This window comes from Legionella sp. ST3F1 (genome assembly GCF_048553315.1).
Classification (GTDB): Bacteria; Pseudomonadota; Gammaproteobacteria; order Legionellales; family Legionellaceae; genus Tatlockia; species Tatlockia donaldsonii.
In genome coordinates, this window is the sequence record NZ_JBLZIO010000002.1 from 1 (window position 1) to 57,671 (window position 57,671).

Sequence of the window (57,671 nt, forward strand, 5' to 3'; positions counted from 1 at the left end):
ATACAAGCTCTCTTCTCCCATCCCAAGTGCCCTTGAGATTAAGCATTTCTGCCTACTTTTTAAAGATACAAGCCTGGGTGAAGGTCTGCAGGACCGCAACCCGGGTTTCACTTCCTTTCACCCAGGCTACTTGCTAAGTTTAGATAAAAACTATGGGTTTCTATAGATATTATGCTAACTCCTCAAAATATAAATTCCTGGCAGGTCTGAGACTAAAGGACCACTTTTTTCTCAATTTCCATGGCTGTTGTGTTTTGCACGTCAACTAATCTCGATAGCTCTTGCAAATAATTTTCGTGACCATTTTCTGCTGCGATTGTCTGGACTGTGCTACCGAGTTTATTGGGGATGGTAAAATCTATTGTAGGGAGATATTCATAAATTAAATCTAATAGAGCGATGTCTCCCTTCGCCGCCGACATATGCAAAAGGGCTTCATAGAAGATATGATCCAAATTATGATATAAATTATTTTTAACTCGTAATTCGGCGGTCACTCTCTGCCAATGCTCTAATAAAATAGCCAGATCAATGGCTAAGAGTTCAGACCAATGGGAATGCTTGTCAAGTCTCATATTTTTTCTAGTAAAGAATCTTTCTAAATCTTCTTGTACCGCCGCAGAAATATCAGGAAGATAATCCTGGGCCAATTGACACAATGCCTGCATACCTCGTTCAAAGGTATATTTTTCTTCTGATTGCAAAACAGGCAATTTATCATGAGACAGTGCCTTTTCAAGGGTATTATCACCAGAGACCCCAACGACAGAACTGGCAATATGGAATAAATAATCATAATCATGGTCGTTTAGATTAAAATCAGTCAAAATTCTAATTGTTCTCTTAGGTGAAGTAGAACCCGCTGAGTCCAAAACCATCGTTCGACTATTTCCATTCGAATTGATTTCAATGCTAGCAATTCCTAAATCCTTCAAGTGATGAAAATGAGGATCCTGAATCAAGAGTGCTTCAAAAAGAGGGACCAGGATCTCATCTTCGATAACTCTTGTGGCTGATAAACGTACATGACTCGCTTCAAGTTCCTGGGTAAACTCCATCTTACATCGCGGATGAAAAAGATTGTTATAATTATTAATATAAAAAGTAAGATCACTACTGCCAGCCAGAGATGGTTGTTCAAGGCAGAAGTATATAAATTTCATAATACTCATTTGTGATTGTAAGTAAGCTGGGATTAGCTGGTTAGTACGCAGAAACTCTGTGGCGGTTTCTTCTGAGGGTGTCGATTGAGGGTCAGAGTGACCTAGCAGTACACGCATAAAATCAGTATTTTCTAGCGTTAGGATGGCTTCTGCCTTATTCATTTCAAGAGGTGCTTTGATTTTAACGCCATAGCAATGGGTTTTATCCTCTAGCCCCATCCACCGATCATTAATATTTTTTAAAGCACTCACAGGGCGATCTCTCTCATCCACCTGGCTCATGACACTAAACATCGCTGTGGTACGTAATCCAGCTTGTTCACTAATATTTACGATAGGGATATTCGGTTGGCAAAATTTTAATAAAAGGTCTTTTTGCTCTTTTGTTATGGCAGTTGAAATTTGGAAAATACTCAAAGCTCTGTTAAGCATTTTTTGCAACTTGTTGTTGCTAGCTAAAAATTCTTCGAATAAGGGTATCAAATCAGGTGGGTAACGACCATCAACGGTAAATATAAAAGGTTGCAATCCAGGGCAACGCTCTTCAATTTTATTGACGACCATCAGCCTCTTTTCACTAAGACACAACACCAGGGGAACGACTCTGATGCCTAATTGGGTAGTCAAGGGCATAAAGGCTTCCATAATATCCAGCAGGTGATTAAAGTCCCCTATGCCATCGAAATGGATATAATTGGTTAAAATGACAGTCGGTTGCTTTGCTGCGGTGGGAAAAAAAACTGGTCTTTTTTCTCTGCGCATAGGATAAGATCACTGTTTGGAATAATTGTTTAATTATAATCCATTAATTATCTATGCACACAGTGATATTAATGAGCAATAAAAAGGGGCCTGTAGCCAGCAACGGCCTGTACAGTCTGAGCGGCGTGGTTGTTGCTAACAACTCAAGAGGTGGGAATTTTCGGGTTGCTCATAATAGTCAGTAAGCAAAGAAAGCAATAGCTCTCTGGCAATAAAGGGACTGTCCTTTGCTCTTATCTGATCATTCAAAAAGGAGGTAGCTTCTCTGTTTTATTGATATCGCAGCCCAAATAATTAACCTTGACTTCCCTGGGCCGGGCCAACAGCTCAAAGGCCGCTACTTCAATGGCTGTACCACAAGCGATGCTAATCACATTGTAGATTCCAGATATTACCAAGATTGATACGTCTTAGAGATGCCCCATCTTATTTGGGCATGGATAGGCATCGTTTTAATGAGGAAGTTCGCTCTAATTTACTGGAAATACCTATTGGTAATCAGGGCGTAGCTTTTGATCGACTTGATTTAGATGCCTGGGTCGACGATTATATCCACTGTAGTGGTCGTCCTGCGGTAACCAAACAGAGGAGTTTGGAACAATGGGACGAAAAAAATCGCCCGCTCTCTTTAAAAGAGGTGAGTACTAGCATATTAGTAAACCTAGCCTGCGTGAAGGTCTGCAGGACCGCAACCCGGGTTTCACTTCGTTTCACCCAGGCTACTTGCTCTCACTATTAACAGTTTGAAAGGGTTAAAAGTCCTGTAATAGTGCAATTTCGTTTTAGATTTTGAACACAGATTCCGAAGAAATCCCGAAGGGGATTTTTGGGGATTTAGGATGTCAAGTGTAACTTGTTGATTTTATGGCTTAAATTGGTGGGCCCACTAGGACTTGAACCTAGGACCAACGGATTATGAGTCCGCTGCTCTAACCAACTGAGCTATGGGCCCGAAGAGTTGCCATTGTAATGGTAATAACGCTTTAATTCCACAAGATTTTTAGTTTTTTAGCCTGATTGTTGAGGAAAACAGGCGTATTCCCCAACAATCAGGATACCATTAGGTGTCATCACCCTCGAGGAAGCTACGGAGCTTCTCTGAGCGGGAAGGATGGCGCAATTTTCGTAAGGCTTTTGCTTCAATCTGGCGGATCCGCTCGCGGGTCACGTCAAATTGTTTACCCACTTCTTCCAGCGTATGATCCGTATTCATCTCGATACCAAAACGCATACGCAATACTTTCGCTTCGCGTGGCGTCAGGGTTTCCAGAATTTCCAGCGTGGCTTCACGTAATCCTTCTGCGGTGGCGCAATCAATCGGCGATTCAATATTATTATCTTCAATAAAATCACCCAAGTGTGAATCGTCATCGTCACCGACAGGGGTTTCCATTGAAATAGGTTCTTTCGCGATTTTTAATACTTTATGTATTTTATCTTCGCTGAGATCCATTTTCTCTGCCAGCTCTTCCGGTGTTGCCTCGCGCCCTGTTTCTTGTAAAATCTGGCGTGAAATTCGATTGAGCTTGTTAATCGTCTCAATCATATGCACGGGAATACGAATCGTACGTGCCTGGTCTGCAATGGAACGCGTAATGGCCTGACGAATCCACCAGGTAGCATAGGTTGAGAACTTATAACCACGGCGGTATTCGAATTTATCAACGGCCTTCATTAGGCCAATGTTGCCTTCCTGAATCAAATCAAGGAACTGTAAGCCGCGGTTGGTGTACTTCTTGGCAATTGAAATCACTAAACGCAAGTTGGCTTCCACCATTTCTTTCTTGGCACGGCGGGCTTTTGCTTCGCCAATAGACATCTTGCGGTTAATATCTTTAATTTCAGCAATGGTTAAACCATATTCTTCTTCAAAGGCAACCAGTCTTGATTGGAGGCGTTTGATTTCTTCGCTATATTCTTCAATGCGCCCTATATCCAGCTTTTTCGCTTGCTTACTAATCAGCGTCTCAAGCCAGCTCATATCCGTTTCCTGACCAGGGAACGTGTCAATAAAGAGCTTGCGGGGAATGCGCGCTTTTTCAATACAAAGCCGCATGATGCTGCGCTCAAACTCGCGAATATGATTTCGTAATTGTCGGAAGTGACGAGTTAAGCGATCAACTTGCCTTGACGTTAATTTTAACTTCAAGAACGATTCGGACATCACATCCAGCAGTTCGATGGTTTTTTTAGCGGTACGGCCATTGGCTTGCATCGCCACCATCGCTTTATCAAAATTCTCACGTAATTCATCGAAATAAATCTTGGCTTGTTCAGGATTGGGGCCATCGTCAGCTTCGGCCAGGCCGCCTTCACCTTCTTCATCCTCTACATCGACATCACTAACGATTATGTCTTCCTGTTGAGATTCGTCGAGCATGGAACCGATATTCGCTGGTGGTGCTTCTTCATCGTCATCGGCAAAGCCGCTAATGACTTCACTAAGACGTATTTCTTCAACCAGAACCCGCTCATAATCTTCAAGGATAAGTTGTATCGTTTCAGGATAATGCGCCAATGATTTTAAGACTTGATAGATGCCTTCCTCAATGCGCTTGGCAATGCGTATTTCACCTTCGCGGGTCAAGAGCTCGACAGTACCCATTTCACGCATATACATTCGCACGGGATCAGTAGTACGTCCTGTCTCTTTATCCACAGAAGCAAGAACAGCCGCAGCTTCTTCGACATCCTCGGGTATTTCTTCAGTGTTACCCAGCAGCGCCAACTCGTCATCACTGGGAGGGAGTTCGAATACTTTGATATTCATGCCTTCCAACATAGAGATGATGACATCAAAATGTTCCGTATCAACGATATTGGGTAGCAGATCGTTGATCTGGGCATAAGTTAGGTAATTCTGCTCTCTACCTAAGCTGATGACTTTAGTGATTTGCGAGCGCTGTTGTTCTTGGTCATTCATGGTCATAGGCACTTATCGGGTGAGTGATTACAAAAAGGTTTTGATTATAAACCCCAGATGACAAACATGCCAGTATATTCTGCGTTAATTTTTGTCATGGGCTGTTTGATGCCGTCGTTGCAACATTTCTTGCAATGCCAGCCTCTCTGAAATAGTTAAGCCCTGATTTCTGGATTTTGCAATGTATTGGTTAATTTTATTTTCTAAATTCTGCTTTTGTAAGAATAGAATAATATCAATAAATTCTTTCGTTAAAGCCTGTTCAGGGACTTGGTGTTCCCACGCTGCTAATTTGCTAAGCGGCTCAAAGAAAGCGGTATCACGCCACAGTTCAATAAGGGACGCTGTATTGCTTTCAGGATATTGAGCAATATGCTGGAGTAACTTTTGCAGAATTTCCTGTTCTTTGCTGTCAACCCATTCAAAGCTTATTTCGGATGGGCATGCGGCGAAAACCTCCGGGTGCTGGATAAGAAGTGCAATGGCCAGCCGAAGAGGCGAGCGGGTAATCGTCTTGATATCGTTTATTTTTTCACTGCCCTGATCCTGAATAAGTTGGCTAATACGATGATTTTCGATACGCGTCATGCGGGCTATTTCATCCACCAATAATTGCTTATAGGGACCTTCTTGCATTTTGAGCAGATAAGGTTTGGCGGCGTTGATGAGCTGGCTTTTACCCGCAGCACTGTGGGTATCAATCGCAGCAGCGATGGTATCAAGGAAAAAACGGTTTAAAGGCGTCGCTTTTTGCAGGCGTTCCCTAAAGGCATTTTGGCCTTCGGCACGAACCAGGCTATCGGGATCCTGGCCTTCGGGTAAAAAAATAAAACTGGCATCAAGGCCATTATTTAAGTGCGGCAAGCAACTTTCCAAGGCTCGCCAGGCGGCTTGTCGACCTGCTGCATCACCATCAAAACAAAAAATCAGCTGTTTGGTATGCTTGCTCAGGAGTTGAATATGGTAAGTACTCGTTGCGGTTCCCAAGGCAGCAACAGCATTGGTTATGCCGTATTGGGCCAGGGCGATTACATCCATATAGCCTTCAACAACCAGGATGGCATCAATGGTAACCTGTTGTTGCAGTATTTGATGTAAGCCATAGAGCTCGCGGCTTTTTTGAAAAAGGGTTGTTTCGGGTGAATTCAAGTATTTAGGTTTTTGGCTGGCATCAATGGCTCGTCCACCAAAACCAATAATCCGGCCATGCCGATCATGAATGGGAAACATAATTCGATGGCGATAGCGATCATAGGTTTTGCCATCTTCTTTTTGAATAAGCATGCCCGTCGTAATCAGTTCGGCTTTATTGCTTTTAAATTGAGTTTCTAATGTTTGCCATCCGGGTGGTGCATAGCCTAATTGGTATAATTTGGCTATTTCGCCGCTAAGGCCGCGTTGGCGCAGGTAGTCAATCGCAATTTGCCCCTGACTTTTCAACGTTTTCTGATAAAATTGACTCACGCGATTTAATAACTGGTAGAGGCTCAGCGATTGCTGATTTTTTTCGGAATCGCCTTCTCGGGGTACTTGCATCCCTAGTCGGGAAGCCAGGGTTTCAACGGCGTTCGTGAAGCCTTGATTGAGATAACTCATCACAAAACTAATGGCATTACCACTCGCACCACAACCAAAGCAGTGATAAAACTGTTTTTTCGCGACAACATTGAAGGAAGGGGTTTTTTCGCTATGAAAGGGACAACAGGCTACAAAACTATGGCCACTTTTTTTAAGCGGCACATACCCATCGATCAACTCAACGATATCTGTTCGATGGAGGAGTTCGTCAATGAATGGCCGCGGGATTAAGCCAGACATGATAGCAGGCTAACTCAGTCGGGCCTTTATCATCGCACTAACCTTGCTCATATCAGCCCGCCCTTGTAATTGCGGTTTAAGCTGCGCCATTACTTTACCCATGTCACTCATTTTTTCAGCGCCTACATCAGCAAGAGCTTGGGCGATAAGCGCTTCAATATCAGCTTCAGACAAAGGTTCAGGTAAATACTGACTGATAAGATCCAATTCAAATTGTTCCTGCGCGACTAAATCATCACGTCCCGCAGCTTGGAATTGAGCAATTGATTCTTTGCGTTGCTTGGCAAGTTTATCGAGGATGACAAGCATTCGCTCTTCATCAACAACAATTCGCTCATCAACTTCAACTTGCTTGACTGCAGCAGTAACAAGACGCAAGGTATCCAGCGTCTTTTTGTCTCTGGCACGCATGGCGTCTTTCAGATCGTTACTAAGGCGGTCTTTAATAGTCATAATTACTTGCGTCTATGCTTAACGTTGCGACGAGCAGACGTATCACGAGAAATTTTCTTAAGATGACGTTTGACTGCAGCAGCCTGTTTGCGTTTACGCTCAGCAGTAGGTTTTTCATAAAACTCGCGACGACGTAACTCAGTAAGAATTCCAGCTTTTTCACAAGAGCGCTTGAAACGACGTAGTGCGTATTCAGGATTTTCGCCTTCTTTCACACGAACGGTAGGCATTAATTTAGTCCTCTGATTTAATTGAACACAATAGGCTGGCAATTCTAGTGCCAGTTGATGCAATCGTCAAGTTTATTGTCACTTAGATTTGCAGAGTTATTTGTGAATTCGCTTATAATGGCTCTAAAAACTTGTTTTACCCATGGTTTATACGGGATTTCCTGGCCTGAATGGAGTTGTCGATAGCAGAGAAAAGGAGACTTCTTTAAAAACCTGCGCGGTTTAGAGGTCTATTGTATTTGTTTTTGGCGTTCGCTGCCTCTTTCCGTATAATTGATGGGCATGATTTGAATTGATAGAGGTGTTGATGCGAGTACTGGGAATAGAGTCATCCTGCGATGAAACAGGCGTGGCGATTTATGATTCTGAAAAAGGCTTGGTAGCGCATGCACTTCATTCTCAAATTGCGACTCACCAGAGTTATGGTGGTGTCGTACCGGAATTGGCCTCACGTGATCATGTCAAATATTTAGTCTCCTTGGTGGACGAGGTTTTGCAGCAGGCCAATCTGGATAAAACGGCTATTGATGCGATTGCCTATACGGCAGGGCCGGGCTTGATTGGCGCGTTGCTAACAGGGGCCTGTTTTGCCAAGAGTTTAGCGTTGGGCCTCAAAAAGCCTGCTTTGGCAATTCATCATCTTGAGGCGCATTTATTGGCGGCAAAACTGGATTCCCCGCAGCTTGATTTTCCTTTTTTAGTGTTGCTGGTTTCAGGGGGGCATACCCAATTAATAGAGGCGCGGGGTTTGGGGGATTATCATTTATTGGGGGATACGGTTGATGATGCAGTGGGTGAAGCCTTCGACAAAACGGCGAAACTGATGGGTATTCCTTACCCGGGAGGCGCTATTTTGGCAGGATTGGCTGATCAGGCAGTGCCTGAAACGGGCCATTCATTGCCCCCCTTTCCACGCCCTATGACGGATAGGCCCGGGCTGGATTTTAGTTTTAGTGGTCTTAAAACACATGCACTGACGACCTGGAACAACAGTGCCAAAGATGATAATGCCAGGGTCTTGATAGCAAAAGCCTTTCAACAGGCAGTGGTCGATACCTTATTAATTAAATGTAAGCGAGCTTTGCAACAGACTGCAAATCGCCGTCTGGTTGTTGCTGGCGGCGTGGGTGCCAATCGGGCATTGAGAACGTCATTAAAAGCATTCATGCAAGGATTGCCGGGAGAGGTTTATTTTCCCCGCACCGAATATTGTACTGACAATGGTGCTATGGTGGCGTATGCCGGGTATTTGCATTTGGCGCGTGGGGAAAAGGATAGTAGCCAGGCCATCGACGTCAAAGCGCGGTGGCCTTTGGCTGAACAGTAAAACCTTTTTGCCAGGAGTCCTTTTTGCAAGAGGGTTTTAGGCCTTGGGCTTTTTAGTTACTTTCTTCCTGGGGCTTTTAGGCTTCTCTTTGGGCGCTGCAGTAGACGCCTCACTGTCCAGAGCCTGCAAGTGCTTTAATTCCTTCTTGTGCTCCAATTCTTCAGCCCGCTCTATTTTCTCTTCTTCAACCTGTTCTTTCAAGGCGGCGGTGATTTCTTCATTGAGCGAATGGCTTTCAAAACGAATTTTTGGTTCTTCACCATCGATTAAGCGAGTAATATTCTCACGATGTTTATAAAGGATAAACATGGCAATAAAGAGCAGGGGGGGCAAAGTCTCCATACCGCTCATGGTGACTATGGCATAAACAGGAGCTAGCGCAATGGAAGCCATGGAGGCTAGAGACGAATAACGGCTAAAGTTGGCAACCAGAAGCCAGGTCGCAATCACCATGACTCCCAGAATAAAATGGAATCCTAATAAAGCACCAATCGCGGTAGCAACGCCTTTGCCGCCTTGAAAATTAAAAAAGACGGGATACATATGTCCCATCACTGCAGCAAAACAGGTAAAGCTGATGGTAGCGGGCCCTGCTCCCAGTGCTTTGGCTAACACGACCGGTAGAAGGCCCTTTAGCATATCGGCTATCAAAACAATGAGCGCATATTTTTTGCCTGCCAGGCGTAATACATTGGTTGCCCCTGGATTTTGTGAACCTGTAACGCGTGGATCAGGGAGAGAAAAAATACGGCTGACGATGACTGCAGAACAGACTGAGCCAGCTAAATAAGCAATAACAACGACAAAAATAAATAGCAGGGCGCTTAACATGATGCCTCCTAGCAAAAGAAAGATTCATTATCGAGGAAAGCAATATACTTGTGAAGTTTTTATCACAACCTAAAGAATGAAATTATAAGGAAAGTAAGTCAGAGGGAAGGCGTGATGTTTATTCATTGAACATATTGATTGCAAAAAACATTTTCCCTATTAATTAAACAGGTTGCCGCGCAGGCGGGACAGAACAGGAAACAGGGTACAACGCCCAGGCAATGACAAAACTGAAATGAAATAACCCACTTGTCGGTTATTAAAAATGCTTAGGGACGATAACCGTATTAGTCGGGCAGAAATAAAGCCTGTAAATCATTAGTATAACGGCGCCCCAACGGGGTAATTTGCCAAAACTGCTCATCCATGGTGATAAGTCCCTTACTGGCTGCATGGACTAAAAGAGGGCGTAAGCGGTCAAAAGGGAGTCCCGTACGTTCGCTAAAGAGAGTGTGGGGGATGGCCTGTTCCAGGCGCGTCGCATTGAGCATAAATTCGAACAACAAGGAATCAGGTGTAACTACTTCTCGCTCAACAAGAAAGGCTTTATCTAAGGCGAGATAATCGGCTGGTTGTCGTTGCTTCCTTGTACGATAGATGGTTTGGCCAAGCGATATTTTTCCATGTGCACCAGCACCAATGCCATAATAATCCCCAAAAAGCCAGTAATTTAAATTATGTCTGGCCAATTTTTCTTGTTGGCAAAAGGCTGAAATTTCATAGCGTTTAAAATCGTGGGCAGCCAATAATGCCAATCCCTGTTCTTCCAGCGTACAGGCCTCTTCCTCGTTAGGTAAAGGAGGGCGTTTCTTATAGAACACAGTATTCGGTTCAATGGTCAACTGATACCACGACAAATGCTCGGGTTGATGGGCCAGTGCTTTATGCAAGTCTTCTAACCCCTCCGCAACGGATTGCCTGGGTAAGCTGTACATGATGTCGATGTTGATATTATCAAAGCCTGCCTGACGCGCTGCTGCGATGGCTTTATGGGCTTGCTGGTCATCATGAATACGTCCTAAGGCCTGTAGATGAATGGGGTTAAAACTTTGTATTCCCAGGGATAGTCGGTTGATACCTAAGCGACGATAGTCATTAAATCGTTGCTGTTCGACTGTCCCGGGATTGGCTTCAAGCGTAATTTCAATGTCAGTCGAGAATTCCACTAATTGCTGTAATTGGTTAAATAAAGAGTCATAGGCCTGGGCTGAAAATAAGCTCGGTGTCCCGCCCCCAATAAAAATACTATGAATTTTCCGGGCAGGAAAATGGTCAAGATCCGCTTTAAAATCAGCAAGCAAAGCCTTTACATAAGATTCTTCAGGCAAGGATGCGGGACTCTTATGAGAGTTAAAGTCACAATAAGGACATTTACGGATACACCAGGGTATATGGATATACAAAGAGGTAGGGAACATCGTTTTAAAAATCAGACTGGCTTGTTGAGAAAGGCAATAGTATCATGACGGAAATTTTACCACAAAATCCTGAGCTTTTGATTCTTACAGTGAATTTACACAATTAACTCTGGGATAGCGTGCGAAAGGTAATAGGTGAGAATGCGGGAAAAACCAGTCTGCACACAGAAAACAGTGATTGCCAAGTCATCACTGTTTACTATCGAGCAAATGCATCTTCGTTTTGCTAACGGTGCAAAACGGGTGTATGAACGTATACGTAGTCATGGCCATGGAGCAGTGTTGGTGGTGCCCATTACGCCAGGAGAATCCTTGCTGTTAGTGCAGGAATATGCTGCAGGTACTGATTCTTATGAATTAGCGTTTCCTAAAGGGTTAATTGAAAAAGGGGAGTCTTCCCTTGATGCGGCGAATCGCGAATTGCGTGAAGAAGTGGGTATGGGAGCAAGGCAGTTGGACTGGCTCAAATCCATGACATTAGCGCCAGGCTATTTTGGGGCGCGTCTTGAGCTGGTTGTGGCGCGTGAATTATACACGGCTCCTTTGCCTGGGGACGAACCTGAACCGCCAGTGGTCGTGGAGTGGCCCTTAAGCGCCTGGAAAGAATTGTTGGCGCGGCCGGACTTTTCTGAAGCGCGTAGCATTGCGGCGCTTTTATTAGTAAAACAATGGTTAAACGAGGAAAAAAATCATGAACAATCGCGTTAGAGTTGCTGTAACCGGGGCTGCGGGGCAAATCGGTTATGCTTTGCTGTTTCGAATTGCCTCTGGTCAAATGTTTGGTCCCCACACTGATGTGGAATTACATTTACTCGAACTGGAACAGGCTTTGCCAGCACTGGAAGGCGTCGCAATGGAGTTGGATGATTGCGCTTTTCCTTTGTTGAAACGTATTGTCTGCACGTCTGATCTGAATGAGGCTATGCAAAGCGTTAACTGGGCTTTACTGGTTGGTTCTGTGCCACGCAAGCAAGGAATGGAGCGCTCTGATTTATTACAAATTAATGGCGGCATTTTTACTAAACAAGGCCAGGCTATTAACGATTATGCTGCGGATGATGTGCGTGTCTTTGTTGTTGGTAACCCTTGTAATACCAATTGCCTGATTGCCATGCATCATGCGAGGGATATACCGAATGATAGATTTTACGCAATGACCACCCTGGATGAGTTACGTGCACGCACCCAGCTTGCCCAAAAAGCAGGGGTTGATATTACTAAAGTCAGTCAAATGACGATTTGGGGTAACCATTCTTCAACTCAGTACCCTGATTTTTATAACGCGAAAATTAATGGGTTACCAGTACCGACAGTGATTAAAGATGAGGCGTGGCTAAAAGATACTTTTGTGAGTACCGTTCAGCAACGTGGTGCAGCAATTCTTAAAGCACGTGGATTGTCTTCGGCTGCCTCGGCTGCAAACGCGATTATTCAAGGGGTTAACCATTTGGTGAATGATACGGTAGCCAATGAATCTTTCTCGGTTTGCCGTAGCTCTGAAGGGGAGTATGGGGTGGATGAAGGTTTGATCTTCTCATTCCCTTGCCGCCGCGAACACGGGGAAATTCGTGTGGTGGAAGGCTTGTCGTTTAATGATTATGGTCAAGCCAAATTCGATGCAACACTGGATGAACTACGTCAAGAACGTGATACGGTGAAGGCACTTGGGTTATTGGATGACTAATGTTTTTACCTGCCAGGAGTGCTTTTCGGCACTCCTGATCCGCGCTTCTTCAAAATAATCCGCTGTTGTGAAATAACAAAATTAATCATTTTTCTTGTCTTTGCTAATAATTGCTTAATTATTTGTCATCTATACTAATCTTAAGTTACCTACTGATTCCTCATTATGGCTACATTTACTGGGTTTTGTTTTGGTACTGGTGAAAAAAGTACCATGAAGAAAAAGAATATCATTTCTCAATTTTCCGAGGCTATACCTCCTGAGGACAGATTTGTACGAGAGGGGCCTGGCATGTTGGGTAAAGAAGTCACACCCAATGCAAAAGAATCGGTAAACGACGTTGTAAAATGGTTACTTAAACAAGAAGATGATAAAAATACCCTTAATTTAAGCGGTTTTAGCCGTGGCTCCGTGACTTGTATCGAGATTGCCAATCGGTTGAAAAAATTGGAATTGGCATTAGAGGCAGAGGCAAAAAAAGATAACTTAAGTCCAAAAGGAGCTGAAGTTCTAAGAAAGTTAAAGAATTTAGAGATTAATATTTTTGCTATGGATCCCGTTGCCGGGATGAGTGACAAAGGGGTAATGGACAGGAGAGTTATTCCGGATAATGTAAAGAGTTATGTAGCCGTATTACAAACGGATGAAATGCGTCGCGATTTCAAACCGCAAGATATGACACGGGCTATTATTGCCTCACCAAATACCCAGGTATCTATGCTCCCTATGTATGGTAATCATTCTGATACGACAAAGATTAAGAAGGATAGCATGCAGAGTGGTGCAAAAATTATGTGGCATTCTCTTTATCAATTTTTAACCCAACATGGTACGACTTTTAAAGATGGCAAAATGCCGCAGATGGTTACCAGCGATCCAAAAAAAGCAGGGGATCCCTATTCTGACATATCGCAATTCCCTCCCGAAACACAAAGTAAAGAGATGTTGAAGTTATTTAATCAACATCATCAAGAACGGGAGGCTTATTTGAAGTCGGGTAAAACAGTGAAGCTTGTAGATGGAATACCCGTGCCTAGGGATGTGAGAAGCTTAAACAATCATCTTGATTTTTATGTAAAAAATTCTGATTTTTTTGTTAACCAACTTGAGCGGGAGTTGTTTAAAGTATCTTACCCTAAAGTCTTTAACTATTTATTTGAACAGAATCAGAAAGATCCCCATTTTCCTGATGACAGTGCTTCCAAGACTGAAGATGTGATTAAGGAATTAAAGCAATTAAAAGATGAAGATCCGGCGCTTTTTGATCGTTTGAGTGCGCGTGGGGTTGGCTTGGATGAACGTCAAGAGCCAACTGTGGGTGAGCCAGGTGGTGTGTATTCTACAGAACCTTGTTCTACGGTGAGACAAATGTTCCCTGGCATGTTGCCAGAGGGGGCGAAAAATCTTGATCCTGATGTCGCTAAGTTGGCAGCTCTTGAAAAAGACGTTTATCGACTTACTTTTAAATATGAGCGAGAAAAATCGGAGTTACTTGCTTTTTCACAAAGAAGTCAGGCTGGTAAAGCGCAAGCGTTACGTGATGAAGTGAAAAACATCATTGAAAATGAACCTGGCTCACCGCAAGATAAATACGATAAAGTTTTAAATAAGGTTGAAGAACATTATAAACATTTGACGGAAGCAGCAAGTGTTAGCCAGTTACCCCTCATGTTACGTGGGTTATTAGCGAAACATGATCGCCATTTTCAAGTGAAAGAAACCTCCGTGCCACGAATAGTCATGGCAGAGTTTATTCACGCCGGGCTTAGTTTGCTTAAGGAAACAGTTGATTTTACTTTTAGTTTAGGCCATCTGGGTGGCGGGGTTTTATCGGCTGTAGGGACAGCGTTGCAAGATTTTGGTAGACGTTGCAATGATGTGATAGGAAAAGTGGGTTGGAACCCTCTCAAGGGCCTTGCTTCAGCGGTTTCCTATGCGTTTGAGGGAATTGGTTTTGCTATAAAAAACAGCTTTGGTTTAAAACCTCTTGGCAATCTTATTAAAACTGCCGTTAGTGATATTCGGGATGAGGCGGTCAAAGCAATCGGTCCAGTTAAAGTAGAAAAAGTTGATTCGACAGAAAAATGCAGGCAAATCAAAAAGGACCTCCATGACATCCAGGAAAAGCCCAAAGAGCCCGAGAGGGATAACAAACTGGATGGCGGCGGCCTGGCCTTTAAAGGTTAAGGAATTGTTAAGAATTCCTTAATCTTTCCCCTGTTAGACTGATTCGTTTGAGTTTGAGCTAATGATGGGGGAAATAAATGCTTGAGTTTTACCAGACGCAACAGGCGACACAAGATTTCTTAACGACGTTTCTTGCTCTATATCCTGATGAGTTCCCCAATAAAGATGACTTGATAGCACTTACCAGCCTCCAAAGTTCTCTTTTAGAATTTCTGATAGGTGCAGTGAAAAACCCTTCTTCTACTCCAGAAACTTCAATGAAAGTATGGGAAGATTATTCCAGGAATTATCGTGAGCAACAACGGTTATTAGCACCTGTTGTTTCAGCAGAGTATGCCGAATACTATTTACCAGAGCTTGTATTACCTGCAACTCAAATCAAGGAAGAAGAGGAAGAAGAGGAAGAAGTCCTGGCGCAGGGATCCATTGGATTTCAAGTAGACGCGCCGCCGTTTATAAATAACAACCTTCTCGAATTTGACACCGACTCTTCTTTACAACAGCCATTGATTACTTCAACGAATAATCGCGTCATTCGCTCTAATCGGCACAGTCGTTTAGCAGGTCCTTATGCCTTCTTCCCCTTACCAGAAAAAACGGATAAAACGAGCAAAGAGGGGGAAAAATATGCGCTCTATGAACAACAACTTGAAAATTTAAAAGAAAGAAAAGAGTTTCTTTCTGTCGAGGAGAAACAAGAGCTCAGGCGTTTGTCTAATCTCTTATCTGCCCGCAAGTCGCGAGTTCGTAAGAAAGATCATCTTCATGAGCTAGAAACCGCGATAGTCGAAATTAAAGAGGAAAATGAAACCTTGCAAGCGGCTTGTCACCGTCTCAGTAGCGAACAACAAATGCTAAAAAGAGAGCTGGCTCAGCTAATGTCAATGGTTGCCCAGGCAGGAATAGATCCAGAAAATTGGCTTCAACAGAGTATGGTTTCTCCTGTCAAGAACGAAGAAGAGAGTTATCATACACCCTTTCAGCCGGATTAGATGGGGAGAGGGTATTCACTCATGACAAGAGCGGCTTAGACCGTTAGCTGTTGAATACCCTAAGTACTCCTGATCCTAAAAGATCAGGAGTTATCAATCTTAATACCAAAGGGAACGAATAATTCTTTACCGTTAATTTTTACCTGGGCATAGAGTTTGGTAAAACCGGCTTTTTCAGGAACAAGATGAAATTGTAATTCAGGTCCGCCACGATCGGAGCTTTTCTGTGGTTCGGCACCCATTGGATGGATGTGAACGATTGTTTTAAAGTCGTCATTAAAACCTACAATGTGTGCATAAGCCCCCATGACGGACTCCAGGGAGCGGACAGGATTGCCTTTGGTGTCCGTGATATGAATTGTGCCCAGGGCTGGCTTTCCTGCTTTCAATTGCTTTTGATCAAAGGATAATTTGAACGTGTAACCCTCGAGGGTGTTTTCCTTGGCAAGTTGGTGAGCGCTTCTTGGCGTATTTTGAGGGGCGCCAAGCAGATTGCTAATTACATATTCTTGCCGGTTAGTTTTTGTTGGTACCAGATCCGCCCAAATGCGATAAGTGGCATTTTTTTTTGTGGGCTGCCATGTAAATTGATAAACACCCGCTTTCTTGGTTGCTTGTGGGTGGGTATGGGTATAATCACTTAAATTATCATCGATAATCAATAAATGTATTTTTTTTGTGTGCACCTCATTTAAATCATTCAGATTAATCGGTTGATTCGTTTGAATATCAGTTAATTTAATAGTAACAACCTGTTGTCCTCCCTTCGTCAGGATTTTTTGTACAGTGAGCTTCACAGTAGAGGGACCATTCTGTTTGGCTGCGTGTGAATGTTTTGTATGGTCCATCGTGCTATGTTGATGATTGGCAGCGGCAAATAAGGGGTAAGTAAAACTCATGAGTGCCAGAATCGACATGAAAGACTTATTGAAGATCTTATGAATAAAAATGTTCACTTTTAACGCTCCAAATAGACCGATCGTTATCGTCAAGATAAAGCGGTGTTATTACAATCAATACTATCGAGCGTTCCTTGCAAGACAGCCCTGTTATGCTGTGGTTGTCATCAGTCATAATAGCTGAACAAAATAATACCATTCCGAGTGGTAATACCCAAATAAGTGCGCTAAATTCTTTCTGTTCATTGTCTTGGCGAGCATGGATTATTTTCAAATGTTTCCCATCGCAAACGCAGCGCGTTAATAATGACTGAGACCGAACTAAGCGACATGGCTGCTGCCGCAATCATGGGATTTAAGAGCAGACCCATGACGGGATATAAAATCCCTGCTGCTATTGGAACACCCAGCGCATTGTAAATAAAAGCAAAAAACAGATTTTGGCGTATATTGCGCATCGTTGCTTTGGATAAAAGGCGTGCCTTCACGATGCCCTGTAAATCGCCGTATAGCAAAGTAACGCCGGCACTTTCTATCGCCACATCCGTACCAGTACCCATCGCAATACCAATATCAGCTTTTGCCAGTGCAGGGGCATCATTTACCCCATCACCCGCCATAGCAACGACTCTATTTTGCTGTTGCCATTGGGCTACAATCCGGCCTTTATCTTCAGGCATAATTTCAGCGACAACCTGCGTAATACCCAGTTTGGCAGCGACGGCTTCGGCGGTTTTTTGGCTGTCACCCGTTAGCATGACCACTTCAATGCCTTCTTGCTGAAGAGTACTAATTGCAGCAGGCGTTGTTGATTTAATGGGATCTGTCACTGCCAGAATGGCAGCAATTTGATGCTCCACTGCCATGAACATCACCGAAGCTCCTTCGCTGCGTAGAGCCTCGGCCTGATCAAACAGCGACTGATTGGTACTTTCTGAGGCTGGCATTAATTTCAAATTACCAATTGCAATAGGGCGTCCATTGACTAATCCCCGAACCCCTTTACCAATCACTGCTTCAAAATCAGTGACTGGTGAAAAAGCCAGATTTTTTTCTTTCGCAGCGCTGACAATGGCATATCCAAGAGGGTGTTCACTATTATTTTCAAGGGCTGCTGCCAAAGCTAATAGTTCATCTTTTGACCAGTCAGGGAGGGTAACGATTTGGGTTAATTTTGGACGACCTTCAGTGAGTGTACCGGTTTTATCAACAATTAAAGTGTCTACCTTTTCCATCTGTTCCAATGCTTCGGCATTTTTAATAAGTACGCCCTGACTGGCGCCTTTACCAATGCCAACCATAATTGACATGGGGGTGGCTAGTCCCAAGGCACAAGGGCAGGCAATAATGAGTACGGAAACAGCAGCAATGAGAGCGTAACTGAAAGCAGGTTGAGGCCCCCACATTGCCCAGCAAATTGCAGCAATAATAGCAATGAAAATAACCAGGGGGACAAACCAGCCAGCGACAGCATCAGCAAGGCGTTGGATAGGGGCTCGGCTGCGTTGTGCATCACTAACCATTTGGACGATTCGAGCCAGCATGGTGTCGTGGCCAACATGAGTTGCTTTCATGGTAAAGCTGCCTGTCTGATTCAAGGTAGCACCAATAACCCGGGAACCTTTTGCTTTCGCTACGGGCATTGCCTCACCAGTAATCATCGATTCATCGATATAACTGCTGCCGTTGACGATTTCACCGTCGACCGGTATTTTCTCCCCCGGGCGTACGCGCAATAAATCGCCTGCCTGAATATGGCCAAGATCTATCTCCGTTTCTTGTTCATTTTCGTCAAGGCGATGTGCGGTGGTGGGAGATAATTGTAATAAAGCGCGAATGGCTCCGCCGGTTTGGGCCCGTGCTTTTAATTCCAATACCTGGCCAAGTAAAACCAATGTGGTAATAACGGCAGCTGCTTCAAAATACACGGCAACCAATCCTTCTTCATTGCGGAAAGAAGAGGGAAAAATACCAGGAAATAGGGTGGCTATCACACTATAGCCCCAGGCTACACCAGTACCTATAGCAATCAAGGTAAACATATTCAAATGACCGGTTTGAAGGGACTGCCAGCCCCGTTGAAAGAACGGCCAGCCACACCCTGCGACAACCGGTGTAGCCAGAATCATTTGGATCCAAATTGAGAGATGGGTTGGTAACCATTGATTGAGTACATGCTCACTCATAGCCAGTATGAATACTGGCAGGCTAAGCACTAAAGCTATCCAGAATCGGCGATTCATAGCCTCATATTCCGGGTTATGCTCTTCGTCTGCAGACACGGTTTCAGGCTCTAACGCCATACCACAAATAGGGCAGTTACCTGGATTTTCCTGACGGATTTCTGCATGCATGGGACAGGTATAAATAGTTGGCCCCTTGCTTCGAGTCGGTTGCTGGGGGGCAGGAGTAGGATGCTGGTGATGATGGCAGCAACTCTTTTTTTCTGTTGTGATGTTGTCCTGCTCTTTATGGTGGTGTTTGTGGTTCATAGGTTCACCTATTCATATTTTTGCAACAGATTAATAATCTCACGAATCCGTTCTTCCTTATTGGCGTCATTACCACTACAACAGGCTTCAGTCACACAATGTCCTATATGGGTTTCAAGTACGCCCAACTCAATCGTTTTAATAGCATTACGTGCTGCACGTAACTGGGACATAATGTCTACGCAATAGCGTTTATCTTCAATCATGCGTTTAATGCCTTCCAGTTGACCAACAACGCGATTGATACGTGAAATTTGTTTTTCGTGTGAGGGATAATTTGACATGGTAGCTCTCCATTTTATTAGTTCTTATATACCCTGGTGGGTATATTGTCAAATCGTGTGACTTGATCAAGATAAAAGAAGTCATTGCCGATCTAACTGAATTTATAGATTTTTTTTACTAAAAAAATTATTCTACCCTTGATAGCTTTTTTATATTTAAGGCTGACAGTTGTATTTATTTCTCTTTGAAGTACAAGGAATAGCCATGATTTTAAAAACCTGTGATGTTAGTAAGATTGACCACTTGATCACTCCTGATGAGATTTTTGAAATAACGCTGGATTCTCCTGCATTGGATATCTTTACTGATTTTAAAAAGACAGAGCCCTTAGTCATTGATCAGTCACTTGATGTGGTTACCGCCGAAGATTTAATGAAAAAGACGCATGTTAAATTGAAATTGGTTTTGGAGGATGGAGAATTTATAGGTACGCTTGCCTATAGTGATTTAATTGGCGAAAAAGTCATGTCGCGTGTTCATCACCACACCCCGCGCAGTGATATCTATGTGAATGAAGTGATGACCCCTCGCAGTCAATTGAAGGCGATTGATTTTAATGATGTACAAAGAGCAAAAGTCAAAGATATTGTAGAAACGCTAAAAAACGAAGGAAGCCAACATTTTCTGGTAATCGATAATACACTCCATCATATTCGAGGTATTTTTTCTGCCAGCGATATTGCCCGTCGATTACATATTCCCATCAATATTAGCTCAGTTTCAACATTTATGGATATCTACAAAGCACTCAACCATGACAGATACTGATGATCTGCCTGGGGACTGTTTCCAGCGAAATGTAAACAGTCTCCAGGCATGACATCCCTATCGCGACAGGACAATTTTTTAATAATTCTTTGAAATCAATTTGTTAGAAAAAAAACAAAGTGGTGATTATTTGCCTATAATTTATATAGTGGTTTGCTGTAGAGCTGTGTATGGAACTAAGGGTTTACTTTTTACCAAAAGGATTTGAACCCGTTATTAATAGGACATTAGACTTAAAATCGCAAGCCCTGGCCCTCTTGACTCAAGCGGCAGAGATCATCAAACAGGCTATGGAAGCTGTTCAACCTTCCACCGTATCTGATCATCTCGCACTGGTTATAGGCCCTGGGGATTTCTGGAAAAGTGGGTGTGGGTTGCTAACTCATGGATGCCTGCCTCAATCACTTGCCCTGGATTATTTTGCGCGAGAAATGGTGGCCCTCAGTGCACTATACCCCCAGATTATTTTAATTCCAGGTAGCATTTATCTTTCGGTGGATAAACTGGCTGCTGATGAGAAAAGCTATTTCCGAGCCCATTCAGATCATTTTATCCCGTCAGTGTATATGCAAAACATTGCTCCTGTATTTTATAGTGGCAAATGTTTAAGACTGATAAAAAGGGGAGGGTATCTATTGACTGTCAATAAAAATGAACAACAACACAGTACGGTGAAAGAATTAACGTCGGAGAGTGAATTCCTTAACGCATTATCCTCGGTACATTGTCAGCGTTTGGAGGTGCTCCCTTGTCTTGAGGATGGATCAGGCGCTCTTGCTATTCCTGACGTTGCTTTTTTTGGTAAAACGCCGCTACCTGGTGAAAATCTTTTATTAGAAACCCTGGATTTATGGTCAGATCGCTTGTTTTCTCCTGTGTTTACTATTGAAAATGTTACCTTTGGCTTAGAGATTGGTACGGATCACGATTTTGCTGCCCAGCATCTTGCTGCCCGATTGGAAAATTTGGATCTCCATTTACTCATCTCCTCCGGCCAATCCAGACGATATGACGGGACAAATGGCTGCGGTTTTTTTATTTGCGCCGATAAAGACAAGGCAACGATGTTGAATATGCAGGAAGGAAAACGTATTGGTATCGATACGGTTCTTCAGGTGGATATAAAACATCGTTGCCGGAAAAGCGGTTTTGCCTCTGAAGACGTCTAATGTTTAAAATGCCTGTATCCTGTAAATACCATGATAATTCCAGCCTCATCGGCCGTAGCAATCATTTCTTTATCCCGTATTGATCCACCTGGTTGAATGAGGGCAGCTATTCCTGCCTGGGCAGCTATTTCAATGCTGTCAGCAAAGGGGATAAATGCATCAGATGCCATGACTGAATCCAGAGTAGAAAAACCGGCTTGTTCTGCCTGCCATAAAGCGATACGCGTACTCATTACACGGCTGGTTTGGCCGGCTCCAATTCCAATGGTGGCGTTATTTTTGGCAAATACAATTGCATTTGATTTGACATGTTTTACTGCTAACCAGGCAAAGAGTAAGTCCTGCTTTTGTTGCTCGGAAGGCTTTTTCCGGGTGACGGTTATAAATTCATCGCTGTTTACTGCAAAATCATCGTGTTCCTGGACTAATAAACCACCATCGACTCGACGCATATCTAGCTTAAATTCATGGTTATGTTGCCAGATCCCTGTTATGAGTACGCGGATAGCGGGCTTCGTGGCCAGTATCCGCTTTGCTGCCTCAGTGATTGCTGGAGCGATGAGGACCTCAAGAAACTGTTTTTCAAGAATAGCTTGCACAGTTGCCTCATCTAACAACTGATTGAAAGCCAAAATACCACCATAAGCGGATACCGGATCAGCCTCTTGAGCGCGTAAATAAGCAAGAAGAGGCGTGTTACCTATCGCAATGCCACAAGGATTACCATGTTTGACAATGACACAGGTATTGGTTTCAGGCGGAAATGATTTAACACAATCAAAAGCGGCATCTGCGTCAAGCAAATTATTATAGGATAATTGTTTGCCCTGGATTAACTGTGCGGTGGCTAATGATCCAGCTGGCGGGTTTTTATCCATATAAAAGACTGCTTGTTGGTGGGGATTTTCTCCGTAACGTAATTCATATTGTTTATTAAATTGACAAGTTAAGACAGCGGGAAAACCACTGGGATGTTTTTCATCATTCAGAGTACCAAGATAATTGGCAATTGCTGCGTCATAGGCTGCAGTATGCGCGAAGGCTTTTTTCGCCAGGCTGAATCCCAAATTGGCCGAAACTTTCTTTGCCTGGACGCATTCTGCCAGCAATTCATAGTCGTCCGGTGTTACTACAACAAAAACATGGGCGTGATTTTTGGCTGCCGAGCGAATCATGGCTGGGCCGCCGATATCTATGTTTTCAATCGCTTTTTGAAAATCGCAATCATGATTACTAATGACTTGTTCAAAGGGATATAAATTAACAATCAGCAGATCAAAGCGCTGGATACCATGTTCATTTAGAATGTGATCATCTTGACTATCGCGGGCCAACAATCCTGCATGAATCGCTGGATGCAAGGTTTTAACTCGGCCATCAAGCATTTCTGGAAAGGTTGTGCATGCACTGACTTCCGTAACCGGTAAGTGATGCTCGGTAAGCAGGGCAGCTGTATTTCCGGTAGCAACAAGCTCGACTCCCTGTTCGTGTAAGACTTTGGCAAGCTTAACTAGCCCACGTTTGTCAGAAACACTTAATAAAGCTCGTTTGGGAGTAAAAGAAATCATTTGAGAGTTGGTCATAGTAGGCTCTGCTCTATAAGATAAGAAGGCATTATACGTTAAAATTACAGGCTGGCCTTAGAAGGCAGTGATTTTCGCTAGCTTGAGTAACCAGCATCAAGATAGTAAGAAATAGTAACTGCCTCTATCGACGTGCAAAGGCTAATAAAGACCAGCCATCCAGGTTATGCGTTAATAAATGGGTAAAATCAGCCTGATAAGTTTCGATTAATGAACTGGCTTGCTCCTCTAAAATTCCCGAAACGACCAGGAGGCCATGAGGGCTAAGTAATTCCTTAAAGGTATTTCCCAAACTCATAAGGGGTGCCAGCAGGATATTGGCGATCAACAAATCGGCTGGTGCTTTCAGGCTTTGTGGAAATCCAATCTGCAATTGTTGGGGTTCTATCGTATTGGTAAGCGCATTATTCCGGGTTGCCTGTAACGCTTGCTCATCAATATCAACTGCTTGCACACTTGCTGCACCAAGTTTTAAGGCTGCAAGAGCAAGGATTCCTGAACCACAACCATAATCAATCACTTTTTTATTGCTTAAATCAGCTTGTTCAAGCCAGGTTAGGCACAAAGACGTTGTTGGATGAGTTCCGGTACCGAAGGCCAGGCCAGGATCCAGAATCAAATTAACGGCTTGAGGCTCTGGCGGCTCAAGCCAGGAAGGACAAATCCATAACCTTTCGCCAAAACGCTGGGGTTTAAAATCATCCATCCAGGCACGTTCCCAGTCTTGATCAGCGAGGTGTTGAATGCTGAAATGCAAATGGGTATGTTGAGGTGCGAGTAGCTGTTTTGCTTGTTCAGCGTCTTGTTCATCGCTATAAAGCGCATTAATCACCACATCTGGCCACAGTGGAGTGGTTCCAGGCTCTGGCTCCAGTACAGGGTCGTCATTTTTATCTGTCAAGGTGATAGATAAAGCGCCGGTTTCTTCCAGCGCCTCACTCAGTAATTCCACCTCATTACGATGGCATTGTTCAATCTGTAGTTGATACCACACAAGCTTATTCCTTCAACATTTTTTCCAGATAGTGGATATTGGTACCCCCTTGTATGAAGGCTTTATCGCGCAAAATACGATGGTGTAACTCAATGTTGGTTTTAATACCATCAATGATAATTTCATCCAGTGCATTCCGCATTCTGGCGAAAGCTTCTTCCCGCGTTTTACCGTAGCTAATCAACTTACCTATCATGGAATCATAATTCGGCGGCACAGTATAGCTACTGTAGACGTGAGAATCAAAGCGAATGCCGGGGCCGCCCGGTTGATGTAAAAGTCTTATGGTACCTGGTGAAGGCATGAATGTTTTTGCATCTTCAGCGTTAATACGGCATTCAACGGCATGGCCCTGTAGCTTGATATCTTCTTGTGTGAGGGTAAAAGGGATATCACTGGCAATTTTTATTTGTTCTTTGATCAGATCAATACCCGTAATCATTTCGGTGACTGGATGTTCAACCTGGATACGTGTATTCATTTCAATAAAATAAAAACACCCGTCCTGATACAAGAATTCAAAGGTACCGGCTCCGCGATATTTTAATTCACGGCAAGCATTGACAACGCGTTCGCCAATTTCCTGACGTAAGGCAGGGGTAATTCCAGGTGCTGGCGCTTCTTCAATCACTTTTTGGTGACGGCGTTGCATTGAACAATCACGTTCTCCCAAGTGGATCGCATTACCTTGGCCGTCCCCTAACACCTGGAATTCAACATGGCGAGGATTTTCCAGGAATTTTTCCATGTAAACCGTTGCATTGTTAAATGCAGCTTTTGCTTCACTGCGAGTTAAGGCAATGGCATTGAGAAGATTTGCTTCGGTGTGTACGACGCGCATACCACGACCACCGCCGCCGCCTGCAGCTTTAATGATGACTGGGTAGCCAATATCGCGGCCTAATTGCAAGTTGCGAGCATCATCGTCTAATAAAGGGCCATCAGAGCCGGGTACACAGGGAACCCCAGCCTTTTTCATGGCAGCAATGGCAGATACTTTATCACCCATTAGGCGAATCGTATCACCGCGTGGACCGATAAAACGAAAGCCACTTTGTTCAACGATGTCAGCAAAATCAGCATTTTCTGCCAAAAAACCGTAACCGGGATGAATGGCAACAGCATCAGTAATTTCCGCAGCAGATATAATGCGCGGGATATTCAAGTAACTTTCTTTTGAGGGAGCAGGACCAATACAAACGGTCTCATCAGCAAGTCGCACATGTAATAAATCTTTATCAACGTCTGAATGAACGGCAACCGTTTGAATACCAAGTTCCTTACAAGCACGCAAAATACGAAGAGCAATTTCGCCACGATTGGCGATAACAATTTTACTGAGCATCCGTTTACCCCTTATTCTATAGTAAACAAGGGTTGGTCATATTCGACTGGTTCACCATTTTTTACAAGGATGGCAGTCACTACACCGGTTCGATCAGCTTCAATTTCGTTAAACATTTTCATGGCTTCAACAATACATAAGGTATCGCCTGTTTTCACTGTTTGGCCGACTGTAACGAAGGGTGCAGCCTCAGGGGATGGTGCGGTATATATGGTTCCCACCATCGGCGAACGAACTTTGTGACCTGAAACAGTGGTTTCAACTTTAGGTTCGCTGTTATTCGGTGCGTGGTGCGCAGCAGCAGGGGGCGCCGCTTGTTGTAAAGGCGGTGCGATATAACGTTGCTGTACGGGTGCTTCCATGGCGTAACTATGACGGCTCAGGCGTACTGATTCCTCGCCTTCCTTGATTTCAATTTCTGAAATGCCGGTTTCATCCAGCAATTCGATCAATTTTTTGATTTTACGAATATCCATCGATAATAACTCTCTATTAATTGAATTTTTCTATAATTGCTTGAAGAGCCAGGCAATAACCTCCAACTCCAAGCCCACTGATAACCCCTTGGGCAATATCAGAAAAATAAGAATGATGACGAAATGTTTCGCGCGCATAGATATTACTGATATGGACTTCCACAAATGGAATTGCTGCGCCTATCAATGCATCACGAATTGCGATACTAGTATGTGTGAAGGCTGCTGGATTGATAATAAGGTAATCAACCTTGTTATCGGCGGCCTGATGAATAATGTCAATTAACTCGGCTTCAGAGTTACTTTGTTTGCTGGTTAACTGAATGCCAGCCTCAGCTGCCTGCTTATTGAGCAAAGCATCGAGTTTTGCCAGAGTCGTTGTGCCATAGATAGAAGGCTCGCGTACTCCCAGGCGGTTCAGATTTGGCCCATGCAAAACGAGTATTTTCTTCATTATGAGTTAATTTCACAAAATTGAAGCGATTCTGCCTGAACTTTATGATAATGTCCATATATTCGATGATATCGGCACGATATCGGCATGATGCCTTCCATTTTGCAGTTTCATTTTTGAATGCGTAGTCTAATATCGTTGCGTAGTCAATTATGTTATCTTTCTTAAATTATTCAGTATTAGATCGCTTTCCAAATTTGCTGTAGTGGGAACGTGCGAGGGGACGCCAAGCGCAGAATCGGCGTGTACAGGCCAGTACATGAGGATTCGAACACGGTCGACGCAGCAATTTCCCAGCATGGTAGAATTGGGGAAGAGATCTATCAAGCAAGGGATTGAACACCATGGTTACACATATCACCGATGTTACGCTGCGTGATGCGCATCAATGTTTAATTGCAACACGTATGCGCACCGAAGATATGTTGCCAATCTGCTATAAGATGGATCAGGTTGGTTTTTGGGCTATGGAAATTTGGGGCGGCGCTACATTCGATGCCTGTTTACGCTTTTTAAAAGAAGATCCCTGGCTGCGCCTTAAGTCATTGCGCCAGGCTTTACCCAATACTCAGTTATCCATGCTTTTGCGCGGGCAGAATTTGTTGGGCTACCGGCACTATGCCGATGATGTTGTACAGACGTTTGTACGCTTGGCTGCTAAAAACGGTGTGGATGTTTTCCGTGTTTTCGATGCTTTAAATGACGTACGTAATGTAAGAGTGGCGGTAGAAAGCATTAAGGCTCAAAAAAAGCATGCACAAGGGGCTATCTGTTATACGACTAGCCCGGTACATAATCTGGAAAGTTTCGTAACGATTGGTAAGGCTTTTGCTGATATTGGTTGTGACAGTATTGCTATCAAAGATATGGCGGGTCTGCTTACGCCAACCGCAACAATTACATTATACCAAGCGTTAGCCGACGCTACCCAATTACCTATCCATTTACATACCCATGCTACTTCTGGGTTGGCAGGTATCTGTCATTTCCAGGCAGTATTAGCGGGTTGTCAGCATATTGATACCGCCATTTCATCTTTCTCCGGAGGCGCTTCGCATCCCGCAACGGAGCCTTTGGTTGCTGCATTGGCTGGCAGCGAATTCGATACAGGGCTCGATTTGAATTTATTGCTTGAAATTGCTGATTATTTTCAAGATATACGCAAAAAATACCAGCAATTTGAAAGTGAGGCCCGTGATATTGATCCACGCGTACAACTTTATCAAGTGCCAGGGGGAATGATTTCAAATCTCTATAGTCAGCTGAAAGAGCAACACGCCTTGGACAAGATCAATGCAGTGCATGAAGAAATTCCGCGAGTACGTAAAGATCTCGGGTACCCCCCGTTAGTGACACCTACTTCGCAGATAGTGGGCACGCAGGCTGTTTTGAATGTGTTGACTGGTATTCGTTACAAAACGATAACCAATGAAGTGAAATTGTATTGTCAAGGGAAATACGGTGCTGCACCCGGTAAAATCAACGCCAGTTTGCGTAAGAAAGCCATCGGGCATACAGAGGTAATTGAAGTCAGGCCTGCCGATTTGTTACCGAAAGAATTGAAGCGTCTACGGGAAGAAAGTGGTGAGTTCGCCAAAAATGATGAAGATGTTCTTTCGTATGCAATGTTTCCTGAAATTGGGAAGCAATTTTTAGAGCAACGAAAAGCCAATACTCTGCAACCCGAACCTTTAATAATCAGCAGATCTCCAGCACCAAGCGATCGATTATCGGAGTTTGATATTGCCTTGCACGGTGAAAACTACCATATAAAGATTGCGGGCTACGGAACTCGCGAGCAAGGCCAGCAAGCTTGTTTTTTATGGGTTGATGGTGTGCCAGAAGAAGTCCTCATTAGCCTTGAAGAGACAGAAGAAACGAGTTTAGCGCCCGCTGCTAAACGTCCTTCCGGGCCAGGTGATATTACTGTTGCCATGCCAGGTAACATTGTCAGCGTCAATGTTACAGTGGGAGACAAAGTGACTAAAGGACAGACTTTATTAGTACTTGAAGCCATGAAAATGGAAACTGAAATTCAGGCTCCTTTTAATGGTACGGTAGCGGATGTTTTTTGTCAGAAAGGGGACAAGGTAATGCCTACTCAGGTTTTGATCTATTTATTACCCAACAATAATTAAACAGCGAATAGCAGCGAGCACGTTCTGTGTGTTACCAGCGCGTAGACTAGGACGGTTTCTGTCCAGCTTTTAAAATGCGTTCTTTAATACCTTGCCAGCGTTCTTGTTCGGGGGGGAGTTCAATAGCAATACAAGAGGCTGGTGATTGATCCGCATAACGGAGTTGGTAATAAAGCTCAAAGGCAGTCTCTTCGGGTGAGGTTGGAAACTGGTAAAACAGCTCACGGGGCTGCTGCGGGAGGTTGGCAAAGGCAAGCACATAAACAGGCAGGGTGCTCTGCTGGCAGAAAGCAAGCAGGCTCGCAGAGTCTGGAAAGCAATAGAGCGGTTTTTCAGGTTGGTAGTGGCTATCCAATTTCCCTGGCACTCGAATCGTGTCGCTGCTTTTTAATAGCTTGTTTGGCAAAATGGCGTTGAGTTCCAGTTCATCAATCAGTCCAGGACGCAGGATTTGATAACCGTGGGGATCAATTGCTGCCACAATAGTCGATTCAATTCCAATTTGACAACGTCCTCCATCCAAAATAAGTAAATCTTGTTGGTGAAAACTATGCTGAACATGCTCGGCTGTTGTGGGACTAATTTTACCGAAAGGGTTTGCGGAGGGCGCTACGAGCGGGGCACCAAGCTGTTTTAAAAGCGCTTGTGCAATCGGATGTTTAGGACAACGTAAGGCCACCGTATCTTGTCCCCCCGTTATTAAAGGACTGACTTGCCCTGGTTTGCTTTTCATGACCAGGGTTAAAGGGCCTGGCCAGAACTGTTCAATTAAGATCTGGGCGTAATCAGGGATATACTGGACCCACTTGGATAAATCCCAATTTTCTGCAACATGCATAATAAGCGGGTGATTAAGAGGTCTATTTTTAATCGCATAGATTTTCCTAATCGCCTCTTCATTCTCAGCGTTTCCTGCAAGCCCGTAAACTGTTTCAGTCGGTATAGCAACGATCTCGCCCTGTTTCAGATAGGAGACGGCAAGTTGGAGATCAGTAGTAATAGTGCTCATAGTAAATTAATACATCCTTTGGCCATATGGCAAGTGTGGAATTATTACCCAAAATTGCTGGAAGGCAAACCATTATTTAACGTGAGTTCGATAGAAAAAACAGGATTTTGTTTTTTCTATCGGCTAATAAACGTTAATAATTTATGTAACAAAGATAATTTTACCAGAGGCCATGGTATTTATTTTGTTGGGGCAAAAAACGTTAATAATTTAAAAATAAAAAAACTATATTAGTTTGGCATGAATCCCTGTAAGATATTGCCAACGGATTTTAGCTAAGGCCAACCTCAGGAAAATATGCTTAATCTGAAATCCGAAATTCAACTTGACGGGGATATTCCAACAATCCTTGTTAGAGCATTTAAATTGCTTAATTTCTAAAAATTGGCAGGGAAAATGCTAGCAAAGATGAGTACTCCCGGACGAGTCCTCATGCATACTTTAAGGAGAAAGATTAATGCGTATAAATTCCCATTTATCCCCTGTAGCTGCTTGCTTGGCTTTAACCCTGGTCTCTTCTGCTAACGCAGCTGAGCCACTTCCATTAGATCAGGTTTCATTACAGCATTTACAACAGCAGTTTTATCTGTCATTACCGAATAGAAAGACTGTCAATTCCAACCCTGCTGATGTTTTACAATTTGTAAAGCAACATAAAGACAAAAATCAGATAAGCCATGTTCGTATGCAACAGTACTATGCTGGTTTCATGGTCTTTGGTGGTTATGCCATTATGCATAGTGATGGTTCAATAAATAACTTATTAAATACACAAAAAGATGTGCAAATGAATGGCACAGTCTATCGTGGCTTGCAGGGTGAATTAGGGGATCCTCCAGAGGATTTGGTAAAAAATTCCAGCAAAATATTACAACAGTTTAAAGCCAAATTTCAAAACAAAGATGTGAGTGAAGAGCAGATAACTCCTATCATTTATATTGATGATAAACATCAAGCGCATTGGGCATATAAAGTGAGTGTTTTTGTGCGCTATGATCATCAAATTCCAGAAAGACCAACAGCTATCCTTGATGCGAAATCATCTAAACCTTTTGTGGAATGGAATGATATTAAAACAGTGGTTCGTACACCAGTGAAAGGAATTGGATTTGGTGGTAATACTAAAGTTGGTGAGTATGTTTTTGGTAAAAATTATCCTTTTCTTGAAATGACTCGAGATAACAAAAAAGAACGCTGTTATATGGAAAATGAAAATGTAAAAGTAGTGGATATGGAGCATGATTATTTTTCTACGAATGATCCAATGAAATTTAATTGCAAAACGACTGGCAATACGGCAGCCAATACATTCTGGACTGGTTATAAAGCGGACGGATATGATAGAGAAAATGGTGCCTTTTCACCGACTAATGATGCCCTCTATGCAGGCTATGTTATTAAGCATATGTATCATGATTGGTATGGTGTTGAGGTTTTAGTTAAACGGAATGGCGCCCCTATGCAAATAGTGATGCGTGTTCACTATGGTGAAGGCTATGAAAATGCCTATTGGGATGGCAGACAAATGACCTTTGGTGATGGCGATTCTACTATGTACCCTTTAGTCTCATTAGGTATTGGTGGTCATGAAATCAGTCATGGCTTCACTGAGCAACATTCAGCATTAGAGTATTTTGGTCAGTCAGGGGGAATGAATGAAGCATTTTCTGATATGGCCGCACAAGCTGCTGAATATTATTCAAGTGGAAAAAATAATTGGTTAATTGGCGCAGAAATTGTGAAAGAAAGCAGTGGCCGTGATGTTTTACGATATATGGATAAGCCGAGTCGTGATGGCCATTCCATTGATTCCGCTGACGAGTATTATGGGGGCCTGGATGTCCATCATTCAAGTGGCGTATTTAACCGTTTATTCTATTTGATGGCTAATCAAGCCGGTTGGAATACACGCAAAGCGTTTGATGTCATGATCAAAGCCAATATGGATTATTGGACTCCTTATTCTACTTTTGATGAAGGAGGCTGTGGTGTTTTGCGAGCGGCGAAGGATTTAGGTTATTCTCTAAGCGAGTTAAAGAAAGTGCTGGACGAAGTTGCTGTTAATTATCAACTCTGCGAGAACCCCAAACCAACGCCAATCCCTTCTACCTAATGTTATAGAACTCAACCAGACGCTGTGCTATCGCGTCTGGTTGCTCCATATGAATATGGTGGCCACCTTGCATTTGATTTATCTGTAGGTTTTTAACTGCTTTGATACGTTCTTGCATGTCAAAATCTTTAAAGACAAAGCCATTATCAGCCAAAATCAAAAGACTTCTGGCAGTAATACCCTGTAAACAGGATAATATTTGTCCTTCGGTCATGTATAAAGGCGTTGGATTTAATAAGCGTCGGTCATGTCGCCAATAAAATGACTCTTTTCTTTTAACAACACCGCGTTGACAAATAATTTTCGCATAGTCCAGTGATAAGTATCCTCGTTTGGCGCGTGCCTGGGCAGCTAAATCAAGCGATTGATAAGGTTTTGCCTCTTTATTTTCTCCTTTAAGATGATGGATATATTGTGCCAATTGTTTGCGACAAGTTTGTTCTGGTTGGGAAAAAGGCCCCAGGCCTTCTATCAAAATTAACGAAAGGACTTGTTCTGCTGCAACACCGGCAATCAGGCTGGCCAGGCAGGCTCCCATGGAATGCCCTAACAAATGAATGTGCTTGAATCCTAACGCATGAATAATTTGCAGACAGGTAAAAATACCATCGCTGAAGTGATAATAACAGCCTGCGGGCAGATGAGAGGAGTGGCCGTGGCCAGGTAAATCAACAGCGATCAAATAAAATTGTTTTTCCAGATAAGGTGCTACAAGATCAAAGGAATTGGCATTATCAAGCCAACCATGTAGAGCCAGCATAGGGGGTAGTTCTGGATTTCCCCAGGCTTTCCCTGCAATGGTAAACCCAGGTATGGTCACAGTGAAGGTTTTCATAGACGGCTAATGAATCAATTTTTAATAATTCATGTTACCTAAACCAGCATGATAAAAGTAGGTCTTAGCTACCGCTTATTACTATAGTTAGTGTTATGCTTAGTTATGGGTTTTGAATTTCTAATGTTGCTATGCAAAAACAACAGCGAAGCCTGTCTCTAATAACCTACAACATCCATAAGGGTTTTAGTTTCAGTAAACGGTTTCTATTACCTCAAATGCGAGAGGCGCTATTAACATTAAATCCTGACTTTGTTTTTCTGCAAGAGGTGCAGGGTGAGCATAGGCTACGGGAAAAACGCATTGTTGCTTGGCCCGATGCTCCTCAATTTGAATACATTGCAGAAAAAATATGGCCTCACTACCTTTATGCAAAAAATGCAATTTACCACTCAGGTCATCATGGGAATGCCATTTTAAGTAAATATCCTTTTGAACGATTTGAGAATATTAACTTATCTTCAATGAATCGTGCTTCACGCAGTATCTTGCACAGTCAGATAAAAATAGGAGAGGGGCTAAACCAAATCAATGTCCATCTACTTTGCGTTCATCTCGGTTTATTTAAGGCTGAGCGTTCTTCACAGTGTAGCGCATTGATGCAGCGAATCAGTGAAGCGGTACCAGAACATGAGCCTTTGCTTATGGCGGGTGACTTCAATGATTGGCGCCGTCATTTATCAAAACCATTGGCAGAAGAGTTAGGTATTAATGAGGCTTTCTACAGCATGAAAGGCCATCATGCTCGTTCATTTCCGGCAATAAAACCGGCCTTTTGCGTGGATCGGATTTATTTTCGTGGGATGCGGGTTTCAGAAGCCTATTGTTTGAAAGGCAAACCTTGGCGGATGTTGTCGGATCATTTGCCTTTACTGGCTCGTTTTGAATTCATTTAACACAGGACTTACGCAACACGTCGATCTCTTCGTTAAAATTTGTTTTTAATTCGGTCATTTAGTTAGGCTAAACTCCCTCATTAAAAGCAAATTTTGCCTCGACCTCGACGTGTTGCGTAAGTCCTATTGGCAAAACGCGGTTCTCTTCGTTTAAAACTTGCAAATAAAAATAAGGAAGCGGCAGGTGCCGCTTCCTCTCGTCTTTATTCCATATTTTCCAGGTATTCACCAAAACAGGCTGCACTATTTAAGCGTGCGCGCTTAAGCAACGCTTCCTGGGCAGCTTTAATGTTATCCGATTTACCTCCCCAGGCTTGCAGGCAATCTTCTTGTAACGCTCTTCCATAAGAGAAACTCAGATTCCAAGGTTGATAACCCGCACTATTGATTGCATTCAGATTGGCAGTAGCTTGCTGTGGTGATTGGCCGCCAGATAAGAAATTAATTGTTGGTACTGCAGCCGGTACGTTATTACGGAATACACTAATCGTGTAATCAGCAACTTCTTCTGCTGAACTAAAAGGAACCGTATCTTTACCAGAAGTGACCATACTTGGTTTAAGAACGATGTGTTCTAAATCAACCTGATGAATGAATAAAGCATGAAAGAGCTCATGCAATACCATTTCGCAGGCTTCAGCACAATGTTCAATGGAATGATTACCATCCATCAATACTTCCGGTTCAACAATCGGAACAATACCAATTGATTGGCAGGTTGCTGCATAACGAGCAAGCATCTCAGCACCAGCCTTGATAGCCGTCAAGCTAGGCGTGTACTCACCAATGGTGTAAACATTGCGCCATTTTGCAAATTTTGCACCTAATTTTTTAAAATGCTCCAGGCGCTCCGCCAAGCCATCCAAACCTTGGGTCACTTTTTCATTATCAGTATTGGCTAAAGTAACCAGCCCTTTGTCTACTTTAATGCCTGGAATAATGCCTTTTTGGGCAAACAAGTCAGGGAGAGCTGTTCCCTGATCATCTTTATGCTGAAACGTTTCTTCAAACAAGATGACCCCGTTAATGTATTGCTCCAAATCAGGCGTAGTGGCAAGCAAGTGGCGATACGCACGGCGATTTTCTTCTGTGTTTTCAAGACCAATTGTCTCAAATCGCTTACCTATAGTACCGCTGCTCTCATCAGCGGCTAAAATGCCTTTACCGTCTTGCAGCAGATGTTCCATCGTTGCTGATAATTCATCGTAATACATAATAGTTTATTCTCCTCTCGTTAAAACCGTTATTTACTGGGGCTTGAAATGTATTTTTCTCGAATGATTTGTTGTAAAGCAAACCCTTTTTCTTTCAGATAATTGAAAGCATCGTCGATCATACCGGGATTTCCACACAAATAAATCATATCTTCTGTGGGATTTAGGTTTAGATCGGGAAAGGCATGTTGCACATAGCCTTTGTATTCATGAGGACCTAAGGCACTTTCTTGTTCCCGACTTAAATGAGCACGAAAACTGACTTGCGGATGCTGGGCCGCAAACGCAATAAATTCATCAGGATAAAGGAGGTCTTCATGCTTTTGCACGCCCTGCAGAATCACAATTTGAAGTTCCGGATTAACTTTTAAACGCGCTTTCAGCTCATTAATCATCGCCCGATAAGGAGTGACGCCGGTACTGGTTGCTACAAAAATGTAGCGTTTAGGCATCTCTTCTTTGAGGATTAGGCGCCCAAAGGGCCCATTAATGTTAATTTTATCGCCTGGTTTTAAGTTAAACAATAAATCAGTACCTGGTCCTTCAGCAACATAGCCAGCTGCAAATTCAATATAATTGTTTTGTGTAGGAACATTCGCAATACTATAGCTACGCTTGAGCATTTTACCATTCCGTTCAAAATGAATGGTGATAAATTGCCCCGGAAGGTAGCTAAATGGGGGGGATTGTTCTGTTTTGAAAATAAAATGCTTTACTTTAGGAGAGAGCATAAACGCGTCCTCCAGGGTAATGGGAAAGGTATTGACTTGCATAATAATTACAACTTGGTTAGGAAACCCACTAATATAGGGGAAAAATTATGCATTGCAAGAGTTGATAGAAGAATTAAGTATATAATTAGAGTATGAATAGCACTGACCTAATCACTATGATTGGCAATTTGAGCCGATCTCTTTTCCCTGTGCAACATCTTCTTTCAGGAGGTGCTTATTTGCTCGGTATCGTATTTTTTATGACTGCCATATCAAAACTCAGGAAAATAGGTGATCATCGAGCTAACTCGTCTTCTCAAGAAAAGATGTTTGTACCCCTCGCTTACATTATCGGTGGCTCTGCTTTGTTATTTTTACCTAGCACAGTACAAAATTTATCCAATACTACGTTTGGAACAGGCAATGTTTTGCAATATGCCAATTATAATCCCTATGATATTTATAGCTCCATGGGTTTAATCATTCAGACAGCCGGTTTGATTTGGTTTATTCGGGGTTGTGTACTATTGGTAACAGCGAGTGAGCCAGGAGTGCAACAGGGGGGGAAAGGCCTGGCTTTTCTTTTTGCGGGAGTTTTAGCGATGAATTTTGAAAATACCACGGCCTTTTTAGCTACGGTAATGGGGAAAATAGAAGCGTTTAGCATGCAATTTGTCAGTTAAAGAAAGCTATTTATGGGTATCTAACGTATATTTAATAAGAAGATTGCTCTTATGGGAGCCTTAAGGAGTAGCGATGAAAAGGAATTATCAATCTATCTTAGCCTGTTTAATTCTATTTCCTGTGTTGCTTTTTGCTGCTAATAAAGGCACTGAGCTGAAACCCAGTTTGATTTTAAAGCACATTAAAATCATTAAAACGGGTGAACCTGCCGGCGATGAACTTTATTTTGATATCAGTACCTATCGCGCTGGGAAACCTACACACTATGCGCGTATTCCAGAGTTACCTGGTCATTGGATTTCACAAATTATGGATAAAGTCCGGGGGATTACTTTGTGGTCTGAGCCATTGGCACCAGGAGAAGCTGTTACAGTGATTTTGTCTTTGAATGAAGCAGACGCGGCTCCCTGGAATAATGATGATATGATTGGTTCAATAAAAATACAGTTAAAAAACGAAAAGGGAACTTTACAGACACGTTGGAGTCTTCCTAACCGCAGCGATAGTCTAATAACAACCTCTGGCCCTGCTGGTGATATTCATAGTTTTGAATTGATGAGTGGGAATGGTAATTATGAAATCTCTATTCGTTTGCAATCTCAAACGCAGTGAGTGCATTGAGGTTGGTCAGGGTTCGCGGGGCATCCATTGCTGCAGGGTAATTTACTCATTCTCACCGCAAATCTTGAGGTTGTTGGCTTTAGCAAAATCCAAAATGGCTTGATAGACTTGTGGACTGGATTCTTTGAGTTTGGGATCAAGTAGAACGCATTTATAGCCTTCTGTATTCACGCTTGGTTGCAGCAGAGGGGAATAATGAATACGTCTGTTTTTGAAGCTGGCCATTGTCCCACTCATTCGCTCTGCCCAATCACTGGGACGAAAAGGCTTACCTTGAGGAGTAACACCTTCGATAACAATTTTTTTGTTCTCGGAGTCTTCGGCCATATTTGATACATATTAAAAACAGTATGCCTAGTATAGCATCATCTTGGCAAAACAACGAAGCAATGGCAGTAAGGACAATTATTATGTTAGCATGCTAACGATTTAATTTTAGATGAGCATTTACTGTGAATCAGAAAGAAAACCATTCAGGAATATATTTGTTACCTAATTTGTTTACTACGGCAAGCCTTTTTGCTGCTTTTTACTCGATTGTCGCTTCATTAAAGGCGCAATACGAAGTCGCTGTTATCGCTATTTTTATTGGTATGGTTGCTGATGGGCTTGATGGACGTATTGCTCGTTTGACGAATACGCAAACTGCATTTGGTGCTGAATACGATAGCTTGTCCGATATGGTTACCTTTGGAGTTGCACCGGCCTTACTGCTTTATAGTTGGAATCTGCAGCAATTAGGTAAAGTAGGCTGGTTAGTAGCCTTCATTTATACCGCTGCAGTGGCTTTACGGCTTGCGCGTTTCAATACCCAGGTTGAAACAGCGGATAAACGCTATTTTCAAGGGCTTGCCTGTCCTCCTGCCGCAGCGATTGTTTCGTCCTTTGTTTGGTTTTGTCACCAAAATGAATTGCAACATTTTGTAATCGCTATACTGACAGCGTTTATTACGGTTGTTGCGGCGGTTCTTATGGTGAGTAATGTACGCTACTACAGTTTTAAAGAAATTGATTTTAAAGGAAAAGTTCCTTTTTTATACCTCTTGGTTATGGTAATTCTGTTTGTCGCGATTGCCGCAAATCCGTCTGTGGTTCTGTTTGTTGGTTTTGTCATTTATGCTTTGTCCGGTCCTTTGCAAACCTTGCTTGCTTTGCATCGTGTGCGCAAACAACGCAAACGCCAGTCGTCTGATGAGTCTTAATAGTTAAAGACAATTATTCTATCTCACCAAAGCGATTATTGATGAGTTCGGTAATCGCTTTTTCCATCTCGACCTCATCCGGACCATCAATTTGTAAAATTAACTCACTGCCTTTACTGGCAGCAAGCATCATAATCCCCATAATGCTTTTGCCATTAACGGTCTGCGTATTTTTGGTGACGTCAATATGACTTTGAAATCTCGATGTGGTAGAAACGAATTTCGCAGAAGCCCGAGCGTGCAATCCCAATTTATTAATGATGGTAATTTTAGTTTTTATCATGACAGCTACAATTTAGCATGTGCAGCAATTTTCTACAATCATGAGCGTTTTGAGAAAGACAATAATTATTTTTTACTAATGACCCTCCCTACAAAAAAACCTTTGCACTCTTTACTTTGCCACACACCGCGAGTAAGGCCATATTCGGATAATTTATAGACATAATAGCGTAGATGATCTTCCCAGTTTGTTTTTTGAGTATGGCCTCGCGCCCTTAAGCTGCCTTCCATAAATGAAATCCCAGCGATTTTTTTATTATGAAAGGTGAATTGATCGAGCTTGATCCCGCGATTGGTGACGGCTCCAAATTGAAGTTGCTCATTAACCTTGCCCACAAAGGTACCTGGAGTATGCGCCTGGCAATAATCTTGGCTAATGCCTTTCTTATTGGGTATGGCCTGGTAATAGGTTGCGGACCAAATCACGTCTTTTTCATTCGCATAGGCAAAAGAAGGAAGTAAGAAAACGGGAATTAACAGGATTTTTAACATTTTTTCTTAGGAAGTTATCAATCTTGACACAGCTTATAGGGTTGAAAACTGAATATCCAGAGTTCGCAGTTAATTCAATTGGAGACTAATTTTTCCCAATAGGAGCAGGAGGCTTTTAGTAGCCTATGTCTTGAGTCAAAAAAATGATTCCTGCAATGCGGCTTTGAAAAATTCAGGATGTAGTTTTCGGCGAAACAAGGCAATCCAAGCGCTTGGTAGGTTATCGATGCACAACCATTCTAGGGAGTGGTGTAAATCAAAGGGCTTCTTCTGCTTGTACAGTTTCAGACGCTAATAGATTATAAAGCGCTCCACTATCAGTCATTCGTCGGCAGGCTTCTCTAAATGAAGGAATGCTGAATTGCTTGATAATTGAAGCTAATAGTTGCAGGTGTTGATCGACTTGTTGCTCCTGGGGCACGACCAAACCAACGACTAAATCCACCGGCTGTTTATCAGTCGCGCCAAAATCAACGGGATTGAGCAATCTAATGACGCAGGCGTGTGGTTGCGTCATACCGGGCACGCGTATGTGGGGAATAGTGATCCCTTGCCCAATAGAAGTGCTTCCCATGCATTCTCTTTTCCAATAGGCATCAAACAGGTCTTGTGCGTCAAGTTGAGGCTGTTCTCGACTTAACAATTGACTGATTTTAAGAAGTACTGCTGTTTTGCTTTGTGAGGTTGAATCGATATAAACACTATTTGGATTGAGAACATGGCAAAGTTGCATGATTACAGACCGGAAGAAAAACTAGGTCTATTTTAACGCTATCTGTACACAACAAACAACCTTTTGGAGAGATTGTTTTTTTTGCCTAAGTTGTAACCAATTGATTTATTTTTATTTTATTTTATTAGTCATTAAAATCAAAAGATTACAACCTGATTAAGAGTAAAAAACAGAATTAAAGATTATTCCCGGTGCTCACGAATTTTTTCTTTATGTTCTATTAGCTGTCTATCCAGTTTATCGACCAGGATATTAATAGCGACGTACATATCCTCAGATTCAGCACGGGCATGTAATTTGGCTTTTGAAATTAAGATGGATGCCTCAGCAATCTGGCTTAATTTTTCGACATCAAATACCACATGGATAGACGTAATTCTGTCGAAATGCCGTTCCAGTTTAGTGAATTTATCTTCCGTAAAAGCCTTCAAGGCAGGGGTAACTTCGACATTATGACCAGTGAAGTTGATCTGCATAATCCTCTCCTTCAGTTGAAATAAAACTAACTACGAATTGTTTTGCGTTCATTGGATGGCGCAATCCCCATGGCTTCGCGATATTTAGCCACGGTGCGTCGGGCAACCTGAATGCCTTGTTCGCCAATCAATTGGGCAATTTTACTATCACTCAACGGCTTTTTACGATTTTCCGCAGCAATTAATTTCTTAATGACTGCTCGAATAGCTGTTGATGAGCATTCTCCGCCACTACTTGTTGTCACGTGGCTGGAGAAAAAGTATTTTAACTCAAACACACCGCGCGGGGTATGCATAAATTTTTGTGTAGTAACTCGTGAAATGGTTGACTCATGCATATCTAAAGCTAGAGCAACATCGTTGAGAATGAGCGGTTTCATCGCTTCATCCCCGTGCTCAAGAAATTCTTGTTGATATTCCACGATGCACTGGGCAACTTTTAATAACGTTTCCTGTCTGCTTTGAATGCTTTTTAAAAACCAACGTGCTTCCTGCAAATTATTCTTTAAAAACTGGTTATCAGCACTATTGTCTGCCCGCTGAATGAGAGAAGCATAGTGATTGTTGATACTCAGGCGCGGCAATGTATTTTGGTTTAAAGAAACCTGCCATTCACCATTGATTTTTTTTACAATGATATCTGGAATAATGTATTCAGTGGCACCTTGATGGATGAGACTACCTGGTTTCGGGTTTAAACGTTGAATGATTTGCAATACTTTATCCAGATTGGCTTCATTAACCTGGTAATTTTTCATTAATTGACGATAGTTATGATGACCAAGCAGCTCAATATCGTCACGCACAATTCGTTTTGCCAGGTCGAGATCCCCATTTGGATCTGGTAATTGTTCAAGCTGGACTAATAATGCTTCTGCCAGATTATTTGAAGCACAGCCAACAGGATCAAAATGTTGCACGCGGTGACGGACTACTTCAATTTCTTCGATATCCAAAGGATGGGCTTCACTATCCAGGCTGGCATGCAATTCGAGCATGGTCTGGGTAAGAAAGCCATCATCATCAATTGCATCAATAATAGCAGTCGCGATGACTCTATCTATATCGCTCATTGGTGTTAAATCCAATTGCCAACGCAAATGGTCTTGCAAATTGGTCGTAGTGCAATAAAGATTCTCATAATTGAAATCGAGATCGTCAAAAGTTGTGCGTTTGTTTTGACTGGTATAAAGCTGTGACCATTGAAAATCGGAAAACTCTTCCTGGGATTGTTTTTCGTTTCCTAGATGTGATTCTTCTTTTTCTTCATTTGGCGTGGCTTCTAGCATCGGATTGGATTCAACGATCTGTTGGATTTCTTGTTGCAAATCGAGTGTAGAAAGTTGTAGAAGACGAATCGCTTGTTGAAGTTGCGGGGTAAGCGTTAGTTGCTGACTTATATTGAGTTGCAACGAAGGTTTCATGCAAATCCTCTTTGTTTCATCGCTTTTATTCTTAAGTTTAACTGATTCAGGGCGATTATCCAGTAGAGAATAAGGACATTTTCAACCCAAAAAGGCCTTAATAAGTTCAATAAGAATATAAAAAATACTTGGTGACTATGATTGAGGCGATAAGAGAATAAAAATCGGCAAAAAAAAGCCTCCTAATGGAGGCAATTATTGATTTATTTAACTTTTTTCTCTTTGAAGATAACATGCTTACGAACGACAGGATCGTATTTCTTCAATTCCATCTTTTCAGGATGGTTACGCGGATTCTTGGTTGTTGTTACGTAGTAACCAGTACCTGCGGTTGATTCCATCTTAACTTTGATAGTGACAGCTGCCATGGTAGTTTCCTCTCAATTAAACCTTTTCGCCGTTTGCTCGGAGTTTATCCAAAACAGCTTTGATTCCTAATTTATCAATAATTCGCATACCTTTCGTACTGACTCGAAGAGATACGAAACGGTTTTCTTCTTCAACCCAAAAACGATGTCTTTTCAGATTGGGTAGAAAGCGTCTTCTTGTTTTGTTGTTGGCGTGCGACACATTGTTACCTGTAGTAGGTCGCTTGCCAGTAACCTGACATACTCTTGACATGTTGTTACTCCGAAGTGTTCGATAGATTTAATTCTGTTTTGTATAAATTCGGGGCCTTCGCCGAGCGAATTAGCCGGGTGTGAAATACAAGAGGCGTTTTATAGCAAAAAATGGCTCATTATGCAATGTATTCAGGTTATTTTTCCAACAAATCATCTGCTTGTTTTTAAAAATTGAGACCACCAATGAGTGTTAACTGTTCTCTGGCAAGTCTTCAGCGATTACTAGTTGTCACTCACTGGGACATCATTTTTTCCTTGTTTTTGTAGCCTGGGTGAAGGTCGGCAGACCGTAACCCGGGTTTCACTTCATCCGCAGGGAGTTGCAACTGACAAGTTAATGATTTGCAGGACTCACTGCAGTTGCTTGCATTGCTCTACAATTGGATAAGAAGTAAAAGACATGCACAGATGCTTCCCTCATGTTAAACTGATACCAGTTTATACTCCATAATTTTAAGATGACGTATTACTATGAAAGAATATACCAAAGCTAAAATTGCCTCCGATCTGCAGCTCGATCTCCTTCAGTTTCTGGATGATGACCAACTCAAAGCAGATGTTCTGGATTATTTACTGGCTCCCCTCATTGAATTGAAAAACAAGATACTCATCCAATATGGTAAGTATCTACCTGTGAGTGACGATAAAAGAACCCAACAAATAAGGAAGCTATTTGCGGATGATTTCCTACGAAAATACCCGCATTATAGAAAGAAATTAGAGGGCATCTTTGAGACAAAATGGATTGCTATTGAGGCGCAAGTAGCCCACGTTATAGCCTATCGTATAGAAGGATATACTAAAAATGTGTATGAAGTAGAGATTCCAGGTTCCAGTGCAACCTATAACGAGGAGAGAACCTACTTGCAAGCACTGGCAAGTGCTGTTGCAGGTACCCCTAATGCGGAGAAATTGGAACAGGATGATATTGCGTTAGTTATTGGTCAAATCGTGCAAACTCATTTGGCTGATTTGGCAAAAAAAGGGATCTACCCAACCTCCTCGGAAATTGTTCAACCAGGCGGTTCAATGCGGTATAAGCCTAAGGAAGATAATAACCACGCCTTTCTTTTCAACACAACAGCGACTCTTAGTGGTATTTTGAGCGCGGGTGCTTTTACAGCCGCACTGCTGGCTTTGAAGACAATTATTACGATTTCCACAGCAGGGGTGGGATTGCTAGCTTCCGTTGGCGTGGTTGCCGGATTAGTGAGTTTTGGTCTTTATAGTTCCAATAAAGAGCAGAAAGAGCATACTGGTGATCAGATAGTCAATGTACTGCAGTGAAATAGCAGGAGTAGGCATCAGACCTTTGTGTCGCTTTCAATGAGTTTGGGAAAAACAAACGCTTCCTTTTTATAAAGTGATTAATAGCTCCGTAACTACTCACAAATCCTTCTTTAGGGGGTATAATCCGCGCATTAAAGCTAATTGAGTAATTTTTATGCATCGTACAATTAAGAGTTTTGTCTTAAGGGCTGGAAGATTAAGTAACAGGCAAGAGCAGGGGTTAATGCATTATTTGCCGGCTTACGAATTAATTTTAGATGAAAAGCCTTTTGATTTTCAGGCAATTTTTGGCAGGGAAGCGGAGACCGTTGTCGAGATTGGTTTTGGTATGGGAGCGTCGCTAACGACTATGGCACAGCAGTATCCCGAGCGTAATTTCGTTGGTATAGAGGTTCACCGTGCTGGCGTTGGCAGTTTAGCGGCTGATTTACAGGAGTACGCCATTGAAAATGTACGGATTATTTCCCATGATGCGGTGGAAGTATTAAAGCATCATCTTGCTGAAAACTCGTTGGCAGGCGTGCAAATTTTCTTTCCCGATCCCTGGCCTAAGAAGCGTCATCATAAACGTCGCTTGATTCAAGCTGATTTTGTAAAATTATTAGTCCGTTGCTTGAAACCGGGTGGATTTATTCATTGCGCAACCGATTGGCAAGAGTATGCGGAGCATATGCAGGCTATTTTATCGGTTGAGCCCGCTTTAACGAACAGTGAGCCCAAAGGCGGTTTTTCGCCACGGCCGGAAACCAGACCCTTAACCAAATTCGAGCAGCGTGGTAACCGTCTTGGACATGGTGTTTGGGATCTTATCTATTTAAAGAGATAGATAGACAGAATTTTAGTAGTATAACGGGTAATTTTTGTGATATTAGTGTCATTGTAGAGCACTTCGCAGATTTGATGACGGAAAAGGATCGTTTCTTCACTAATTATTTTGATCTTCATTTTTCCACTGTGTAATATGAATTTTCGATGAGCTCGTCAATTGTCTAAAAATATAAAATAGGAAAAGGGATATGCACTTATTGGATAAGATCGATCGGATCCTTGCTAAAAAAGATGAGGGCGGCCTGGACGCCTTTAAAGAACTTATTCTCGAAGAATTAAAAACCAACCCCAAAGTCTTACGACACATTTTCTGTTTAAGAAATGGTGCGCAAACTACTATTTTAAATCATCTGATTCGTGCCCATGATGCGGTCGAACATAATTTGACGGAGTACATTAAATTCCTGTTCGAGCAGGGGGCAAGCGCCCATGTTGAAGAGCCCGTTCATTTAGCCTTTCAATTGGGAAAACCTGACTTAGGGAGTCTTGTGCTTGAACACGCAAAAAAATTTGTTGAAGAGCCAACTCCACAACAACTGTTGGCAGATAGCTATGACCCGGAGCGAAAAACATTGTTAGCCAGGGTAATTGATACGGAGAACATTGATAACTTACGTGTTGTTTTGGCCAATCATCCCAATGTTAATAAACCCAGTGCAATTCAAGTCGGTAAAGATAAAAAGATTTCTATTCCCCCTCTGCATCAAGCCATTATTAAGAATTTTACCGGAGCAGTTGATGCCTTAATTAAAGCAGAGGCAGACGTTGATAATACTTATGGCGCATTGCAGGAAACGCCTCTTTTATTAGCCGCTCGGTTAGGGCGGGTGGACGCTTTAAAGACTATTCTTGAATCAAAAGCACCTAGACTGGATTTGGAAGCAACGAATGAGGAGTCCAAGCGAGCCATTGATTTATTATGTGCTCGCCTGGAGACAAAGGAAGATTCGCAGGACGCTTTACGTGGTATCGCTATGCTTCTCTGCCATGGAGCGGCTGTTCCGCGAGAGCAAGCGTTGTGTACCTTATTACAAGATAATCGTTATGCTTTACTCGATGAAGTTTCAAAATACACGGAGAAACTGCCAGAGCTTGCAGCCAGCTTCGTTCGCCGCTGCCATATTAGTGGCCCCCTTCACTCCATTATCTATGCGGAAAATTCCTGGTGGCAATCACTCTGGTACCTTTTTGCTCGCCCCAGCCATGTCGCTTTGCAATTGGAATCCCTGGTTTTAAGGGGGCAACCACCCTCCAAGAAAAAAGAGGCGGAGGCGGAGGAGGTAATTCAAGTCGAGGCCCCCAGTCCTTTTACCAAGGAGGAGGTTCAGTTCGCCACGTTTGTGAAAAAATATGATGAAGCGCTTTCTATTAAAAAATTTTTAGGAATAACTATCTTTAATCCCTGGAGTTCAATGCGTTGGGCGATAGATAGTGGGAAATATACCAGTCTGGAGCAGGTAAAGAAGTATAGAGAGGATTATCCGGGTACACGAACAGACAGGGTTCTGGAAAAGATGGAGAACCGTCGAGAATCGCTTCACGAAAATCTGGATGGTGTGGGCAAACAGGTAAAGCAGGTATAAACCCTTGCCATTTGCTTGCTTAAACAGAGTATACATCCTAGAATTCTACTTTTGTGTGAAGGCGGAGAGATATAGATGGGATGGAATGAGCCGGATAAGGACAAGGATAAAGATAAAGATCCGTGGAGCGGTAAAAATCAGCCGCCAGATTTGGACGAAGCACTGAAACGTTTTCAAGATAAATTGAAGAAAACGTTTTTTGGTGGTTCTGGCCAACCCGGTAATGAAACGCCTTCCTCCAGTAATGGCGGTGTACTCGCTGTGATGGTCACTTTGGTTGTTTTTATTCTATGGGCTATCTCTGGCATTTTCATCGTTGATCCTGCCGAGCAGGCAGCGATTCTTCGTTTTGGTAAGTATGTGGAAACCGTCGGTCCTGGACCTCATTGGATTCCACGTCTTATTTCGACAAAGATTGTGCAAAATGTCGAGCGTCTCTCTGACTATTCTTATTCAGCACAGATGTTAACAAAAGATGAGAATCTGGTATCAGTGTCTTTGGCTGTACAGTATCGAATCAACGATTTACAGGCTTATCTCTTTAACGTCGCTGATCCGCAAGAAAGCTTACAGCAGGCTACTTCAAGTGCTTTGCGACAAGTAGTTGGTACAACAACGCTTGATCAGATCATTACGGAAGGCCGTGAAGCCTGGGGAAGTAATGTCCAGGATTCTTTAATCAAAATTCTGGAAAAATATAAAACCGGAATCGTGATCGTGAATGTTTCACCACAACCTGCCCGCGCACCTGAAAATGTACAGGATGCCTTTGATGATGCAATTAAGGCTCAGGAAGACGAAAAGCGTTTTAAAGAACAAGCCCTTGCTTATCAAGCCCGGGTAGTTCCTATTGCTGAAGGGGGAGCAAAGCGGGTTTTTGAGGAAGCGCAAGCCTTTGCCAAACAAGCAGTATTACGTGCGAAGGGCGAAGTCGCAGAGTTTTTAGCCCTTTTACCAGGCTATACCCAAGCTCCATTAGTGACTTCTGAACGGATGTATTTAGACACGATGCAACAAGTCTTAAGCAAGAGCAGTAAGATTATTGTTGATGGCAAATCAGGTAATCTTTTGTATTTACCCTTGGACAAATTAGCAGCGAATCCAGTGTCCGCATCTATTCCAGCCACCCCTGAGTCTGCGACCAAGATTGATCATTCTGCAGTCGCGAATGATATACAGAATACACTGGTCAGTGACCGGAATATCACCAGACGCACTTACCGTCAGGAGGGGAATAACTAAATGAATACGACTAAAGCAACTTTAGGCATTCTATTGTTCATTATATTGATGGTATTGCTTGCCAGTGTTTTTACTATTACTCAGGGCCAACAGGGTATTTTACTTCGTCTTGGGCGTTTGGTAAGTGATTCTGATACCGATAAGGCAAAAATATTATTGCCCGGGTTACATCTAAAAACACCCTTTATTGAAAGTGTCCGCATTTTTGATACACGCATTCAGACTTTGGATATCAAATCCTCAAGGATTGTAACCAAGGAGAAAAAGGATGTGATTGTCGATTATTATGTGAAATGGCGAATTAATGATTTAGCTCGTTATTTTAAATCGACAGGTGGTAATGAATTCAAGGCAGAAACCTTGCTTGAGCAGCAGTTAAACACCTCATTGCGTGCGGAATTTGGGAAACGCAATATTTCTGATCTGGTGTCTGGCGGACGCGATGATGTGATGGAAGTTTTACGTGGTAAAGCCGAACAACAAGCGAGTCAACTGGGTATCGATGTTGTTGACGTGCGTATTAAAGGCATCGAATTACCCGAGAATACTTCCAATGCTATTTATCAACGTATGCGTGCCGATATGCAGAAAATAGCCAGCCGCCATCGTGCTGATGGTCATGCAGCAGCAGAAGCAATTCAGGCGGCAGCCGATGCGCAAGTGACTATATTGCTTGCCCAAGCACAAAGCGAAGGTCAAATCGTTAGAGCTCGTGGGTTAGCTGAAGCGGCTACTATCTATGCCGAAGCCTTTAGTAAAAATAAGGATTTCTTCACTTTTTATCGGAGCTTGAAAGCTTACGAAGGTAGTTTTAACAGCAGACAAGATATTCTGGTATTGGATCAAAGCAGTGCGTTTTTTGATTACTTTAGACATTCCTTGTCAAAAGGTGATGGTGTTAACACTAAAAACTGATTATAATCGTTAATTTTGCTGAAATCGGGTTAAGCATGCTTAACCCTTTTTTATTTATTGGAGATACGGTTGCTCATTAATTTTCTCTCGGCCATTGCCTTAGTATTTGTATTCGAGGGATTAATGCCATTTACTTCTCCTGAGCGATGGAAGCAATTATTGCGCAAGATTATTGGACAGGATGAGAAAATATTGCGTTTAACTGGTTTTTTTAGCATGCTGGTGGGGGTTGTTCTACTCACCGTTGTTCATCAATTTGCAGAGTAAGAGTCCATTATGGGTAAAAATGTTGTTGTGATAGGTACGCAGTGGGGTGACGAAGGCAAGGGTAAAATTGTCGATCTGTTAACACATGACGTACAAGTAGTTGTTCGTTATCAAGGTGGACATAATGCAGGACATACACTGAAAATCAAAGGTGAAAAAACGGTCTTGCGTTTAATTCCTTCCGGCATATTACGTCCTCATGTGCAGTGTTATATTGGTAATGGCGTCGTACTATCGCCCAAGGCGTTGCTTGATGAAATTAAAGAGTTGGAAAATAAAGGCATTAATGTTCGTAGCCGCTTACATATCAGTCAAGCCTGTCCTTTGATTTTACCTTGTCACATCGCGTTGGATAATGCTCGGGAAAAACACAAAGGCGATGCAGCGATTGGTACCACAGGTCGCGGTATTGGGCCTGCCTATGAAGATAAAATTGCCCGACGAGCACTCAAGGTAAGCGATTTATTGCATCCTCAACGTTTTAAAGCAAAACTCACCGAGTTATTGCAATATCATAATTTTGTATTGAAACATTATTACCACCAAGAGGAAATTGCTCTTGAGCCTTTGTTGGCAGAAGCAGCCGAGTGGACAGACGCTTTGCAAAATATGATTTGTGATGTGACAACCTCGTTGCATGAGCATCGGGAAAAAGGGGAGTCTATCTTATTTGAAGGAGCGCAAGGCGTATACCTTGATATTGATCACGGTACTTATCCATTTGTGACCTCATCGAATACCTGTGTAGGTAGTGTCGTTAACGGGGCAGGTTTTGGTCCTCGTTATCTTGATTACATACTGGGTATCACGAAAGCATATACTACTCGTGTTGGTGGTGGTCCGTTTCCTACTGAGCTGAAAGATGAAATTGGTAAGGGATTGGCTGCCCGCGGTTTTGAGTTTGGTGCGGTAACGGGTCGTCCTCGCCGTTGCGGTTGGTTTGATGCCGTATTGCTGCGACGTTCCATAGAGCTTAATAGCATCACGGGTTTATGCATGACCAAGCTTGATGTATTGGATGGCATCGATACGTTGCGCATTGCTGTTGCCTATCGAAATGCAAAGGGGCAATTGTTATCCCGTCCACCGCAAGCAGCAGAAGACTTTGAAGGGTTGGAACCCGTGTATGAAGAGCTGCCAGGATGGAGTGAGTCAACTGCTGATGTAACAGAGCTTAACCAATTGCCTGCCAATGCACTGGCTTACGTTAAGCGTATTGAAGAGTTGTTGGGTGTCCCTGTTGATATGCTATCAACTGGTCCAGAGCGCGACTCTACGATTATATTGCGCAATCCTTTGGCAGATTAGTTGGTCTTATTGACAGTCCGCCAGCTTGAGTGGAAAAGCGTTAATAGTAGAAATGTCAGCATACTTCGCCTCTTCTCTTCAGGGTTTTATTGGTTAAAACCCTGTCTTACGCTTCGTTGCGAATTCTCTAGGTGTTTTTGTTAATTGGCTCATAAGCAGTTATAGCAACTGCTTATGGATTTGGTTGTGCACTCCTAAGGGAAGAGACGTTTACAAGGAGTTAGGATGTATACTTTTTTTGAGCAAATTTTCAGGAAGATTAAGGAAATACAACCAGTTAGCACAACAGGCGCGCTTGCCCATACCTATTATTGGCTTACTTCCTTTGGTTCCGGTGATCTTGTATTCCGTAATCCTAATTTTAGGGCTCCCAAGGAGCATGCCCCTGATTTAAGTGAGGGCATTGCGATTTATTGTACTCATGGTACTGCTGATCAGGCCGGTGCTTTTGACAGAATTGCGCAGCGTTTAATAGCAGCGGGTCTTCCCGAGCTTGTTTCTTCTATTCATCTTGTGTCCTTTGATAGTCGCTATCAAGGAAAAGGGATCAACTATTTTTCCTCACAATTAGCTGAAAAAATAAAAAAGAATGGGCACAAACATGTTATTTTAATAGGCCACTCAAGAGGTTGTTTAGTCAATACCTATGCAGCAGAACGCTATCTTCCCGAAGCAGGGATTCATGTCGAACGAGTAATAAATTTATGTGGTCCTTTTGGTGGTTCGGATTTAGCAATTGATCCTCTTTCACGAGTATCTACTTCAGTAGAGCAGATGCAAGTAAACAGTACCTTTCTCAAAAAACTGGGTGCTAAAGTGATGCAATCGAAAGCAATCTATAATTTTTTTGCTGCTGCACAAGATTGGATTGTGCGCCCAGCCTTTTCTTATGTGGTTGATTATGTAAAGAAAAATCCAAAAGCGTTGGTTGAGCTTGATCGCCATGGGCATCTTTCCATTATGTCTTCCTATCGGGTAGTCGGTTTTATCCGGGATTACATTATTGAAAGCTGTAATGCTTTGTTGTCACCTGTTAGTAGAACTGACAAGAAGGAAATTGATAAAAATAGTGATGAAGAAGTGGTGGCAAAGATGAAGGAGGAACTGGATGACAGTGATTTTATTTTTGTCGACAAAGATGAAGTTGAGGATGATCTGCTGCTAGCGACTAAGAAAGAAGGCCATAAGATTGTAGAAGAGTCGGATGATGAAGGAGGGTATGTTCTAATTGATAACAAAGAAATTGAAGACTCGTCATCATCAACCAGCCCTAGATTCTGAAATGACTAATATTAATGCCGCCACATACAACAACCAGTATTGATTCGAAGGCGTGAATGATAGGGTGATTTTCGTAGACTACCGCTAACGAAGCGCCGCTCGACAGTTCAACCAGCAAACGCTGATCCCTGGCAAAAGAACGGCTTCCCTGCTCTGCGGATTCATCACTGACTACAATACTCTGGATAGGATGTTCTTCTGACCATTGCATCAGTCGTTCTGTTACCGATTTTGCCCCAAGACTGGTTGCTTTAGAGGTAATGGAAGGTAAGATAATGCGGCTAGAGGCTTTTAACGATTGATAAAAAGCATCAGCACCTGTTGTTTCGACTGCAATGAGAGGCACTTGATGCCATCCTTGTCGCCGCATACCTTCAAGAACACCACAGGCCAATCCGCCGCCGCCTACAGAAACGATCACGGCGTCTGGTATTTTAAGTCCTTGTGTGACTATCTCTTCAATCATCGTTGCATGGCCATCCCACAGCAGGGGATGATCAAACGGGGGAATATAGGCTGCTGCGTTCTCTTTAGCGAAAAGCGCTGCAGCTTGATGGGCTTCATCCCATACTGAACCTGCAATAACGACTTTAGCACCGTAGGATTTAATCGCATCAATATAGAGTGGATGGCTGCTACTTGGAATAAACACGGTGGTAGGGACATTTAGTTTCATTCCGCAATAAGCCACTGCAACACCAGCATTACCTCCTGAGGAGGCAACAAAGGCTCGGACTCCTTTTTTCCACTCATGTTGGCATAAATGCCCGATACCACGCAGCTTAAATGAACCAGGTGGCTGAAGTAACTCTAACTTAAAATGAATGGATTTACCCCATTTATTCTTCAGGTATTGTGATGAAATGAGTGGGGTTTTGCTATGGAGTGACTGCACCGAATTTCTCCAAACTAGTAATATAAGAGTAGCTTCTTTCCCTTAACCCAGAGAGAAGGAGCTACCCAGATTATTTTTTAACGCATTTTGATAAACGACTTCAGCGACGCTTAAATCCTGAATTGCAAGACCGACCGATTTGAATACGGTTAACTGATCGCTATAGTTTTTTTCCTTGTTTAGCAGGTATTGACCGAGCTCAATGATTGCCTCTTTTTTTAGTTCATTTTGCTCAATAGCACTGATGATTTCCCCTGCCTCGGACAACACCGCCTCTAACTGATCAGCGATTACAACCGCTTGGCTCAAAACGTCATTAGCAATTTCTTTCATCGCAGGGGAGTGCGAACCTATGGCATTAATATGTGTATGCGGTTGCAGGGAGTTGAAATGAATTAAAGGTTCGATACTACTGGTCGCGGTGCAGATAATATCTGCTTCACTAATCGCTTTTGATACGGAATCATGCACGTTAACCTCATATTGAGAGGCAATTTTTTTTGCCAATTTTTCTGCGTTTTCTTTATTGCGTGACCAGAGAGAAACACGTTTGATGTTGCGCACTGTTGCAACCGCTTCAAGTTGAGTGAACGCTTGCGGGCCTGAACCAATAATAGCCACATGGCTGGCATTGTCACGGGCAAAGTATTTGGTTGCTAATCCTGAGACAGCACCTGTTCTTAAGGCAGTTAAATAAGCGGCATCCATTAGCACCTTGGGTTCCCCGGTGGTTGCATCAAGCAACATAATAAATCCGGTAATTGAGGGCTTATTTTTGGCAGGATTATTGGGAAAAATAGAGGCTACTTTTAAACCTAAGGTTTTATCACTGGCAAGGTAGGCTGGCATGGCTAAGGTCAAGGCTTTTTCCTCGGCAACAGGAATACCTGTTCTCAAGGGTAATTTGACTTCCTGTTTTGCTAGCTGAATAAAAGCACGTTCCATGGCGGCAATTGCTTGCCCCATCGTGATACTTTGTTTTACTTCGGCTAAGGACAATAATCGAAGACTCATTTCTTTCTCCTGGTGGTACCCTTCCGAGCCTATTATAATAGTTTGCTAATAAATAGCAAGCTATACAAAATCATTGCCTGGTTTTTCGCTAATAGTTGGCTGATTGTATAATGGTGAAAATGAGGTATTGTTGTTATGTCGAATAGATGCTTGATTAGATCGTTGCCGAATACTCATTAGAGGAGAAATTTTTATTTGAGTATTAAATAGTAATACTAATCCATTTGCCAAATAGGACTTCGGGGAAAAAGATTCTATTTTGAATGTGCGAATTATATGCTGTTAATAGAAGATTTAATTGGAGTGCAAGATGAGCTTAACCAAAATAAGAGGTTTTTACCCCTATCTCATGGTGGTGTTTTTCAATACTTTTGTTGATCTAGGGCATAAAATTTTGATTCAAGATACCCTCTATCAAACCTCAAGTGGAACTATCTATACCATTCTATCCGCAATTATTAATGCCCTTATCCTTTTGCCTTATATTTTATTATTTACCCCATCAGGATTTCTTGCCGATAAGTTTCCTAAAGCGTTGGTGTTAAGAATAACTGCGGCAGCGGCTATTCCGCTGACCTTAGTGATTACCTGGTGTTATTACCAGGGTTATTTTTGGGGTGCTTTCTTACTAACCTTATTACTTGCTATTCAGAGTGCCCTCAATTCACCAGCCAAGTATGGCTATATTAAAGAGATCTTCGGGAAGGAACATCTGTCGCAGGCTAATGCAATTGTTCAAACGCTGACAATTATTGCTATTCTAGGGGCCACTTTTATTTTTACCTATCTTTTTAGTTTTGCTATTGATGCTGCGGGATTACAGCACAACAGTGATAAGGCCTTGCTGCTACAAGCAATCGCTCCGGCCGGTTTTTTGTTAGTAATCGTTTCAGTTTTTGAAACGCTAATGACTTTTCTGCTGTTACAAAAACAAGCGGCAGATCCGCAGTCACATTATGAATTAAGCAATTACTTCCGTGGACATTATTTAACAACCTATCTGCAAAAGGTCACTGAAAAGAATGTCATATTTACCTGCATTGTCGGCTTATCCTTATTCTGGGCTATTAATCAAGTACTTTTGGCCAGTTATGGTGCGTTTTTAAAAGAACATCTGGGCAATATCAGCGTGATGTTTGCCCAAGGGTCCTTAGCTATAGGAGGAATAGGGATATTATTAGGTGCCTTATATGCCGGTAAAGTATCAAAGGGTTTCGTAGAAACGGGTTTGCTTCCGGTTGCCACGGTGGGAATAACCGCAGGGCTTTTTATTCTGCCAACGCTTTCCAGTCAAGTGGCGATTGTGTTGCTTTTTTTGGTTTATGGTTTTTTTGGCGGCATGCTCATTGTACCGCTTAATGCGCTGATCCAGTTTAATGCCCCTCGCAAGGAGTTGGGTAAAATATTATCTGCCAACAATTTTATGCAAAATTGTTTCATGATTGGATTTCTGGGGTTTACTGTCTTATTTAGCCTCTTGGGTATAGATAGTCTGATTTTATTGTATGGACTTTTTGTGATTGCCTTGGCCGGTGCAATCTATACCATAATAACCTTGCCTCAATCCCTGGTCCGCTATTTATTGTATTTCGTTGCTTCCAAATTTTATCGCCTGAGCGTTTACCAACTGGATAACCTGCCTTCAGCAGGTGGTGTCCTATTGCTGGGTAATCATGTTAGTTTTATCGACTGGGCCATTTTACAAATCGCTTGTCCACGGCCAATTCGTTTTGTTATGGAGCGTTCTATCTATGAAACCTGGTATCTGAATTGGTTACTCAAGAAATTTAAAATCATTCCTATTGCTCGAGGCGCCAGCCAGGATTCGTTACAGGAAATTAATGCTGCTTTAAATGCAGGCGAGGTTGTAGCACTGTTCCCTGAGGGGCGTCTAAGCCGGAATGGACAATTAGGTGTTTTCCGAACTGGTTTTGAGCGGGCAGTGGTGGGTGCGAATGCAGTCATTATACCTTTTTATATCCATGGTTTGTGGGGAGCAAAAGCCTCCTATGCCTCGTCCTATTATCAACGGTTAATTCAAGCCAATAATCGCCGTGTAACCGTTATCTATGGCTCTGCAATGGATATTGGCTGTAAGGCACAAGCCGTGCAACAAAAGGTACGAGAGCTTTCTATTAAAGCCTGGAAATTATCAACGAACGAATTAAACAGCATTCAATCAGAGTGGTTGTATAAAGCAAAAAAAATAGGGCATTTACCCGCGCTTATTGAGGAAAATGGTAGAAAAATAACGAACAGTAAATTATTAGGGTTAGTATTATTCTTCAGCCGGAAAATTAAACCACTTATCAAAAAACAACAAACGATAGGTCTTCTTCTACCCGCCAGTCTGGGAGGAGTGATCGCCAACCTTAGTTTGTTCTGTTTGGGTAAGACAGTCGTCAATTTAAATTATACGACTGGTGAATCCATACTTCAGTCGGCCACCCAGCAAGCTGCAATTAAAACAATGATTACTTCCCGGCAGTTCATAGAAAAAATAAAAGCACGTGGTATCGAACTCAATGGGTTGATGTCTTCAATAAGCTTTATTTATCTGGAGGATTTCAAAGGTGAACAAAGCAAATTTGGGATTGTTGCGCATTTCCTGTTGGCTAAACTCGTTCCTATCTGGTTGTTGAGTTTGCTTTTTATCAAAAAAGCGGATGTTAACAGTACGGCAGTGATTTTATTTAGTAGTGGTAGTGAGGGTCAGCCAAAAGGTATTGAACTTACCCATCGTAATCTCTTAAGCAACATTAATCAGGTGTCGAGTGTTTTTGGTATTGAAGAAAAAGATATCATTCTGAATTCGTTACCGCTATTCCATGCATTTGGTCTCACGGTAACAACGTTAATGCCTTTATTAAAAGGGATACCGATGGTTTGTTATCCGGATCCTACGAATTCCCTGGCGATTGCCAAACTCATTTTTCGCCACAAAGTCACTTTCTTGTGTGGTACCTCTACTTTCTTGGGTTTGTATGCACGTAACAATGCTATACATCCCATGATGCTATCGAGTTTGCGTATGGTAGTTGCTGGCGCTGAGAAATTATCACCCGCTATTTACCAGGAATTTAAACGAAAATTCAATTTGGATATTTATGAAGGTTATGGGGCAACGGAAGTCGCTCCAGTCGCTAGCTGCAACTTGCCTGATGTTTTATCAGCAAGTGATTGGCATGTGCATACAGCAAATAAACCGGGGACAGTGGGTTTACCTTTACCCGGTTGTGCTTTCAGGGTTGTCGATCCTGAAACACTTCAGGATCTACCGGTCGGAGAAGAAGGTCTAGTCCTTATTGGCGGGACTCAAATCATGCAAGGCTATCTTAACATGCCAGAAAAAACACGCGCCGTATTAATCGAGGATGGTGATTTTACCTGGTATAAAACAGGTGATAAGGGTCGTCTGGATCATGAGGGTTATCTGACTATTGTTGACAGGTATTCCAGGTTTGCCAAAATTGGCGGTGAAATGGTAAGTTTAGGTCAAGTAGAGGAGCGCTGGCAGCAAGCATTTCATGACAAGGATATTGCAATCATGGCCCTTGCAATCCCTGATAGCAAAAAAGGGGAGCAATTGGCGCTTGTTTATGCTGCGAATCTATCCGTTGATGCAATCATGCAAAAGCTAATGAAAACTGATTTACCCAGGTTAATGTTGCCTAAAACAATCAAACAAGTGGAGGAGTTACCAAGGTTAGGCAATGGTAAATTGGATTATCAAGCAGCGAAACAACTTGTACTTGCTAGTTCAGACTCTCTTTAGATCATTGAAAATATGAGGAACCCATGGACGCATGGCAATAACCAATGCTGTTCCATGGCGTTTATCAATCGCAATATCGACCGTTTCACGGCAAGTTTGTAAAAATTGATCAGCGGCTTTGTGCAACGCTTGTTGAAATTTCAAATTATCTTGTTCACTGAGCATGCCGTTGCGCACTAAAAACAATTGCTCCGGTTTTTCAAAGCGACAGTTGAAAAAATCAGTTTGTATGTTTTCCTGGAAGAAACGCTGAATAGGCCCATCGGCAATCCAATAGAAGTCAGCATGAATTAAGCGCTTGAACCGATTACCAGGTTGCAGTTCTATAATTTTCATTTGATCAAGACGGGCTACTTTTCTAATCAGTTCATGTTCTGAAAAATTATAAAAACTCAAGATGTCATTGAATTCCCAATAATTAAGAACACAAATGGCGACTAGTAACAATTTTTTGTCACTGATCAATTCTTTTTCCTGTTTCTCGGTTAAATGCAGGATCGGTTTATTTCTTTTTTGTACGAGTTCAAAGGCTTCCGATAAGGTTAGATTAATGCATTCACAAATAGCTTCCAGTCTAGATAAATCAATGTGCTGTTGGCTAAACAACCGTTTAACACTGGCTTCTGATAAAGCCAGTTTTTTCGCAAGCTCTTTATAGGTTAAACCCTGTAGTTTAAGCTGCTGTTTAATGATTACAAAAAGATCATGGATTTGTGACATAAGTTGTAGTTTCTTATTGATCTAAAATAATTAACTATAACTGGCCGGAGTAATGGAAGGAACAAGGATTGACTGATGATAGCAATTATCTTTCATTACGATCCGTTGCTTTGGTCAGCGCCATTTTTTCGTTCTTTATCTTATACAGTAATTTTATCGCTAGAAGTTTTCTTTTTAAAAAGAGAGTATTAAAATGGGCCAGGATTTAATCCTGGGAGAAAGATTCTGACTACTTTTTTTAAAAATACTAAAATTGCGGCCAATGCACTTTATGGGGATTTTAAGTTTAAGCCTTATTACAACTTTCTCTTTCATCTGGAAGCGTTCACCACGTTTCTTTGCCACATAGCCAGATGTTTATATGATTTAGCCTGCACCGCCTTACGTGTGGCAATCACTCCCTTCTACGTTTTGAATCCGCTGGCCTGGATCTGGCTTCCAGGACATGCTATGGAGCTGGCTGATGATATTACAGGCGCATTAATTAGTGCTGTGACTGTTGTTATTCATCCCGCCGTTTTTGTCATTCGTACATTGTCTTCAATGATTTTTGGTTATGAGGAAGATAGTGACTGCGATTGGGGAGTTGACGCAGAAGAACAAGATTTGGATCTTGCGATGACCATTGGGGTCTTTTCTTAGTAATTTAAACTGTTAGGCCAATCTGCCTACTTACTCGCTTTGTTTATAAAGCCTTCCCGCTTTCGCGGGAAGACATTGTCCTTTCTGTACAGACGGGAATTCAGGAGGTTCGCGCTGCAAGGTTAGCCCATTTTGACCAGTTGATAATAAAATTTAACTGCACTGTTCTTATGCTGTTGGTTGTAATCAGATAGCTCCAAAAC

At 42.5% G+C, this 57,671-nt stretch carries 55 protein-coding genes and 1 tRNA gene (1 of these 56 running past the window's edge); 24 read left to right on the plus strand and 32 right to left on the minus strand.

Features of this window, described 5'->3' with window-relative positions; translation table 11 throughout:
* Positions 1–212: 212 nt before the first annotated feature.
* Positions 213–1,925 (minus strand): hypothetical protein, encoded by a 1,713-nt coding sequence (locus ACN4Z1_RS02190; protein ID WP_228363030.1) that lies wholly within the window; start codon positions 1,923–1,925, stop codon positions 213–215.
* Between the two features lie 400 nt (positions 1,926–2,325).
* Between ACN4Z1_RS02190 and ACN4Z1_RS02195 the strand changes: the two genes are divergently transcribed.
* Complete coding sequence (locus ACN4Z1_RS02195) at positions 2,326–2,664, plus strand: hypothetical protein (protein WP_419388134.1); 339 nt, start codon at positions 2,326–2,328, stop codon at positions 2,662–2,664.
* Positions 2,665–2,800: 136 nt separating this feature from the next.
* On the opposite strand, the gene ACN4Z1_RS02200 is transcribed toward ACN4Z1_RS02195, so the two are convergent.
* The 5 genes from ACN4Z1_RS02200 to rpsU form a co-directional block, all read right to left on the minus strand.
* Positions 2,801–2,877, minus strand: a tRNA-Ile gene (locus ACN4Z1_RS02200).
* A 108-nt stretch (positions 2,878–2,985) separates the two neighbouring features.
* Positions 2,986–4,854, minus strand: coding sequence for an RNA polymerase sigma factor RpoD (gene rpoD / locus ACN4Z1_RS02205; protein ID WP_115222044.1), 1,869 nt, complete (start codon positions 4,852–4,854; stop codon positions 2,986–2,988).
* Positions 4,855–4,932: 78 nt separating this feature from the next.
* Entirely contained in the window at positions 4,933–6,666 is a 1,734-nt protein-coding gene (gene dnaG / locus ACN4Z1_RS02210) for a DNA primase (RefSeq protein WP_228363028.1), read from the minus strand.
* 9 nt (positions 6,667–6,675) lie between these two features.
* Positions 6,676–7,119 carry a GatB/YqeY domain-containing protein gene (locus tag ACN4Z1_RS02215; protein WP_115174573.1) on the minus strand — a complete coding sequence of 148 codons (444 nt, stop codon included), beginning with the start codon at positions 7,117–7,119 and terminating at the stop codon, positions 6,676–6,678.
* A 2-nt stretch (positions 7,120–7,121) separates the two neighbouring features.
* Complete coding sequence (gene rpsU, locus ACN4Z1_RS02220; RefSeq protein WP_026069641.1) at positions 7,122–7,349, minus strand: 30S ribosomal protein S21; 228 nt, start codon at positions 7,347–7,349, stop codon at positions 7,122–7,124.
* 307 nt (positions 7,350–7,656) lie between these two features.
* Here rpsU and tsaD point away from each other — a divergent pair, with 307 nt between their 5' ends.
* On the plus strand, positions 7,657–8,676 hold the full coding sequence (tsaD, locus tag ACN4Z1_RS02225) for a tRNA (adenosine(37)-N6)-threonylcarbamoyltransferase complex transferase subunit TsaD (RefSeq protein ID WP_228363027.1): 1,020 nt from the start codon (positions 7,657–7,659) through the stop codon (positions 8,674–8,676).
* A 36-nt stretch (positions 8,677–8,712) separates the two neighbouring features.
* Here tsaD and plsY read toward each other — a convergent pair whose 3' ends face one another.
* Both plsY and hemW read right to left on the minus strand, forming a co-directional pair.
* Entirely contained in the window at positions 8,713–9,507 is a 795-nt protein-coding gene (gene plsY, locus ACN4Z1_RS02230; RefSeq protein WP_115222040.1) for a glycerol-3-phosphate 1-O-acyltransferase PlsY, read from the minus strand.
* A gap of 287 nt (positions 9,508–9,794) precedes the next feature.
* The gene (gene hemW / locus ACN4Z1_RS02235) at positions 9,795–10,925 is read right to left on the minus strand and encodes a radical SAM family heme chaperone HemW (RefSeq protein WP_228363026.1); all 1,131 of its coding nucleotides are present in this window, start codon (positions 10,923–10,925) and stop codon (positions 9,795–9,797) included.
* Between the two features lie 141 nt (positions 10,926–11,066).
* On the opposite strand from hemW, the gene nudE reads away from it, so the two are divergent.
* From nudE to ACN4Z1_RS02255, 4 genes are all read left to right on the plus strand, one after another.
* Positions 11,067–11,633: an ADP compounds hydrolase NudE gene (nudE, locus tag ACN4Z1_RS02240; protein WP_115222038.1), complete on the plus strand. Its 567-nt coding sequence runs from the start codon at positions 11,067–11,069 to the stop codon at positions 11,631–11,633.
* Positions 11,617–12,609: a malate dehydrogenase gene (locus tag ACN4Z1_RS02245; protein ID WP_228363025.1), complete on the plus strand. Its 993-nt coding sequence runs from the start codon at positions 11,617–11,619 to the stop codon at positions 12,607–12,609. Before nudE ends, ACN4Z1_RS02245 begins: the two co-directional genes overlap by 17 nt.
* 165 nt (positions 12,610–12,774) lie before the next feature.
* On the plus strand, positions 12,775–14,796 hold the full coding sequence (locus tag ACN4Z1_RS02250) for a DUF5621 domain-containing protein (RefSeq protein WP_228363024.1): 2,022 nt from the start codon (positions 12,775–12,777) through the stop codon (positions 14,794–14,796).
* 77 nt (positions 14,797–14,873) lie between these two features.
* Complete coding sequence (locus tag ACN4Z1_RS02255; protein ID WP_228363023.1) at positions 14,874–15,788, plus strand: bZIP transcription factor; 915 nt, start codon at positions 14,874–14,876, stop codon at positions 15,786–15,788.
* Positions 15,789–15,871: 83 nt separating this feature from the next.
* Here the strand turns inward: ACN4Z1_RS02255 and ACN4Z1_RS02260 are convergent, their stop codons facing one another.
* The 3 genes from ACN4Z1_RS02260 to ACN4Z1_RS02270 all read right to left on the minus strand — a co-directional run bounded on the left by ACN4Z1_RS02260 (position 15,872) and on the right by ACN4Z1_RS02270 (position 19,463).
* Positions 15,872–16,744 (minus strand): hypothetical protein, encoded by an 873-nt coding sequence (locus tag ACN4Z1_RS02260; protein ID WP_228363022.1) that lies wholly within the window; start codon positions 16,742–16,744, stop codon positions 15,872–15,874.
* Between the two features lie 185 nt (positions 16,745–16,929).
* The gene (locus ACN4Z1_RS02265; protein WP_419388133.1) at positions 16,930–19,179 is read right to left on the minus strand and encodes a copper-transporting P-type ATPase; all 2,250 of its coding nucleotides are present in this window, start codon (positions 19,177–19,179) and stop codon (positions 16,930–16,932) included.
* Positions 19,180–19,187: 8 nt separating this feature from the next.
* Positions 19,188–19,463: a metal-sensitive transcriptional regulator gene (locus tag ACN4Z1_RS02270; protein ID WP_228363019.1), complete on the minus strand. Its 276-nt coding sequence runs from the start codon at positions 19,461–19,463 to the stop codon at positions 19,188–19,190.
* Positions 19,464–19,668: 205 nt separating this feature from the next.
* Between ACN4Z1_RS02270 and ACN4Z1_RS02275 the strand changes: the two genes are divergently transcribed.
* Together ACN4Z1_RS02275 and ACN4Z1_RS02280 are read left to right on the plus strand one after the other, a co-directional pair.
* Positions 19,669–20,232, plus strand: a complete 564-nt coding sequence (locus tag ACN4Z1_RS02275) for a CBS domain-containing protein (RefSeq protein ID WP_228363018.1) — start codon at positions 19,669–19,671, stop codon at positions 20,230–20,232.
* Between the two features lie 170 nt (positions 20,233–20,402).
* Complete coding sequence (locus tag ACN4Z1_RS02280) at positions 20,403–21,401, plus strand: hypothetical protein (RefSeq protein ID WP_228363017.1); 999 nt, start codon at positions 20,403–20,405, stop codon at positions 21,399–21,401.
* On the opposite strand, the gene purH is transcribed toward ACN4Z1_RS02280, so the two are convergent.
* The 5 genes from purH to aroQ all read right to left on the minus strand — a co-directional run bounded on the left by purH (position 21,398) and on the right by aroQ (position 26,253).
* Entirely contained in the window at positions 21,398–22,984 is a 1,587-nt protein-coding gene (gene purH / locus ACN4Z1_RS02285; protein ID WP_228363016.1) for a bifunctional phosphoribosylaminoimidazolecarboxamide formyltransferase/IMP cyclohydrolase, read from the minus strand. The genes ACN4Z1_RS02280 and purH overlap by 4 nt on opposite strands.
* Before the next feature lie 124 nt (positions 22,985–23,108).
* Positions 23,109–23,978 (minus strand): 50S ribosomal protein L11 methyltransferase, encoded by an 870-nt coding sequence (prmA, locus tag ACN4Z1_RS02290; RefSeq protein ID WP_228363015.1) that lies wholly within the window; start codon positions 23,976–23,978, stop codon positions 23,109–23,111.
* 4 nt (positions 23,979–23,982) lie between these two features.
* Positions 23,983–25,323, minus strand: coding sequence for an acetyl-CoA carboxylase biotin carboxylase subunit (gene accC / locus ACN4Z1_RS02295; RefSeq protein ID WP_228363014.1), 1,341 nt, complete (start codon positions 25,321–25,323; stop codon positions 23,983–23,985).
* Between the two features lie 11 nt (positions 25,324–25,334).
* Positions 25,335–25,799 (minus strand): acetyl-CoA carboxylase biotin carboxyl carrier protein, encoded by a 465-nt coding sequence (gene accB, locus ACN4Z1_RS02300; RefSeq protein WP_058444849.1) that lies wholly within the window; start codon positions 25,797–25,799, stop codon positions 25,335–25,337.
* 16 nt (positions 25,800–25,815) lie between these two features.
* Complete coding sequence (gene aroQ / locus ACN4Z1_RS02305) at positions 25,816–26,253, minus strand: type II 3-dehydroquinate dehydratase (RefSeq protein ID WP_228363013.1); 438 nt, start codon at positions 26,251–26,253, stop codon at positions 25,816–25,818.
* A 344-nt stretch (positions 26,254–26,597) separates the two neighbouring features.
* On the opposite strand from aroQ, the gene oadA reads away from it, so the two are divergent.
* The gene (gene oadA / locus ACN4Z1_RS02310; RefSeq protein ID WP_228363012.1) at positions 26,598–28,391 is read left to right on the plus strand and encodes a sodium-extruding oxaloacetate decarboxylase subunit alpha; all 1,794 of its coding nucleotides are present in this window, start codon (positions 26,598–26,600) and stop codon (positions 28,389–28,391) included.
* Positions 28,392–28,437: 46 nt separating this feature from the next.
* Here oadA and ACN4Z1_RS02315 read toward each other — a convergent pair whose 3' ends face one another.
* Complete coding sequence (locus ACN4Z1_RS02315) at positions 28,438–29,400, minus strand: L-threonylcarbamoyladenylate synthase (RefSeq protein ID WP_228363011.1); 963 nt, start codon at positions 29,398–29,400, stop codon at positions 28,438–28,440.
* Between the two features lie 457 nt (positions 29,401–29,857).
* Here ACN4Z1_RS02315 and proA point away from each other — a divergent pair, with 457 nt between their 5' ends.
* Positions 29,858–31,513, plus strand: a complete 1,656-nt coding sequence (gene proA, locus ACN4Z1_RS02320; RefSeq protein ID WP_228363010.1) for a zinc metalloprotease ProA — start codon at positions 29,858–29,860, stop codon at positions 31,511–31,513.
* On the opposite strand, the gene ACN4Z1_RS02325 is transcribed toward proA, so the two are convergent.
* Positions 31,506–32,348, minus strand: coding sequence for an alpha/beta fold hydrolase (locus tag ACN4Z1_RS02325; RefSeq protein ID WP_228363009.1), 843 nt, complete (start codon positions 32,346–32,348; stop codon positions 31,506–31,508). The two genes, proA and ACN4Z1_RS02325, sit on opposite strands and share 8 nt — an antisense overlap.
* A gap of 131 nt (positions 32,349–32,479) precedes the next feature.
* Between ACN4Z1_RS02325 and ACN4Z1_RS02330 the strand changes: the two genes are divergently transcribed.
* Positions 32,480–33,244, plus strand: coding sequence for an endonuclease/exonuclease/phosphatase family protein (locus tag ACN4Z1_RS02330; RefSeq protein WP_228363008.1), 765 nt, complete (start codon positions 32,480–32,482; stop codon positions 33,242–33,244).
* 203 nt (positions 33,245–33,447) lie between these two features.
* Here ACN4Z1_RS02330 and ACN4Z1_RS02335 read toward each other — a convergent pair whose 3' ends face one another.
* Together ACN4Z1_RS02335 and ACN4Z1_RS02340 are read right to left on the minus strand one after the other, a co-directional pair.
* The gene (locus ACN4Z1_RS02335; protein ID WP_115222020.1) at positions 33,448–34,458 is read right to left on the minus strand and encodes a class I fructose-bisphosphate aldolase; all 1,011 of its coding nucleotides are present in this window, start codon (positions 34,456–34,458) and stop codon (positions 33,448–33,450) included.
* A 29-nt stretch (positions 34,459–34,487) separates the two neighbouring features.
* Positions 34,488–35,231, minus strand: a complete 744-nt coding sequence (locus ACN4Z1_RS02340) for a ferredoxin--NADP reductase (protein WP_228363007.1) — start codon at positions 35,229–35,231, stop codon at positions 34,488–34,490.
* Between the two features lie 92 nt (positions 35,232–35,323).
* Here ACN4Z1_RS02340 and ACN4Z1_RS02345 point away from each other — a divergent pair, with 92 nt between their 5' ends.
* Together ACN4Z1_RS02345 and ACN4Z1_RS02350 are read left to right on the plus strand one after the other, a co-directional pair.
* On the plus strand, positions 35,324–35,854 hold the full coding sequence (locus tag ACN4Z1_RS02345) for a type IV secretion protein IcmC (RefSeq protein ID WP_115222018.1): 531 nt from the start codon (positions 35,324–35,326) through the stop codon (positions 35,852–35,854).
* Between the two features lie 73 nt (positions 35,855–35,927).
* Complete coding sequence (locus ACN4Z1_RS02350; RefSeq protein WP_228363006.1) at positions 35,928–36,467, plus strand: hypothetical protein; 540 nt, start codon at positions 35,928–35,930, stop codon at positions 36,465–36,467.
* Positions 36,468–36,518: 51 nt separating this feature from the next.
* Here the strand turns inward: ACN4Z1_RS02350 and ACN4Z1_RS02355 are convergent, their stop codons facing one another.
* Positions 36,519–36,803: a DUF3579 domain-containing protein gene (locus ACN4Z1_RS02355; protein ID WP_115222016.1), complete on the minus strand. Its 285-nt coding sequence runs from the start codon at positions 36,801–36,803 to the stop codon at positions 36,519–36,521.
* A 125-nt stretch (positions 36,804–36,928) separates the two neighbouring features.
* Here ACN4Z1_RS02355 and pssA point away from each other — a divergent pair, with 125 nt between their 5' ends.
* Positions 36,929–37,678 (plus strand): CDP-diacylglycerol--serine O-phosphatidyltransferase, encoded by a 750-nt coding sequence (pssA, locus tag ACN4Z1_RS02360; protein ID WP_115222015.1) that lies wholly within the window; start codon positions 36,929–36,931, stop codon positions 37,676–37,678.
* A gap of 13 nt (positions 37,679–37,691) precedes the next feature.
* On the opposite strand, the gene ACN4Z1_RS02365 is transcribed toward pssA, so the two are convergent.
* The 7 genes from ACN4Z1_RS02365 to rpmB form a co-directional block, all read right to left on the minus strand.
* Complete coding sequence (locus tag ACN4Z1_RS02365) at positions 37,692–37,961, minus strand: HPr family phosphocarrier protein (protein ID WP_115222014.1); 270 nt, start codon at positions 37,959–37,961, stop codon at positions 37,692–37,694.
* 65 nt (positions 37,962–38,026) lie between these two features.
* Positions 38,027–38,452, minus strand: coding sequence for a hypothetical protein (locus ACN4Z1_RS02370; protein ID WP_115222013.1), 426 nt, complete (start codon positions 38,450–38,452; stop codon positions 38,027–38,029).
* A 256-nt stretch (positions 38,453–38,708) separates the two neighbouring features.
* The gene (locus ACN4Z1_RS02375; RefSeq protein WP_228363005.1) at positions 38,709–39,185 is read right to left on the minus strand and encodes a PTS sugar transporter subunit IIA; all 477 of its coding nucleotides are present in this window, start codon (positions 39,183–39,185) and stop codon (positions 38,709–38,711) included.
* Between the two features lie 182 nt (positions 39,186–39,367).
* Positions 39,368–39,661, minus strand: a complete 294-nt coding sequence (gene hpf, locus ACN4Z1_RS02380) for a ribosome hibernation-promoting factor, HPF/YfiA family (RefSeq protein ID WP_115222011.1) — start codon at positions 39,659–39,661, stop codon at positions 39,368–39,370.
* 26 nt (positions 39,662–39,687) lie between these two features.
* On the minus strand, positions 39,688–41,085 hold the full coding sequence (locus ACN4Z1_RS02385) for an RNA polymerase factor sigma-54 (protein WP_228363004.1): 1,398 nt from the start codon (positions 41,083–41,085) through the stop codon (positions 39,688–39,690).
* 203 nt (positions 41,086–41,288) lie between these two features.
* A complete protein-coding gene (rpmG, locus tag ACN4Z1_RS02390; protein WP_019216095.1) occupies positions 41,289–41,453 on the minus strand; it encodes a 50S ribosomal protein L33 in 165 nt (54 codons plus the stop codon).
* Between the two features lie 16 nt (positions 41,454–41,469).
* Positions 41,470–41,706, minus strand: a complete 237-nt coding sequence (gene rpmB, locus ACN4Z1_RS02395; protein ID WP_058444883.1) for a 50S ribosomal protein L28 — start codon at positions 41,704–41,706, stop codon at positions 41,470–41,472.
* A 473-nt stretch (positions 41,707–42,179) separates the two neighbouring features.
* Between rpmB and ACN4Z1_RS02400 the strand changes: the two genes are divergently transcribed.
* From ACN4Z1_RS02400 to ACN4Z1_RS02435, 8 genes are all read left to right on the plus strand, one after another.
* Positions 42,180–42,995, plus strand: a complete 816-nt coding sequence (locus ACN4Z1_RS02400; RefSeq protein ID WP_228363003.1) for a hypothetical protein — start codon at positions 42,180–42,182, stop codon at positions 42,993–42,995.
* 157 nt (positions 42,996–43,152) lie between these two features.
* Positions 43,153–43,824, plus strand: coding sequence for a tRNA (guanosine(46)-N7)-methyltransferase TrmB (gene trmB / locus ACN4Z1_RS02405; protein ID WP_228363002.1), 672 nt, complete (start codon positions 43,153–43,155; stop codon positions 43,822–43,824).
* A gap of 190 nt (positions 43,825–44,014) precedes the next feature.
* Positions 44,015–45,409, plus strand: a complete 1,395-nt coding sequence (gene ankC / locus ACN4Z1_RS02410) for a Dot/Icm T4SS effector AnkC/LegA12 (protein ID WP_228363001.1) — start codon at positions 44,015–44,017, stop codon at positions 45,407–45,409.
* Positions 45,410–45,484: 75 nt separating this feature from the next.
* Positions 45,485–46,651, plus strand: coding sequence for an FtsH protease activity modulator HflK (gene hflK / locus ACN4Z1_RS02415; RefSeq protein WP_115222005.1), 1,167 nt, complete (start codon positions 45,485–45,487; stop codon positions 46,649–46,651).
* Complete coding sequence (hflC, locus tag ACN4Z1_RS02420; RefSeq protein ID WP_228363000.1) at positions 46,652–47,566, plus strand: protease modulator HflC; 915 nt, start codon at positions 46,652–46,654, stop codon at positions 47,564–47,566.
* A 69-nt stretch (positions 47,567–47,635) separates the two neighbouring features.
* Positions 47,636–47,833 (plus strand): DUF2065 domain-containing protein, encoded by a 198-nt coding sequence (locus tag ACN4Z1_RS02425; RefSeq protein WP_058444897.1) that lies wholly within the window; start codon positions 47,636–47,638, stop codon positions 47,831–47,833.
* Positions 47,834–47,842: 9 nt separating this feature from the next.
* The gene (locus ACN4Z1_RS02430; protein WP_228362999.1) at positions 47,843–49,141 is read left to right on the plus strand and encodes an adenylosuccinate synthase; all 1,299 of its coding nucleotides are present in this window, start codon (positions 47,843–47,845) and stop codon (positions 49,139–49,141) included.
* 225 nt (positions 49,142–49,366) lie between these two features.
* Complete coding sequence (locus tag ACN4Z1_RS02435; RefSeq protein WP_228362998.1) at positions 49,367–50,422, plus strand: alpha/beta hydrolase; 1,056 nt, start codon at positions 49,367–49,369, stop codon at positions 50,420–50,422.
* On the opposite strand, the gene ACN4Z1_RS02440 is transcribed toward ACN4Z1_RS02435, so the two are convergent.
* Both ACN4Z1_RS02440 and ACN4Z1_RS02445 read right to left on the minus strand, forming a co-directional pair.
* Positions 50,412–51,317 carry a pyridoxal-phosphate dependent enzyme gene (locus ACN4Z1_RS02440; RefSeq protein ID WP_228362997.1) on the minus strand — a complete coding sequence of 302 codons (906 nt, stop codon included), beginning with the start codon at positions 51,315–51,317 and terminating at the stop codon, positions 50,412–50,414. The two genes, ACN4Z1_RS02435 and ACN4Z1_RS02440, sit on opposite strands and share 11 nt — an antisense overlap.
* Positions 51,318–51,359: 42 nt before the next feature.
* Positions 51,360–52,331 carry an ornithine cyclodeaminase family protein gene (locus tag ACN4Z1_RS02445; protein WP_228362996.1) on the minus strand — a complete coding sequence of 324 codons (972 nt, stop codon included), beginning with the start codon at positions 52,329–52,331 and terminating at the stop codon, positions 51,360–51,362.
* A gap of 310 nt (positions 52,332–52,641) precedes the next feature.
* On the opposite strand from ACN4Z1_RS02445, the gene ACN4Z1_RS02450 reads away from it, so the two are divergent.
* Positions 52,642–56,106 carry an acyl-[ACP]--phospholipid O-acyltransferase gene (locus ACN4Z1_RS02450; RefSeq protein ID WP_228362995.1) on the plus strand — a complete coding sequence of 1,155 codons (3,465 nt, stop codon included), beginning with the start codon at positions 52,642–52,644 and terminating at the stop codon, positions 56,104–56,106.
* Here ACN4Z1_RS02450 and ACN4Z1_RS02455 read toward each other — a convergent pair.
* The gene (locus ACN4Z1_RS02455) at positions 56,092–56,826 is read right to left on the minus strand and encodes a helix-turn-helix domain-containing protein (protein ID WP_228362994.1); all 735 of its coding nucleotides are present in this window, start codon (positions 56,824–56,826) and stop codon (positions 56,092–56,094) included. The two genes, ACN4Z1_RS02450 and ACN4Z1_RS02455, sit on opposite strands and share 15 nt — an antisense overlap.
* Before the next feature lie 450 nt (positions 56,827–57,276).
* Between ACN4Z1_RS02455 and ACN4Z1_RS02460 the strand changes: the two genes are divergently transcribed.
* The gene (locus tag ACN4Z1_RS02460) at positions 57,277–57,468 is read left to right on the plus strand and encodes a hypothetical protein (RefSeq protein WP_228362993.1); all 192 of its coding nucleotides are present in this window, start codon (positions 57,277–57,279) and stop codon (positions 57,466–57,468) included.
* Positions 57,469–57,590: 122 nt separating this feature from the next.
* On the opposite strand, the gene ACN4Z1_RS02465 is transcribed toward ACN4Z1_RS02460, so the two are convergent.
* Positions 57,591–57,671, minus strand: the final stretch of a protein-coding gene (locus tag ACN4Z1_RS02465; protein WP_419388132.1) for a glycosyltransferase family 39 protein. It continues 1,407 nt past the right edge of the window; the window shows 81 of its 1,488 coding nt (coding positions 1,408–1,488); its start codon lies off the right edge, out of view; the stop codon is at positions 57,591–57,593.

Coding starts and splice junctions, on each gene's coding strand:
- ACN4Z1_RS02190 (WP_228363030.1), bottom strand. CDS start 1,925: ATGCGCAGAGAAAAAAGACCAGTTTTTTTTCCCACCGCAGCAAAGCAA.
- rpoD (WP_115222044.1), bottom strand. CDS start 4,854: ATGACCATGAATGACCAAGAACAACAGCGCTCGCAAATCACTAAAGTC.
- dnaG (WP_228363028.1), bottom strand. CDS start 6,666: ATGTCTGGCTTAATCCCGCGGCCATTCATTGACGAACTCCTCCATCGA.
- ACN4Z1_RS02215 (WP_115174573.1), bottom strand. CDS start 7,119: ATGACTATTAAAGACCGCCTTAGTAACGATCTGAAAGACGCCATGCGT.
- rpsU (WP_026069641.1), bottom strand. CDS start 7,349: ATGCCTACCGTTCGTGTGAAAGAAGGCGAAAATCCTGAATACGCACTA.
- tsaD (WP_228363027.1), top strand. CDS start 7,657: ATGCGAGTACTGGGAATAGAGTCATCCTGCGATGAAACAGGCGTGGCG.
- plsY (WP_115222040.1), bottom strand. CDS start 9,507: ATGTTAAGCGCCCTGCTATTTATTTTTGTCGTTGTTATTGCTTATTTA.
- hemW (WP_228363026.1), bottom strand. CDS start 10,925: ATGTTCCCTACCTCTTTGTATATCCATATACCCTGGTGTATCCGTAAA.
- nudE (WP_115222038.1), top strand. CDS start 11,067: ATGCGGGAAAAACCAGTCTGCACACAGAAAACAGTGATTGCCAAGTCA.
- ACN4Z1_RS02245 (WP_228363025.1), top strand. CDS start 11,617: ATGAACAATCGCGTTAGAGTTGCTGTAACCGGGGCTGCGGGGCAAATC.
- ACN4Z1_RS02250 (WP_228363024.1), top strand. CDS start 12,775: ATGGCTACATTTACTGGGTTTTGTTTTGGTACTGGTGAAAAAAGTACC.
- ACN4Z1_RS02255 (WP_228363023.1), top strand. CDS start 14,874: ATGCTTGAGTTTTACCAGACGCAACAGGCGACACAAGATTTCTTAACG.
- ACN4Z1_RS02265 (WP_419388133.1), bottom strand. CDS start 19,179: ATGAACCACAAACACCACCATAAAGAGCAGGACAACATCACAACAGAA.
- ACN4Z1_RS02270 (WP_228363019.1), bottom strand. CDS start 19,463: ATGTCAAATTATCCCTCACACGAAAAACAAATTTCACGTATCAATCGC.
- ACN4Z1_RS02275 (WP_228363018.1), top strand. CDS start 19,669: ATGATTTTAAAAACCTGTGATGTTAGTAAGATTGACCACTTGATCACT.
- ACN4Z1_RS02280 (WP_228363017.1), top strand. CDS start 20,403: ATGGAACTAAGGGTTTACTTTTTACCAAAAGGATTTGAACCCGTTATT.
- purH (WP_228363016.1), bottom strand. CDS start 22,984: ATGACCAACTCTCAAATGATTTCTTTTACTCCCAAACGAGCTTTATTA.
- accC (WP_228363014.1), bottom strand. CDS start 25,323: ATGCTCAGTAAAATTGTTATCGCCAATCGTGGCGAAATTGCTCTTCGT.
- accB (WP_058444849.1), bottom strand. CDS start 25,799: ATGGATATTCGTAAAATCAAAAAATTGATCGAATTGCTGGATGAAACC.
- aroQ (WP_228363013.1), bottom strand. CDS start 26,253: ATGAAGAAAATACTCGTTTTGCATGGGCCAAATCTGAACCGCCTGGGA.
- oadA (WP_228363012.1), top strand. CDS start 26,598: ATGGTTACACATATCACCGATGTTACGCTGCGTGATGCGCATCAATGT.
- ACN4Z1_RS02315 (WP_228363011.1), bottom strand. CDS start 29,400: ATGAGCACTATTACTACTGATCTCCAACTTGCCGTCTCCTATCTGAAA.
- proA (WP_228363010.1), top strand. CDS start 29,858: ATGCGTATAAATTCCCATTTATCCCCTGTAGCTGCTTGCTTGGCTTTA.
- ACN4Z1_RS02325 (WP_228363009.1), bottom strand. CDS start 32,348: ATGAAAACCTTCACTGTGACCATACCTGGGTTTACCATTGCAGGGAAA.
- ACN4Z1_RS02330 (WP_228363008.1), top strand. CDS start 32,480: ATGCAAAAACAACAGCGAAGCCTGTCTCTAATAACCTACAACATCCAT.
- ACN4Z1_RS02335 (WP_115222020.1), bottom strand. CDS start 34,458: ATGTATTACGATGAATTATCAGCAACGATGGAACATCTGCTGCAAGAC.
- ACN4Z1_RS02340 (WP_228363007.1), bottom strand. CDS start 35,231: ATGCAAGTCAATACCTTTCCCATTACCCTGGAGGACGCGTTTATGCTC.
- ACN4Z1_RS02345 (WP_115222018.1), top strand. CDS start 35,324: ATGAATAGCACTGACCTAATCACTATGATTGGCAATTTGAGCCGATCT.
- ACN4Z1_RS02350 (WP_228363006.1), top strand. CDS start 35,928: ATGAAAAGGAATTATCAATCTATCTTAGCCTGTTTAATTCTATTTCCT.
- ACN4Z1_RS02355 (WP_115222016.1), bottom strand. CDS start 36,803: ATGGCCGAAGACTCCGAGAACAAAAAAATTGTTATCGAAGGTGTTACT.
- ACN4Z1_RS02365 (WP_115222014.1), bottom strand. CDS start 37,961: ATGATAAAAACTAAAATTACCATCATTAATAAATTGGGATTGCACGCT.
- ACN4Z1_RS02370 (WP_115222013.1), bottom strand. CDS start 38,452: ATGTTAAAAATCCTGTTAATTCCCGTTTTCTTACTTCCTTCTTTTGCC.
- ACN4Z1_RS02375 (WP_228363005.1), bottom strand. CDS start 39,185: ATGCAACTTTGCCATGTTCTCAATCCAAATAGTGTTTATATCGATTCA.
- hpf (WP_115222011.1), bottom strand. CDS start 39,661: ATGCAGATCAACTTCACTGGTCATAATGTCGAAGTTACCCCTGCCTTG.
- ACN4Z1_RS02385 (WP_228363004.1), bottom strand. CDS start 41,085: ATGAAACCTTCGTTGCAACTCAATATAAGTCAGCAACTAACGCTTACC.
- rpmG (WP_019216095.1), bottom strand. CDS start 41,453: ATGGCAGCTGTCACTATCAAAGTTAAGATGGAATCAACCGCAGGTACT.
- rpmB (WP_058444883.1), bottom strand. CDS start 41,706: ATGTCAAGAGTATGTCAGGTTACTGGCAAGCGACCTACTACAGGTAAC.
- ACN4Z1_RS02400 (WP_228363003.1), top strand. CDS start 42,180: ATGAAAGAATATACCAAAGCTAAAATTGCCTCCGATCTGCAGCTCGAT.
- trmB (WP_228363002.1), top strand. CDS start 43,153: ATGCATCGTACAATTAAGAGTTTTGTCTTAAGGGCTGGAAGATTAAGT.
- ankC (WP_228363001.1), top strand. CDS start 44,015: ATGCACTTATTGGATAAGATCGATCGGATCCTTGCTAAAAAAGATGAG.
- hflK (WP_115222005.1), top strand. CDS start 45,485: ATGGGATGGAATGAGCCGGATAAGGACAAGGATAAAGATAAAGATCCG.
- hflC (WP_228363000.1), top strand. CDS start 46,652: ATGAATACGACTAAAGCAACTTTAGGCATTCTATTGTTCATTATATTG.
- ACN4Z1_RS02430 (WP_228362999.1), top strand. CDS start 47,843: ATGGGTAAAAATGTTGTTGTGATAGGTACGCAGTGGGGTGACGAAGGC.
- ACN4Z1_RS02435 (WP_228362998.1), top strand. CDS start 49,367: ATGTATACTTTTTTTGAGCAAATTTTCAGGAAGATTAAGGAAATACAA.
- ACN4Z1_RS02445 (WP_228362996.1), bottom strand. CDS start 52,331: ATGAGTCTTCGATTATTGTCCTTAGCCGAAGTAAAACAAAGTATCACG.
- ACN4Z1_RS02450 (WP_228362995.1), top strand. CDS start 52,642: ATGAGCTTAACCAAAATAAGAGGTTTTTACCCCTATCTCATGGTGGTG.
- ACN4Z1_RS02455 (WP_228362994.1), bottom strand. CDS start 56,826: ATGTCACAAATCCATGATCTTTTTGTAATCATTAAACAGCAGCTTAAA.
- ACN4Z1_RS02460 (WP_228362993.1), top strand. CDS start 57,277: ATGGAGCTGGCTGATGATATTACAGGCGCATTAATTAGTGCTGTGACT.